50 protein-coding genes (2 of these 50 running past the window's edge) are annotated in these 57,671 nt (G+C 60.7%); 20 read left to right on the forward strand and 30 right to left on the reverse strand.

Annotated elements, in window-relative coordinates; genetic code table 11:
- The 3 genes from GSQ81_RS15025 to GSQ81_RS15035 all read left to right on the forward strand — a co-directional run.
- Positions 1-394, forward strand: partial view of a TIM-barrel domain-containing protein gene (locus tag GSQ81_RS15025; protein WP_158911495.1) — the 3' end only. The gene continues 2,111 nt to the left of window position 1, outside the view; the window shows 394 of its 2,505 coding nt (coding positions 2,112-2,505); its start codon lies off the left edge, out of view; the stop codon is at positions 392-394.
- 189 nt (positions 395-583) lie between these two features.
- Positions 584-1,765 carry a glycoside hydrolase family 130 protein gene (locus tag GSQ81_RS15030; protein WP_254060218.1) on the forward strand — a complete coding sequence of 394 codons (1,182 nt, stop codon included), beginning with the start codon at positions 584-586 and terminating at the stop codon, positions 1,763-1,765.
- Positions 1,766-1,830: 65 nt separating this feature from the next.
- Positions 1,831-2,631: a hypothetical protein gene (locus tag GSQ81_RS15035; RefSeq protein WP_158911496.1), complete on the forward strand. Its 801-nt coding sequence runs from the start codon at positions 1,831-1,833 to the stop codon at positions 2,629-2,631.
- Here GSQ81_RS15035 and GSQ81_RS15040 read toward each other — a convergent pair whose 3' ends face one another.
- The 6 genes from GSQ81_RS15040 to GSQ81_RS15065 form a co-directional block, all read right to left on the reverse strand.
- Positions 2,632-5,715 carry an efflux RND transporter permease subunit gene (locus GSQ81_RS15040; RefSeq protein WP_158911497.1) on the reverse strand — a complete coding sequence of 1,028 codons (3,084 nt, stop codon included), beginning with the start codon at positions 5,713-5,715 and terminating at the stop codon, positions 2,632-2,634.
- A 2-nt stretch (positions 5,716-5,717) separates the two neighbouring features.
- Entirely contained in the window at positions 5,718-6,818 is a 1,101-nt protein-coding gene (locus GSQ81_RS15045) for an efflux RND transporter periplasmic adaptor subunit (RefSeq protein ID WP_158911498.1), read from the reverse strand.
- Entirely contained in the window at positions 6,815-8,041 is a 1,227-nt protein-coding gene (locus tag GSQ81_RS15050; RefSeq protein ID WP_254060219.1) for a TolC family protein, read from the reverse strand. The genes GSQ81_RS15045 and GSQ81_RS15050 overlap by 4 nt, the downstream gene beginning before the upstream one ends.
- Before the next feature lie 88 nt (positions 8,042-8,129).
- Complete coding sequence (locus tag GSQ81_RS15055; RefSeq protein ID WP_158911500.1) at positions 8,130-8,543, reverse strand: hypothetical protein; 414 nt, start codon at positions 8,541-8,543, stop codon at positions 8,130-8,132.
- A 417-nt stretch (positions 8,544-8,960) separates the two neighbouring features.
- Complete coding sequence (locus GSQ81_RS15060; protein ID WP_158911501.1) at positions 8,961-10,466, reverse strand: DUF6798 domain-containing protein; 1,506 nt, start codon at positions 10,464-10,466, stop codon at positions 8,961-8,963.
- Between the two features lie 8 nt (positions 10,467-10,474).
- Complete coding sequence (locus tag GSQ81_RS15065; RefSeq protein ID WP_158911502.1) at positions 10,475-11,485, reverse strand: UbiA family prenyltransferase; 1,011 nt, start codon at positions 11,483-11,485, stop codon at positions 10,475-10,477.
- Between the two features lie 296 nt (positions 11,486-11,781).
- Between GSQ81_RS15065 and GSQ81_RS15070 the strand changes: the two genes are divergently transcribed.
- Both GSQ81_RS15070 and GSQ81_RS15075 read left to right on the forward strand, forming a co-directional pair.
- Positions 11,782-12,135: a PadR family transcriptional regulator gene (locus GSQ81_RS15070; RefSeq protein WP_158911503.1), complete on the forward strand. Its 354-nt coding sequence runs from the start codon at positions 11,782-11,784 to the stop codon at positions 12,133-12,135.
- Positions 12,136-12,139: 4 nt separating this feature from the next.
- Entirely contained in the window at positions 12,140-13,138 is a 999-nt protein-coding gene (locus GSQ81_RS15075; protein WP_158911504.1) for a hypothetical protein, read from the forward strand.
- Positions 13,139-13,347: 209 nt separating this feature from the next.
- Here GSQ81_RS15075 and GSQ81_RS20105 read toward each other — a convergent pair whose 3' ends face one another.
- Positions 13,348-15,984 (reverse strand): endonuclease MutS2, encoded by a 2,637-nt coding sequence (locus tag GSQ81_RS20105; protein ID WP_254060220.1) that lies wholly within the window; start codon positions 15,982-15,984, stop codon positions 13,348-13,350.
- A gap of 129 nt (positions 15,985-16,113) precedes the next feature.
- Between GSQ81_RS20105 and GSQ81_RS15090 the strand changes: the two genes are divergently transcribed.
- The 10 genes from GSQ81_RS15090 (at position 16,114) to sucB (ending at position 25,298) form a co-directional block, all read left to right on the forward strand.
- Positions 16,114-16,674 carry a zinc ribbon domain-containing protein gene (locus tag GSQ81_RS15090; protein ID WP_158911505.1) on the forward strand — a complete coding sequence of 187 codons (561 nt, stop codon included), beginning with the start codon at positions 16,114-16,116 and terminating at the stop codon, positions 16,672-16,674.
- 31 nt (positions 16,675-16,705) lie between these two features.
- Positions 16,706-17,695 (forward strand): porphobilinogen synthase, encoded by a 990-nt coding sequence (gene hemB, locus GSQ81_RS15095; protein WP_158911506.1) that lies wholly within the window; start codon positions 16,706-16,708, stop codon positions 17,693-17,695.
- A gap of 294 nt (positions 17,696-17,989) precedes the next feature.
- Positions 17,990-18,433, forward strand: a complete 444-nt coding sequence (locus GSQ81_RS15100; RefSeq protein WP_158911507.1) for a lysozyme — start codon at positions 17,990-17,992, stop codon at positions 18,431-18,433.
- A 291-nt stretch (positions 18,434-18,724) separates the two neighbouring features.
- Entirely contained in the window at positions 18,725-20,143 is a 1,419-nt protein-coding gene (lpdA, locus tag GSQ81_RS15105) for a dihydrolipoyl dehydrogenase (protein ID WP_158911508.1), read from the forward strand.
- Between the two features lie 149 nt (positions 20,144-20,292).
- Positions 20,293-20,853, forward strand: a complete 561-nt coding sequence (locus tag GSQ81_RS15110; protein WP_158911509.1) for a hypothetical protein — start codon at positions 20,293-20,295, stop codon at positions 20,851-20,853.
- 31 nt (positions 20,854-20,884) lie between these two features.
- On the forward strand, positions 20,885-21,130 hold the full coding sequence (locus GSQ81_RS15115; protein ID WP_158911510.1) for a hypothetical protein: 246 nt from the start codon (positions 20,885-20,887) through the stop codon (positions 21,128-21,130).
- Positions 21,127-21,561, forward strand: coding sequence for a TA system VapC family ribonuclease toxin (locus GSQ81_RS15120; protein ID WP_158911511.1), 435 nt, complete (start codon positions 21,127-21,129; stop codon positions 21,559-21,561). The genes GSQ81_RS15115 and GSQ81_RS15120 overlap by 4 nt, the downstream gene beginning before the upstream one ends.
- On the forward strand, positions 21,561-22,307 hold the full coding sequence (gene lipB / locus GSQ81_RS15125; RefSeq protein ID WP_158911512.1) for a lipoyl(octanoyl) transferase LipB: 747 nt from the start codon (positions 21,561-21,563) through the stop codon (positions 22,305-22,307). Before GSQ81_RS15120 ends, lipB begins: the two co-directional genes overlap by 1 nt.
- 79 nt (positions 22,308-22,386) lie before the next feature.
- On the forward strand, positions 22,387-23,328 hold the full coding sequence (locus tag GSQ81_RS15130; RefSeq protein ID WP_254060221.1) for an alpha/beta hydrolase: 942 nt from the start codon (positions 22,387-22,389) through the stop codon (positions 23,326-23,328).
- Positions 23,329-23,708: 380 nt separating this feature from the next.
- The gene (sucB, locus tag GSQ81_RS15135; protein ID WP_158911513.1) at positions 23,709-25,298 is read left to right on the forward strand and encodes a 2-oxoglutarate dehydrogenase, E2 component, dihydrolipoamide succinyltransferase; all 1,590 of its coding nucleotides are present in this window, start codon (positions 23,709-23,711) and stop codon (positions 25,296-25,298) included.
- A 90-nt stretch (positions 25,299-25,388) separates the two neighbouring features.
- Here the strand turns inward: sucB and GSQ81_RS15140 are convergent, their stop codons facing one another.
- The 20 genes from GSQ81_RS15140 to GSQ81_RS15235 all read right to left on the reverse strand — a co-directional run bounded on the left by GSQ81_RS15140 (position 25,389) and on the right by GSQ81_RS15235 (position 48,093).
- The gene (locus tag GSQ81_RS15140; protein ID WP_158911514.1) at positions 25,389-27,389 is read right to left on the reverse strand and encodes a DNA/RNA helicase domain-containing protein; all 2,001 of its coding nucleotides are present in this window, start codon (positions 27,387-27,389) and stop codon (positions 25,389-25,391) included.
- Positions 27,390-27,488: 99 nt separating this feature from the next.
- Positions 27,489-28,706, reverse strand: coding sequence for a 5-(carboxyamino)imidazole ribonucleotide synthase (gene purK / locus GSQ81_RS15145; protein ID WP_371715337.1), 1,218 nt, complete (start codon positions 28,704-28,706; stop codon positions 27,489-27,491).
- A complete protein-coding gene (gene purE, locus GSQ81_RS15150; protein WP_158911515.1) occupies positions 28,703-29,209 on the reverse strand; it encodes a 5-(carboxyamino)imidazole ribonucleotide mutase in 507 nt (168 codons plus the stop codon). Before purE ends, purK begins: the two co-directional genes overlap by 4 nt.
- 233 nt (positions 29,210-29,442) lie before the next feature.
- Complete coding sequence (locus GSQ81_RS15155) at positions 29,443-29,658, reverse strand: hypothetical protein (protein ID WP_158911516.1); 216 nt, start codon at positions 29,656-29,658, stop codon at positions 29,443-29,445.
- A 9-nt stretch (positions 29,659-29,667) separates the two neighbouring features.
- Positions 29,668-31,986: a hypothetical protein gene (locus tag GSQ81_RS15160; RefSeq protein ID WP_158911517.1), complete on the reverse strand. Its 2,319-nt coding sequence runs from the start codon at positions 31,984-31,986 to the stop codon at positions 29,668-29,670.
- A complete protein-coding gene (locus tag GSQ81_RS15165; RefSeq protein WP_158911518.1) occupies positions 31,983-33,218 on the reverse strand; it encodes a phage portal protein in 1,236 nt (411 codons plus the stop codon). The genes GSQ81_RS15160 and GSQ81_RS15165 overlap by 4 nt, the downstream gene beginning before the upstream one ends.
- Before the next feature lie 148 nt (positions 33,219-33,366).
- On the reverse strand, positions 33,367-34,197 hold the full coding sequence (locus GSQ81_RS15170; RefSeq protein ID WP_158911519.1) for a DUF3037 domain-containing protein: 831 nt from the start codon (positions 34,195-34,197) through the stop codon (positions 33,367-33,369).
- Between the two features lie 74 nt (positions 34,198-34,271).
- The gene (locus tag GSQ81_RS15175; RefSeq protein ID WP_254060222.1) at positions 34,272-35,135 is read right to left on the reverse strand and encodes a HipA family kinase; all 864 of its coding nucleotides are present in this window, start codon (positions 35,133-35,135) and stop codon (positions 34,272-34,274) included.
- A 229-nt stretch (positions 35,136-35,364) separates the two neighbouring features.
- Complete coding sequence (locus tag GSQ81_RS15180) at positions 35,365-36,852, reverse strand: terminase (protein ID WP_158911520.1); 1,488 nt, start codon at positions 36,850-36,852, stop codon at positions 35,365-35,367.
- A gap of 92 nt (positions 36,853-36,944) precedes the next feature.
- Entirely contained in the window at positions 36,945-41,462 is a 4,518-nt protein-coding gene (locus GSQ81_RS15185) for an SGNH/GDSL hydrolase family protein (RefSeq protein WP_158911521.1), read from the reverse strand.
- Between the two features lie 198 nt (positions 41,463-41,660).
- On the reverse strand, positions 41,661-42,626 hold the full coding sequence (locus GSQ81_RS15190) for a hypothetical protein (protein WP_254060223.1): 966 nt from the start codon (positions 42,624-42,626) through the stop codon (positions 41,661-41,663).
- Positions 42,623-43,117, reverse strand: a complete 495-nt coding sequence (locus GSQ81_RS15195; RefSeq protein WP_158911522.1) for a hypothetical protein — start codon at positions 43,115-43,117, stop codon at positions 42,623-42,625. Before GSQ81_RS15195 ends, GSQ81_RS15190 begins: the two co-directional genes overlap by 4 nt.
- 39 nt (positions 43,118-43,156) lie before the next feature.
- Complete coding sequence (locus GSQ81_RS15200; RefSeq protein ID WP_158911523.1) at positions 43,157-43,588, reverse strand: hypothetical protein; 432 nt, start codon at positions 43,586-43,588, stop codon at positions 43,157-43,159.
- Positions 43,589-43,592: 4 nt separating this feature from the next.
- Positions 43,593-44,216: a hypothetical protein gene (locus GSQ81_RS15205; RefSeq protein WP_158911524.1), complete on the reverse strand. Its 624-nt coding sequence runs from the start codon at positions 44,214-44,216 to the stop codon at positions 43,593-43,595.
- A 75-nt stretch (positions 44,217-44,291) separates the two neighbouring features.
- Positions 44,292-45,263 carry a hypothetical protein gene (locus tag GSQ81_RS15210; RefSeq protein ID WP_158911525.1) on the reverse strand — a complete coding sequence of 324 codons (972 nt, stop codon included), beginning with the start codon at positions 45,261-45,263 and terminating at the stop codon, positions 44,292-44,294.
- Between the two features lie 222 nt (positions 45,264-45,485).
- Positions 45,486-45,902: a hypothetical protein gene (locus GSQ81_RS15215; RefSeq protein ID WP_254060224.1), complete on the reverse strand. Its 417-nt coding sequence runs from the start codon at positions 45,900-45,902 to the stop codon at positions 45,486-45,488.
- A 55-nt stretch (positions 45,903-45,957) separates the two neighbouring features.
- Positions 45,958-46,344, reverse strand: a complete 387-nt coding sequence (locus GSQ81_RS15220) for a hypothetical protein (protein ID WP_158911527.1) — start codon at positions 46,342-46,344, stop codon at positions 45,958-45,960.
- Between the two features lie 280 nt (positions 46,345-46,624).
- A complete protein-coding gene (locus tag GSQ81_RS15225; RefSeq protein WP_254060225.1) occupies positions 46,625-47,200 on the reverse strand; it encodes a hypothetical protein in 576 nt (191 codons plus the stop codon).
- Positions 47,201-47,273: 73 nt separating this feature from the next.
- Positions 47,274-47,468: a hypothetical protein gene (locus tag GSQ81_RS15230; RefSeq protein ID WP_158911528.1), complete on the reverse strand. Its 195-nt coding sequence runs from the start codon at positions 47,466-47,468 to the stop codon at positions 47,274-47,276.
- 133 nt (positions 47,469-47,601) lie between these two features.
- Positions 47,602-48,093, reverse strand: coding sequence for a sigma factor-like helix-turn-helix DNA-binding protein (locus GSQ81_RS15235; protein WP_158911529.1), 492 nt, complete (start codon positions 48,091-48,093; stop codon positions 47,602-47,604).
- Between the two features lie 677 nt (positions 48,094-48,770).
- Between GSQ81_RS15235 and GSQ81_RS15240 the strand changes: the two genes are divergently transcribed.
- The 5 genes from GSQ81_RS15240 (at position 48,771) to GSQ81_RS15260 (ending at position 53,613) form a co-directional block, all read left to right on the forward strand.
- On the forward strand, positions 48,771-49,478 hold the full coding sequence (locus GSQ81_RS15240) for a hypothetical protein (RefSeq protein ID WP_158911530.1): 708 nt from the start codon (positions 48,771-48,773) through the stop codon (positions 49,476-49,478).
- 250 nt (positions 49,479-49,728) lie between these two features.
- Entirely contained in the window at positions 49,729-50,925 is a 1,197-nt protein-coding gene (locus tag GSQ81_RS15245) for an alpha/beta hydrolase family protein (protein ID WP_158911531.1), read from the forward strand.
- A gap of 159 nt (positions 50,926-51,084) precedes the next feature.
- Positions 51,085-52,350 carry a serine hydroxymethyltransferase gene (gene glyA / locus GSQ81_RS15250; RefSeq protein WP_158911532.1) on the forward strand — a complete coding sequence of 422 codons (1,266 nt, stop codon included), beginning with the start codon at positions 51,085-51,087 and terminating at the stop codon, positions 52,348-52,350.
- Between the two features lie 145 nt (positions 52,351-52,495).
- Entirely contained in the window at positions 52,496-53,029 is a 534-nt protein-coding gene (locus GSQ81_RS15255; RefSeq protein WP_158911533.1) for a DUF4126 family protein, read from the forward strand.
- Between the two features lie 386 nt (positions 53,030-53,415).
- Complete coding sequence (locus GSQ81_RS15260; protein ID WP_158911534.1) at positions 53,416-53,613, forward strand: Thivi_2564 family membrane protein; 198 nt, start codon at positions 53,416-53,418, stop codon at positions 53,611-53,613.
- Positions 53,614-53,944: 331 nt separating this feature from the next.
- Here the strand turns inward: GSQ81_RS15260 and GSQ81_RS15265 are convergent, their stop codons facing one another.
- The 3 genes from GSQ81_RS15265 to panB form a co-directional block, all read right to left on the reverse strand.
- Positions 53,945-55,267: a GGDEF domain-containing protein gene (locus GSQ81_RS15265; RefSeq protein ID WP_158911535.1), complete on the reverse strand. Its 1,323-nt coding sequence runs from the start codon at positions 55,265-55,267 to the stop codon at positions 53,945-53,947.
- Positions 55,268-55,630: 363 nt separating this feature from the next.
- Positions 55,631-56,464 (reverse strand): pantoate--beta-alanine ligase, encoded by an 834-nt coding sequence (gene panC, locus GSQ81_RS15270; protein ID WP_158911536.1) that lies wholly within the window; start codon positions 56,462-56,464, stop codon positions 55,631-55,633.
- Positions 56,465-56,778: 314 nt separating this feature from the next.
- Positions 56,779-57,671, reverse strand: the 3' portion of a protein-coding gene (panB, locus tag GSQ81_RS15275) for a 3-methyl-2-oxobutanoate hydroxymethyltransferase (protein ID WP_158911537.1). It continues 19 nt past the right edge of the window; only the last 893 of its 912 coding nucleotides appear in the window; its start codon lies off the right edge, out of view; its stop codon occupies positions 56,779-56,781.

The raw sequence follows: 57,671 nt of genomic DNA on the forward strand, positions 1-57,671 counted from the left end.
AACGATCCTGCCCATCGCTCCTCTGACGCAGAGCACCTCGGAGAAGCCAACTGGGCCGCTCACGCTGCGTGTCTACGCAGGCGAAGACTGCCACGGCGACATCTATCTCGATGACGGCAAGACCTTCGACTATCGCTCGGGCCAGTTCTTCCGCCAGCACTTCACCTGCGCGGTCACCGCCGATCATCATCTCGTCGTGCACATCGCAGCATCCGAGGGCAGCTTCGTTCCGTGGTGGAGCCAGCTCCGCATCGAGGCTATGGGCTGGTCTCCTGTGGCGAAAGAGCTGGCGTCACCCACTGTGAAGTTGCCGCTGCGGCAGGTTGGTAACGCATGGACGGCCACTGTTGCGGCACCACACAGAGCGGCGGCTATGGATCTTACGCTTGAGTAGCTGGATGTGGAGAGTGCTGCGTGGATTGGGGAAATACAGGGGTCTCTCCACTGCGCTTCGCTCCGGTCGAGATGACGTGCTTTTGTGTGCTCCCTAATCGAGCCCAAACTAACTCAACCGAATCATAAACGCACGTCATCTCGACCGAAGGCGGCGTTTTTGCCGCCGTAGCGGAGAGACCCCTGTATTTTGCTTTTAAAGAATGCGTATCGGTTCCACTATATTGATCCGATGCCTCCCCAAAGAAAATTCGTCGCCATCAAGTCGCTCTCACAAATAGCCCGAGCCTCTGCGATGCTGGCCCTCTTTATGGCTCCCTGCGCCGCGTTGTGTCAGCAACCCTGGACCATCAGCCCGTTTCACCGGCCCGTCACGGCACCAGTCATCACGCCCAATCCGCAGTCGGTCTTCTCCGATCCGCTGCGGCAGCACCCTGTTCACTGGGAGGCGTCGAACACCTTCAACCCGGCGGCGGTCGTACGCAACGGAAAGATCTACGTGCTCTATCGCGCCGAAGACGATAGCGGCCCCAGGGTGATCGGCATGCACATCTCGCGGCTGGGGCTGGCTTCGAGCGACGACGGCATTCACTTCGTTCGCAACGCCGAGCCAGTCTTCTATGCCGCGAACGATGCGCAGAAAGACCGCGAGTGGCCGGGCGGCGTCGAAGATCCGCGTGTGGTTGAGGCTCCCGACGGCAGCTACGTGCTGACCTACACGCAGTGGAACCGCAAGTCCACCAGCATCGGCATCGCCACCTCGAAGGACCTGATGCTCTGGACGAAGTATGGGCCTGTGTTTCCGCCGAGCGATCGTCCGGCATTTCACAGCTACAAGTCATCGGGCATCGTGACGCAGCTTGTGAACGGACGCCTGATCGCTGCGCGGATTCACGGCAAGTTCTGGATGTACTGGGGCGAGGTCGAAATTCATCTGGCCACGTCGCCTGACCTCATCCACTGGACTGCGCTCGAAGATGAGAAGGGCGATCCGGTGGTGCTGCTCAAGCGCCGAGAAGACCGCTTCGACAGCGGCTTTCCCGAGGTTGGCCCACCGGCGGTGCTGACACCGAAGGGCATCGTGCTTTTGTACAACGGCAAAAATGGTACAGCGCATGGTGCAGCCGGGCTCGATCCCGGCGCGTACTCAGTTGGCGAAGCGCTGTTCTCTGCGGACGATCCGGCGAAGTTGCTCGAACGTACCGACGAACCGGTCTTCAAGCCCGAGATGCCCTTCGAGCGCAGCGGGCAGTATCCCACGGGAACGACGTTTGCCGAGGGGCTGGTCTTCTTCAAGGCGAAGTGGTTTCTCTACTACGGCTGCGCCGACTCTTTCGTCGGAGTCGCCGTTGCGGAACAGCCTGCTCGCTAACCATGTGCGGCCTGCATGGCCTATCATTCTCATGACTTCCGAAGCCGCAGTTCAGGAGGAGACAGATGAAGGCCAGAGTCGAGAGGATCGCCGCGCTTGCGCTGCTCGGTGTTCTCCTCCTGCCTGCTGCGGCCCTCGCGCAAACGGCTTCATCGCCTACGCTCAATGATGTGCTGCAGCAGCTCGACAATAATCTTCATCGTTACGATGCCCAGGTCCCCGACTTCTATTGCAGCGAGCACGTCGTCTCTTCGTTGACCTATGGCAACACGCATCAGATCTCGGTCAACGATTCGATCTTCCGGCTGAAGCGCGTCACGCATCCCAGCGGAATAACGACGCTCGATGAGTCGCGCGAGACCAAGGCAGTGAACGGGGCCGTCGCGGAAAAGCAGATTCAGGGTCCAACGACCCTCAGCGGCGTCTTCTCGGGCGGTCTTGACGTCGTCAGCCTCGACCAGCAATCGTGCATGAGCTACGCGCTCGAACCGACGAAGCCGGGCAAGCCGTACGTCATTCAATTCGCCACGCTGCCGGGAAAGCATGACAACTGTCTGCTCACCGAAGAGAGCAATGGCCGGGTCTTTATCGACCCGGCCACGATGCAGGTCAAGCGGCTGGAGCTTGTCGTGCCCCACCACATCATTGTTCCGCAGACGGTCGGCGCCTGGCGCATCACCATCGTCTACGCTCCGATGCTGCTCGATGGCCGCACCTTCTGGATGCCCACGACCATCGCCTCGACTGCGGACTCAACCTACGAGGGCACCGAGACGGAGTGGGCCTTCAACGCTGCCTACAGCAACTACCACAAGCTCGAAGTCAGCTTTCGCATCCTGCCTCCGAGCGACTCTGCCACGCAGTAACTAAGCAGCCTCGTCTTCTCTGCGTTGCGGCTTCTGACGAAGCAGCAGCGGAAGGATGAAGAGGATGGCGATGATCGTCGTGATCATTCCACCCACCACGACGCGGGCCAGCGGCTGCTGCGCCTGCGCTCCGATGCCGTTTGAGAGCGACGCGGGCAACAGGCCAAGGCCAGCCGCGAGGCATGCCATTACCACTGGACGCATCTCGTCGATGCAGCCCTCTTCGAGCCCCTTGTCGGTTCGTCCATCTTCGGTGATGCTCTCGCGTTGTGCGCGGCGCACGCCCGACATGAAGACCACCGCTCCCAGCGTGGCCACTCCTATCAGCGACGTGAAGCCCACTGCGGCGGAGATACTGAACGGCGTTCGCGTCACGAACAGCGACGCCGCTCCACCGACTGCGGCAAACGGCAGCGTGGCGATGATGATGAACGCATCCTTCCACGTATTGAACTGGATGAAGAGCAGCACCACGATGATCGCCAGCGAGATGGGGATGATGACGGCGAGCCGCCGCTGTTCTTTCTTGAGCGAGTCGAACTCACCCGCCCAGGTGTAGTCGTATCCGGTCGGCAGCTTCACCTGCTGCTTGAGCCTTCCCTGCAGATCGTTGATGGTGGTCGAGAGGTCGCGTCCGCGCACGCTGAATTTAATCGGAATGTAGCGGCGGCCTCCCTCGCGATAGATCATGAAGCTGCCTTCGCGAATGCTTACATCGGCCACCTGTCCCAGCGGAATGCTGCCGCCGTCTGCGGTCGGGATAAGAATGGCGCGAATGGCATCGGGGCTGCTGCGATCGCCTTCGGGATAGCGTACCGTCAGGTCGAAGCGGCGGTCGCCTTGAATGACCTGCGTGACCGGCGCGCCGCCGATGGCAGCCTGCACTGCGGCGTTGATGTCCGCCGACAGCACACCGTAGCGTGCCGCCTTGGCGCGGTTGGTCTGAATGATGAGCGACGGCTGCCCGCCCACCTTGAAGACGCCGACATCGGCGACGCCGGGAACGGACTTCATCACCGTCTCGATCTTGTCGGCAAGACTGGTCAGCGTGTCGAAGTCATCGCCGAAGAGCTTGAGCGAGTTCTCGCCCTTCACGCCCGACATGGCCTCTTCGACATTGTCCTGAATGTTCTGCGAGAAGTTCAGCTCGATGCCGGGAAAGCGCGACAGCCGATTGTTCATCTCTTCGATCAGCTCAGGCTTCGTCAGCCCAGGTCGCCACTTGTCGGCAGGCTTCAGCGCGACCGAGACTTCGATATTGTTGAAGGTGCTGACGTCGGTGCCGTCGTCGGGGCGTCCCATCTGCGAGACCGTCTGCGTCACCTCGGGCGACTCCGCGATGACAGCACGAATCTGGTTCGCCATCGTCGCCGAGGTGTCGAAGGAGATGTCCTGCGGCAGCGTCGCGCGGATCCATAGATTTCCTTCTTCAAGCGGAGGCATGAACTCGCCGCCGACGAAGATGAAGCACAGCACACCCGCCAGCAGCATTATCGCCGCGCCCATCCAGACAGACTTGGGATGGCGTAGCGTGCGATGCAGGACCTTCTCGTAGCCATGGCGCAGCGAGCGGCTCAACCACGTATAGCCGTCGCCTACCTTCTGCACCGTAGGCGCGGTCAGATAGCCGAGCACCGGAGCGAAGACCAGCGCGAACAGCAGAGCGCCCAGCAACGCGAATCCGTAGGTGACCGACATGGGCGAGAAGATCTGCCCGGCCACGCCCTGCATGGTGAACAACGGAATGAAGGCCACCACGATGATGCCCGTCGAAAACAGCACAGGCCGCGCCGCGTCGGTGACGCCTTCGACGATCAGCTCGCCGGTCTCTTCGCCTTCGATGCGCCGCGACAGTTTTCGATAGATGCTTTCGAGCACGATGATCGATGCATCGACGAGAATGCCGAAGTCAATCGCTCCTATGGAAATTAAATTCGCGGAGCGTCCCGCAAGCACCATCATGCCGAAGGCGAACAGCACCGCGAATGGAATGGTGACCGCCGCGATGAAGGTAATGCGCAGGTCTCCCAGCATCGACAGCAGCACCAGCGTCACCAGGATCAGCCCGGTGATGATGATGTCGCGCACGGTGTGGGTCGTCTGGTTGATGAGCGTGGTGCGGTCGTAGATGGTGCTGATCTTCATGCCCGGCGGTAGCAGGCTGCCCGCGTTCAGGCTGGTGATCTTTTCTTTCAGCGCCTTCAGCGTCGGCAGCGATTTCTCGTCCTTCTGCAACAGCACAATGCCGAGCACGATGTCGTTCTGCTTGTCGCGCCCGACCTGTCCCAGCCGTGGCTGAAAGCCCTCGCTGACCGTGCCGATGTCGCGCACGGTGATGGGCGTGCCATTCTTCTCCGCCACGACAATCGCACCGATGTCCTCGGCCGTGTGCACCTGTCCGACTGCGCGCACGTTGACGTTCTGGTTGCCGAGCTGCAAATAATTTCCGCCCGCGTTGGCGTTCGACGACTGCACCGCGTTGATGACCTGCGGCAGCGTGACGCCGTAGCTCAACAGCTTGTTGGGGTCGGCCTCGATCTGATACTGCCGCGTCGTGCCGCCGAAGGTGGTGATGTCGATGACGCCGGGAACCTGCTTCAGTTCGCGGCGCACCAGCCAGTCCTGCGTGGCCTTGATCTCGTTGAGGGTGTAGCCGTGGCCTACGAGTTGATAGCGAAAGATCTCGCCGATAGGCGACCACGGTGACAGTTGTGGCTGCAGATTATTCGGCAGCGACAGCGTCTGCAGACGGTTCAACACCTCTTGGCGATCGCGGAAGCTGTCGCTGTCGAAGTCGAAGTACAGCTTCACGTCGGAGAGCCCGAAGATGCTGATCGAGCGTACCTGGTCAAGATGCGGCGTGCCGTTGATGGTGGTCTCAACCGGTACGGTGACCTGTTGTTCCATCTCTTCGGCAGACCACGAGGGGTTCTGCGTGATGATCTCGACCAGCGGCGGCGAGGGATCGGGATACGCCTCAATATCGAGGCGCGTCACCAGGAAGCCGCCGAGCGCGAGCATGACGAAGAAGAGGATCAGGATGATGGTGCGATAGCGGATGAAGAGGCGAATGAGTGGCTGCACGCTTAGTCTCCGCTCGTTGGGCGAAGCAGAGCGCCGCCGGCTGTGACGACCTTGTCGCCGTCGTTGAGACCGTTGAGGACTTCGATGTTCTTCACCGTACCCGAATCGAGCGTGCGGCCCACGGTCACAGCGCGCTGATCGAATCCTCCCGCAGCATTCGCGATGAAGACGAATGTCTTGTCGGCTTCATGCAGCACCGCCGTCGCGGGCAGGATATAAGTTGCATGGGGAACGCCTGCCACTCGAATGGTGGCAAACATATCGGACTTCAACTGGTGCTTCGGATTCGCCAGAACCACGCGCACCTTCAGCGTGTGCGTCGTCGGGTCCAGCGCGTCGGAGACATTTTGGATGTGGCCCGTGAGCTTCAGGTCGGGATAGGCAGGCACCACGATATCGACCGCTCTGCCTGGACGGACCGATGCAAGGTCTTTCTCGAAGACGTCGCCCACCACCCACACCGTATCCAGATTTGCGATGGTGGCAATCGAGGTTGCGTTGTCCAGCGAGCGCTGCATCTCACCCGTTGCCGTGCCGATGTCGAGCACAGCGCCGGAGATCGGTGCGCGCAGCGCAACCGTGTCGGCCACGCTGTTCTCGGCAAAGCCAAGCTCGCGAATATGCTGGCGCGAGCGTTCGAGTTCCGAGTGCGCAACATCGTCGGTGGCCTGCAACTCGGCGAAGTCCGCCTGCGACAGCACATCGTGCGTCAGCAGCAGTTTGCCGCGAGCGAGTGCGCCGTTCGCGCGGATCACTTCGATCTTTGCCTTCTCAAAGTCCGATCGCGCCACCGCGATATCGTTGCTCTGCAACTGCGCGATCACCTGCCCCTTCACCACATTTTGTCCGGGCAGGATGTTGAGGCCGAGGATGCGCCCGCTGAGCGGCGGATAGATGTGGACGACGTGCGCCGGGTCGGCCATGATGTGCGCTGGTACTTCGAGGTAGTCCGTGCTCTGGGTCGCGTGCACGACAGCGGTATCGACACCGACGTTGGTGGGCTGCTTTTCAGCCGCGGGCGGCGTATGGTTGCAGGCCGTCAAGGGAAAGACGGAGAGTGCAAGGACTGACAAAATTTCAATGCGTGGCTTCAAGATTTTCATGGGAGGATGTCCGTCGCGGTCGCGTAGCTGAGTTGGTGAATGGCAAGCCACACCTGAACATTGGCGTTGAGGCTGCTGAGATGAATGGAACGGTAGTCGCGCAGTGCATCGAGGTAATCAAGCAGCGTCGAGTTTCCGTTGCGATAGCTGAACTGCAGGTTGTCGCGCACGCGCCCAGCCTCGGCGAGGTAATGCGTGTTGTAGCGAACCGCCTGGTGCTGCGCGGTGTCGAGCGCGAACCACGCCTGGTCGACATCGGAGACGACCTGTGTGCGCGCTGCCACCACGGCTAGCCTGCTGGAGTCGATCTCGTAGCGCGTACGTTCCTTCTCGCCCTGATTGCGGTCGAAGATGCGCAGTGGAATCGAGAGGCTGACACCGAAGGTGTTGTCTGCGCCGCTGCGCTCATACTCGCTCGCCAGCGTCGGGTCGGCGGTGCCGCTGGCGATGGCGAAGCGTGCATTGGCCTGCGACAACAGCAGCGACTGCTTCGCTGCCTGAAAGTCCGGACGCGCGTCAAGGGCGCGAGTCTCGGCGTCGGCCATCGTCAGCGCAAGCTGTGGCGGCTCGAGCGTGCCGGTGACGTCGAACGTCGGCGACGGATGATCGATGCCGAAGAGCTGCTGTAACTGCGCGCTCGATTGTTGCAGGTTCAGACCGGCGGAGTCGTCGTCGGCCTCGAACTGCGCCTGTTGCAGGTCGATCCGCTCGAAGTCGGTGCGAGTAATGTCACCGGCATCGAGACGCTGCTTGCTCAGGTCGACCGTCTTGCGATAGTCGGTGAGGTTCTCTTCGGCGATCGCCAGCGCGGCCTTGGCGGCGAGCATGTTGGTGAAAGCCTGCCGCACGCTCAGCACCAGTTGCCGCTGCTGATCGTGGAGCTGGCTCTCGGTCACCAGCGCCGTGTCGGTTGCGCCTTCCATCCGCCAGCGGCGCTTCTGCCCGCGCTCGAACAGCCGCGAGACATTGGCCGAGTAGTAATAAGGGTTGCCGCCGTTGTCGTTGACCTCGGGCAGCGTGACCCCCTGGCCCAGCAGGGTCAGCGTCGGGTTCTGCCTTGCCTCGGCGGTCAGCATGGTGGAGCGCACGGCAGAAAGATGCTCGCGGGCCGAGGCCAGCGAGGGATTGTCGGCCACGGCGCGATCGACCGCCTGCTGCAGCGTGATCGGCGCAGGCTGGACCGATGAGGGCGGTGATTGTGCTTGAAGAGACGGCCATGCCATCGAAATGGCGCACAGCACGTAGAAAAATTTCTGCGTCATACTGCCTTCAGTGTCTGGATTTTAAGAGCTGATAAGGGACGAGCTTCTGCTAGCAGGCGAAAAGACCTGCCACGGGAGGCGGTCGAACGCCAACGGCTCGAATTAAGCCGGTCAGAAGTTTTTCGGCAAAGATGCGCGGGCGCAGTCGTGAATAGAACAGCGGCGCGGCCATGTTCAGGACGACCAGCACGATTGCCCCAAGCAGGCTGAACAGGCCAAGGACCGCGATCTGGCCAAGAGGAGCTTCGCTCGATCGCATCATATGTTCCAGCTCGCTCGGCGTGCTCATCGCGACGCGGTCGTCGGTCATGGAGATCGCCGGGAACAGCAGCACTAGCAGCAGCAGCAAGGCGACCAAAGTGGTCCACTCAAACTCAGCGTGTCCCTTGCGAATCGCCCACACCCACCCCGAGATAAGGAAGATAGACAGTGCGGCCCATGCGAGATTTAGAAAAAGCTCCACGCTGCGCCGAGAATAGCACAATTGGATCAACGGAGCTGTATTCCGGCGATGGTTCAGGCGCTGCTTTTACGACGCAAAACGTCACCAGGATCCCCAGATGGCCGCCAGAAAGGCACGTCATCTCGACCGGAGCGAAGCGTAGTGGAGAGACCCCTGTATTTGTTTTAACCTTCGGTTCTCAATCTCCTCGCCGAATGTTCAGCCCCGATGCGTCGGCAAAATACAGAGGTCTCTCCACTACGGCGTGCGATAAAGCCGCACGCCTTCGGTCGAGATGACGTACATCAGTGGCAGGTCGAGATGACATGCGTCGGGGTGGCCGAGTTCACCTGGCAGGCAGGGCATCTGGAAATCAAGGCCGGATCGTCTTTAAATCGGTGTTAGCCTTTTCGGCTCGCGCAAACTGCATCCACTCGATCACGGCTTCACGACGATGCGGCAGACCGCGACTTCACCGTTGCTGTAGGGACAGTCCAGACCGCTCTGCTGCCGCCTCTCGACGATGACCCACGTCACCGGAGAGATCTCGGACAGGCGCTCGAAGTCAGTCGGCCCAAAGCTGCGCCAGCCCGCGAGCATTTGTTCCTGCTGCTGCCAGTCGTCGAGCAGGCGAGGAAACATGGTGACCGCGCCGCTGTCCTTATAAGCGTCCGCCAACATGCTGCGGTCGGCAAGCGCGCGAAAGCCATGGACATCTTCGCCGCGAATCGCCATATAGTTCGGAGTGAGCGCGAAGACCGCATCGACGGGCGTATTTGCGCGGGCCCATGCAAAGGCCTCAAGCCAGGCATTGCCGTCCGTGCGTCCGGGCAGCTCGATGTGCGGGCTGTACGCATACTCGCTGCGGTCGAGCGCGAACATGCCGAGCGCGAGAGGGACAAACAGCGCGATCCATCGCCACGGCTTCGCCTGAAGCACATACTCGCCGATTAGGCCGCCGAGCATCACGAACATCAGCAGGTAGACGAGGTGGAACATCCGCATCGGTTGCAGGCGGGTGAAGTTGTCGAAGCGATGGCTCGCCGAAAAAACGAGGAAGACCACGGTCGAAAAAACTCCCAGCACGATGAGCGCGCGGCTCGTCTTCGCCATGGCAGCGGACGCAGCCCGAGGCGTTCGCCACGCGACGAGTGCCAGCAGAAGCAGCGGAGCAATCGCGCCGATCCACTCGTACCAGTGCCAGCGATAGGCAAAGAAGTAGGTGCGGCTGTAGAGCACCGCCTGATAAGCTCCCGTCGCCGGCTGAAGACTGAAGCTGTGCAGCAGCCCCGCGCTCGGAGCAGCCAGCGCCAACAGCCGTACGGGTTGCTCCGTGTTGGTCGCCGAGCTGCGGTCGATGTACCAGTAGAGGATCAAAAACGCGGCGCAGTAGACCGCCATCTGCGGATGAAAGAACGCTGTGACCACCAGCCACACGAAGGCCATTCGCAGCCGTCCGCGCAACAAAAAGCCGATGGAGAGCAGAGCGAATGGTGCGGAAAACGACCGTGCCGAGAGGTAGTTATCGGAGAGCACAAGCGCGGTCCCGGCAACCGGAACCGGAAGCAGCGCGGCCAGCAGCGCGACCGCTCCCCAATGCGCGCGCGCGCTGCGAAAAAAAATCTGCGCCAGTTGCCAACCGGCGATCAGGATCAGAAAAATGCAGCCCACATGCCAGAACAAGACAGCGGACTCGACGGAGACATGCAGCAGCCGCGCCGAATATCCCACCAGCGGAGAGAACAAAGAGAGATGCGCATGGCTTTCAAAAAACTCCGCGCCAAACGGATAGAGCCTCGGATTGAAGACCTTCTTGATCGCGGGGATGTAGATCTCGCCATCGTCCACGCCAAAGTGATAGCCCTGCGCCAGCACTGCCGCGCACGCCAGAAGAAACAGGCGAAGCAATGGATAGCGAAGGTGCTGCGTCCTGTCTTCTGTCAAATTGCGAATTACCATTTCGTCGGAGTGAAGATCTGCCCAACCAGCGGGAGATGGATATTCAGCAGCACAATCATGATGATGCAGGTTGCCAGCGCAATCGCCATCAGCGACGGCTCCCGGTACAGCTTCTCCGGGTGCTGCACGGCGCTGTTCTTCTTAAAAGAGAGGTCGAAGTACATGGCCATCAGCAGCGCGATGAACGGAAAAGCGAGGATCAGCTCGATGCGATAGCGGACGACGAAGATGCCGAACATCATCATGGCCATCGACGCATAGAAGACCACCGAGCCGAGCAGGCTGCGCTCGCTATAGTTCTCGAAGGACTTGCGATAGGCGCACGCACCCTGGTGCGAGCCGATCTCGCGGAACTCGCTGAACCGCTTCAGCCCCATGAAGTAGCAGCCCAGCATCCAGTAGGCGCACAGCATCGACGTCGGCGGAATGATGACCTGCGTGACCATGTACCAGCCCAGCAACATGCGCAGCGGATTATTGAGCGACTCCGTCAACACATCGAGATAGGCGACATCCTTGGTGCGCAGCGGCCGAATGTTGTAGATGCAACCCATGATCCACAGCGCTCCCGCGGCCACGGCGAAGCGCAGTCCAATCCACGAGGCCAGCGTCATGCCCACGACCATCATCGCCAGCCACTGCGCGTAGGCTGCGCTCGGGTCAATCAATCCAAGCGCGGCTGGACGATTGCACTTGTGCGGATGCAGCCGATCGTAGGGCGCGTCCAGCAGCTCGTTGAGCACGTAGTTGCTGCACGCGATCAAGGTCACGGCCACGACACCGACTACGATGGGCATCAGCCGTATCTGGCCCAACTGGCTGAGCTTCGGATGCAGAAGGCTCAGGGCAACAACGATGCCGGGCAGCAAAAAGATGTTCTTGATCGAGTGGTCCAATCGCATGATCGCGATGTGGGCGCGCAGCCGTACCCCGAAGGGGATGGGCAGCGCCAGATCGGTTCGCGGCGCTGCGACGACTGCGCTTTCATGGGCTCGACTCGCCATAAAGTATTCGAAATCCTAACAAAAATAGCCCAAAGCGGTCTTCACCTATGGCAGCTTTATTATCTCACTTTGAGCAAAAACCCCCGAATTTTGCGGCAGAACAGGCAGCGTTAGAGCTATTCCTCTCAGGTGCAGCTTCCTTTGTTTGTCATTCCTCTTTTGATTTGTCATTCCCGAAGGGAATCTGCGTTTTGCTCGAATCACCAAACCACATGGGGAGAAGAACCGCCCCGGACCTGTCGGAAAGCCACACTTGACGGCACACACTGTGTGATGTACAGTGTGTATTGAACAGTATGACTATGACAACCCAAAACGAATTGTTCGATTCCCTCCGCCTTGAGCTTCGGCGGGGCTGCCTGATTCTCGCCGTGCTGGCACAGTTACGCGTGGAGCACTACGGCTACACGCTGCGCAAGGCGCTGGCCGATGAGGGACTCGCCATCGAGGAGAGCACGCTTTACCCGCTGCTGCGGCGGCTGGAGACGCAGGGCCTGCTGAGCAGCGAGTGGCGCGAGGAGGAGAAGCGCAACAAGCGCTTCTATCGGCTCTCTGCTGCTGGCGAAGCAATTCTTGAGCAACTGCTTGTGGAATGGAACGGCATCAACGACTCACTGCACAGGATTTTAAAAGACAAGAGAGAGAGGTAGAGCGATGGATCTTCTCGAACGTTATCTACAGGCAGTTGGACAGCACCTGCCGGCAAGGACCAGGCTCGATACGCTGGCCGAGCTGCGCGAGAACCTGCTGGCGCAGATCGAGGCCCGCGAGGAAGAGCTGGGACGGCCTCTCACCCAGGCCGAGGTTGCATCGGTGCTCGAAGCCCATGGCAGGCCGGTGCTGGTGGCGGCGCAATATCAGTCGCAACAGTATCTGATTGGGCCGGGATTGTTCCCGATCTACTCGCTCACCATGAAGAAGAGTCTCCCGTTGGTGTTGCTGGCCTACGCGACCGCGCAGGCGGTCGGCCTCATCTTCCAGAAAGGCAGCTTCGATGTCTGGGCTGCCATCGGCCATCTGCCGTTCGCCCTGCTCACCTTCTGGGGATGTGTGACGTTGGCCTTCGCCCTCTTCGAATTTGCGCAGGGCCGATACTTCGCGGAGATCAAAGTATCGAATCGATGGAACCCGAACGATCTGCCGCCGCTCGCTGTACCCGGCAAGCGGCCGTCGCTGGCAAGCGGCATCGCCGACGTGGCTGTGCATGTGGTTGGGATCGCGTGGCTCTTCATCATTCCGTATAAGCCTTATCTCCTGCTCGGCCCCGGACTCGGCTATATCCGCGGGCTGCACGTCGGCCTCACGCCGGAGTGGCACGTCTTCTACTGGCAGATCATGGCGCTGCTGATCTTGATGCTTCCCTTGAAGGCGCTGGCCTTGTACACCCCTCTGAGCAGATGGCGCGACGGCCTGCAGATTGCCCAGCAGGTGCTTGGGATCGGCATCCTTGCGGTGCTGCTCCAGGCACGATCGTACTTCGCTCCGGCAGCGGCGCTGAGCGCTCACGATCTGGGCTCTCTCGCAGGGGTCAATGCGCTGATCCATCTCGGCTTCGAGATCGGGCTGGCCGTCAGAATCTTTAAATTGCTATGGGACCTGTGGAAGATGATCGCCGCGTCCACCGTGCCCAGAACCGGCGGCGCAATGGTCTAGACCGTTTTCCTGTTTCTATGAGGGCAACAGGAAAACGCCATGCTTCCTTTTGCTCGTCCTTCCCGAAGAGGAACAGGTGTAGCATCCTTTTTATTTGTCATTCCCGAAGGGAATCTGCGTTTTGCTCGAATCGCCAAAACTACATCTGGAGGAGAACCTCTCTAAACTCGTGAGCACCCCAGCTCCGGCAGCTTCAAAACAAAAAAGCCTTACTGCCGCAACTCCACCACCGTCGCTCCCTGTCCGCCTTCATTCTGCGGAGGCTCGGTGATGGTGGTGACATGCGGATGGCCGCGCAGATAGTCGCGCAGCGTTCGCCGCAGCACGCCCATGCCGGTTCCATGAACGATGCGAATGCGTGGCAACCCGGCGAGAAAGGCGCGGTCGAGAAAGCGCTCCACCTCGTCGTGCGCCTCATCCGCAGTGCGGCCAATCACGTTGATCTCCGACGACATATAGTCGGGGTCGTTGTTGGTCGAGACAGTAACGTTGCCACGTTTACGCGCGGCTTCCAGAGGCGTCACTACTTTCACCGACTCCACTCCAGCGATATCGTCAATGCCGGCGCGCATCTTCATCGGGCCAATGGAGACCTCGAAGGTCTTCGCATCGATCACGCGATCCACCCGCGCCTGCCTGCCCAGCGACTTCAGCTTCACCAGGTCGCCGACCTTGATGCCCTTGGGAACATGCGGCTGTGCAGCAGGATCGTTCTTGTCCGCGCCCGTATTGTGTGCGACCACGGTCGAGTTGAACTGCTCTGAAAACTCGCGCCGCAACCGCGCCAGCCGCGCCGCCGAGTCCCGCGCAATCTTCTGCGCCACCGTCTTGTCATCGATAGCTTTGACCGTCTCGCGAAGCTGATAGGCAAAGTCCTCAATCAGCGAGTTGAGCTTGACCTCAAGCTCTTTCGTCCGCGCCTTCTGCTCCACGCGCCCTTCGACTTCGACGCGCGCCTTCTCGCGAGACAACTCGCTCTCTCTCTGGCGCATGGCCTCGCGCTCGGCAGTAGCAGCCGTGAGTTGATCGTGAAGCTGATCGAGGAACGCGCCAATGTCCGCGGTTTGCGTGGTCATCTGCGCTCGCGCCGCCGTAATGATCTCCGGCGAAAGCCCCAGCCGCGCAGCAATGTTCAATCCAGCTGAAGCCCCCGGAACGCCAAGGCGCAGCTCATAGGTCGGCGTCAGCGTCTCCTGATCGAAGCCCACGGCGGCGTTCAGCACGCCCGCATGGTTGGCCGCATAGACCTTCAGCGAAGTAAGGTGTGTCGTGATGCAGCACCACACGTTGGCTGCGAGAAAGTGCGCGGCCACAGCGACAGCCAGCGCCGCCCCCTCTTCCGGATCGGTCGCCGAGCCTAATTCATCGAGCAGCACGAGAGAGGAAGCAGTCGCCTCACGCGAGATGCGGTCGAGATTGACGACATGCGCCGAGAAGCTGGAAAGGTTGCGCTCGATCGACTGCGCATCGCCGATGTCCGCATAAACACTGGTGAAGAGCGGCAGCCTCGCCTCCTCCGCCGGAACCGGAATGCCCGCCTGCGCCATCAGCGCCAGCAGCCCCAGCGTCTTCAGCGACACCGTCTTGCCGCCCGTATTCGGTCCGCTGATGATGAGCTGCTTGGTCGCCGCCGGAAGAACAATCGTCAGCGGGACCGGCTTTGCAGCCTCGCTGCCATCTTCCATCGCCGCTGCTCTCATGCGTAGTTCGAGCAGAGGATGACGTGCGGCGATGAGCGAGAGCTTCGCTTCCTCCTGCTCACTCTCTCCCCTTACATCATCTCGACCGAAGCCCACCCCACCAGCCACGTCATCTCGATTGAAGCCAGCCCCACCAGCCACGTCATCTCGACCGGAGCGAAGCGGAGTGGAGAGACCCCTGTATTTGTCGTTTGCCGTAAACACAGGCCGAACGCAATCAAGCGTCTCCGCGAATCGCGCCCGCGCCACATGCGCCTCCACCTCAGCAAGAATGCACGTACCCAGATGAATCGCTGCCGCGTTCTCGCCCAGCGCCCGCGTCATCACGACAAGGATGCGATGAATCTCGGCCTGCTCCTCATCGAGCAGCCGCACCAGCTCGTTGTTCTGTTCAATCGTCTCCAGCGGCTCGACAAACACTGTCTGCCCCGAAGAAGAAGACCCATGCACCACGCCCGGCACCTTGCGCTTGAACTCCGCCTTCACCGGAATCACAAACCGCTCGCCGCGAATCGTGATCAGATCGTCCTGCGTACTGCCGCCGTCGGCCAGCGAGCGCAGCGACCGGCGCAGGCTCTCTTCAATCGCGCGATGCTGCCGTTCCATGGCGCGGCGAATGCGCCGCAGCTCCGGCGAAGCATCGTCGTTCAAAGACCCATCCGGCTCGATCTTTCCCCGCAGCATCCGCAGCAGCGGCGCAAAGTCATAATCCACCAGCGGCGCAGAGAGTGCAGCAATGCCCGGCCAGTTATATCGCGCACCATTGGCAGGCGGATCGATCACATTGCGCCACGCCGCCACTCGCTCCACCACGCCCAGTAGGCTCGCAATCTCTGTACCTTCCAGCGCCGCGCCGTCGATGCGCGCCTGATCGAGCAGCGTCGTCGGATCGAACAAGCCATGAAAGTCAAAGCTGCCGCCGCCCGCCAGCATCTTCCGCATCTCTTCCGTCCGCTGCTGCTGTTGTTCAATCCACGCAAGGTCGGCCGAAGGCTCCAGTGCCAGCACCCACGCGCGGCCCAGCGGAGAAAAGGTGCGGCCCGCAATCGCCTCGCGCAGGCGCGGCCACTCCAGCGCGGCGGCGCTCGCCTCAGGCAGCGGCGAGGGAACATTGGGTAACAGATCGGACGAGGTCACATTAACCATCGTATCTACTTTTAAAAAGGAGTATTGTTACCCCGCACGGAACCAGCGGCAGCCGTCCGGCGTAACTTCTCTTGCGAAGGTCGCGGCAGCTTTTCGAAACCAACGCCGCCGCCCTGAGGAGGTATTCCAATGGTCTGTCAGGCATGTGGCAATCCGGTCGAGGCAGGAGTTCATTTCTGCCCCCGATGCGGCGCACAGATAGTCGCCGCCGCTCCCGTTCCTCCGCCGCCGTCAGCGTACCCTCCACCCTACCCGCCCATGGTCGTGATGCCCGAGAGGCGCGTGCAGCGAAACCTTCACACGGTCGGGATCCTCTGGTGCATCTTCGGAGCCTACCGCATCCTCGCCGGACTCATCGGAATCTTCGTCCTTGGCATTGCCACCTCGCGCAGCTTCGGCGGGGAGCCGTGGATGTGGGGAGGGCGCTTCCACGCGCCATTCGGTCCACCCTGGATGGCCGCGCTGCTCCCGTTGATCGCCGTGGTCTCCGTCGCCGCCGCACTGCTGGCCTTTCTGGTCGCCTTCGGCCTCATGACGCGCCAGCCCTGGGGACGAGTCGTCGCCATCATCGTCGCCATCCTCTCCCTGTTTAAATTCCCCTTCGGCACGGCACTGGGAATCTACACGCTCTGGGTGCTCGTCCCGGCGGAGTCGGGCATCGAGTACGACGCCATCGCTGGCCGTATCTAAATACAGTGCGCGCCGGACGTAAACTATTGGCATGAACTTTCCTGCCACGCGTATGCGCCGCCTGCGCCGCACCGACGCCATCCGCTCGCTCGTCCGCGAGACCCGTCTGCACCCCGGAGCCTTCATCTACCCGCTCTTCCTCTGCCCCGGCGAAGGCGTTCGCAAAGAGATCAGCTCCATGCCCGGCTGCTTCAACCTCTCCATCGACGAGGCGGTCAAAGAGGCCGAAACCTGCGCCGCGCTCGGCATCGGAGGCCTGCTGCTCTTCGGCCTCCCCGCAGAGAAAGACGAGCAGGCCACAGGAGCATGGGCTGCGGACGGCATCGTGCAGACCGCGCTGCGAGCCTTCAAGTCCAACCGCAAGCTAGACTCACTCGTGCAGATCGCCGACGTCTGCCTCTGCGAGTACACCTCGCACGGCCACTGCGGCATCGTCGTTCGCGACGGCGACCATTACGAAGTTGAGAACGACTCCAGCGTAGCCCTCATCGCCAAGACCGCCGCCTCGCTCGCCGCCGCCGGTGCCGACATCGTCGCCCCCAGCGACATGATGGACGGCCGCATCGCCGCCATCCGCGAAGCACTCGACGCCGACGGCCACCAGCAGACGCCCATCCTCAGCTACGCCTCCAAGTTCGCCTCCGCCTTCTACGGCCCCTTCCGCGAAGCCGCCGACTCCGCGCCCCAGTTCGGCGACCGCCGCAGCTACCAGATGGACGGAGCCAACCTGCGCGAGGCCATGCGCGAGATCGAGCTCGACATCGCCGAAGGCGCCGACATGCTGCTGATGAAGCCGGCCATGCCCTACCTCGACGTCATCCGCGAAGCGCGGCAGCGCTTCGACCTGCCCATGGGCGCCTATCAAGTCTCGGGCGAATACTCCATGCTGCACGCGGCGTTTCAGCGCGGCTGGCTCGAACCCGAACGCGCCATGATGGAGTCGCTGCTCTCCATCCGCCGCGCCGGTGCCGACTTCATCGTCACCTACTTCGCCAAAGACGCCGCGAAGCTGCTCGGCTGATCCATCACAAACCCCTGATTCAAAGTTGTCTCTCGTCGAAGACCTCGAAAACTCCAGCAAAACCGCATGTCAAGCCCCCTGGCGCTTGGTTAAATCCTCTAACCAACGCAGATGCAGCGGTTTACCTGCCAAAAATATTGTCGCAAAAATTGCAGGTGAGTTATGCTCCTTCCTCTAGACTGAAAACAGTCGAGATTAACTCCCAGGGCCCAGCGTTTTCGCTGGGCCCTGACTGCTTTAAATCATTAATTTGCAATGGGCAGAAGCTCCCCACGAAAGCGAGGCAAGGTACCTATGTGCAACTTCAGCTACAGCGATGCAGGCTTCGATCTCACCCGGCAGTTCGAGGGCTTGCGCCTGACCGCCTATCAGGACCAGGTCGGCGTCTGGACCATCGGCTACGGCCACACCGGGCGCGAGGTCCACGGCGGAATGGTCATTATCGAGGACCAGGCCGACGTGCTACTGCACAGCGACATCGCGGGCGCAGTCGCCTGCGTCAACCGAGCCATCACCGCCAGCATCTCCCAATGCCACTTCGACGCTCTGGTCGACTTCACCTTCAACCTCGGCTTCGGCCGCCTGCTCGGTTCCACCCTGCTGCGCCACGTCAACGCAGGAGAGTTCGACCTCGCCGCGCCGCAGTTTCTACTGTGGGACCACGCCGGTGGAGTCGTCGTGCCCGGCCTGCTCGCCCGTCGCCAAGCCGAGATGACCCTGTTTCAGTCAGTGGACTGAGCTCGAACCAGCCAACCCCCTTCCTTTTGTTTGTCATTCCCGAAGGGAATCTGCGTTTTGCTCGAATCACCAAAACCACATCGTGAGGAGAACCGCTCTAGCACTTCACGAACGCACCAAAAGCCAAGAGAGTCCACCCACTCCCCAAAGCATCTAATCCTTGTTAGCCTCCAACCCCCGCAGATTGCGATATTCGCCCGTAAAAGGTCGATAAACGGGCCATCGCAAGCCTCGGAGGTAAGATAAAGTGTTTGGCAATGACCAAAGTGGCACAGGAAACGGAGCAAACCCTTGGCAGAGACGATTTATGACCTTGTAGTGATTGGCGGCGGACCGGCAGGCTATACCTGCGCCATCCGCGCCGGGCAGTATGGACTGAAGACCGCGCTGGTCGAGTCGACCGACAAGCTGGGCGGAACCTGCCTGCACGTCGGCTGCATTCCCACCAAGGCGATTCTCTTCTCCGCCGAAGTTTGGGACCACCTTAAGCACGCCGAGCAGTACGGCATCGACGGCGTCAGCCAGCCCAAACTCAACTGGCAAAACGTGCTCGCGCGCAAAAACGAGATCATCGCCAAGCACACCAAGGGCCTCGACTTCCTGATGAAGAAGAACAAGGTCACCGTCGTCAACGGCTACGGCCGCCTGACTGGCCCAGCCAAGGAAGGCGTCTTCTCCGTCGAGGTCGACAAGGCCGGCAAAAAGGAGACCGTCAAGGCGAAGAAGGTCGTTCTCGCCACCGGCTCCGACGCGCGCATGTTGCCCGGCTACAAGGCCGATAGCACCATCCTCACCAACATCGAAGTCCTCTCCATCGACAAGCTGCCCAAGTCGCTGGTCGTCATCGGTTCGGGCGCGGTCGGCGTCGAGTTTGCCTCCATCTTCAAGAGCTTCGGCACCGATGTCACCATCATCGAGGCGCTGCCCCGCATGGTCCCGGCTGAAGACGAAGACGTCAGCAAAGAGCTGCTCCGCCTCTACAAGAAGCGCGGCATCGACGTGCACGTCTCCGCCAAGGTCGACAAGATCGAGAAGACCAAGGACGGCGTCAACGTCCACTTCACCAAGTCCGACGGCAAGGGCGAGATCAAGTCGGCGGAGAAGGTCCTCGTCGCCGTAGGCCGCGCCCCGCGCACCACTGACGTCGGCCTCGACAAGACGAAGATCACCCCCGATCGCGGCTTCATCATGACCAACGAGTGGATGGAGACCACCGAGCCCGGCGTCTACGCCATCGGCGACATCGTCGGCGGCCTGCCCCAGCTCGCGCACGTCGGCGCAATGGCCGGCCTCGTGGTCGCGGCCAAGCTCGCAGGCAAGTACGCCCGCGCCGTCAACCGTGGCCGCATCCCCGGCTGCACCTACTGCGACCCGCAGATCGGCAGCGTCGGCCTCACCGAGGCGAAGGCGAAGGAAGCGGGCTATCAGGTCAAGGTGGGCAAGTTCCCCTTCGTCGGCAACTCCAAGGCGACGATCCTCGACTCGCACGACGGCTTCGTCAAGGTCGTCTCCGACGCGAAGTACGGCGAGATCCTCGGCGTCCACATCATCGGCCCCAACGCCACCGAGCTGATCGCCGAGTGCGTCACCGCCCTCGAACTCGAAGCCACGGTCGAAGAGATGATGTTCACCATCCACGCCCACCCCACGCTGTCGGAAAGCCTGCTCGACGCCTTCTCCAGCGTAGAAGGCATGGCCATCAACGTCTAGTGCTGTATGGGAAAGTATCTTGAGGAGGGCGTGATGGATACGCTCTCCTCTTTTTATTTGGGTCTGTCCGAGATAACTATCGTTAACAAAAGTTGCCGCACGACAAAGACTTTGCCTTATTCTGCTCAGGGAGAAGGGAGAATTTTTGTATGCAAATCATCTATGCTGCGCCCTTTATTCTCCTTTCTATATTGGCTTTTTTCGTTTGCCTTGCGATGCCGCGATTTCGGCGTTTTGCGCCCGCCGCATTTGTGATTCCTGTAACCTTCGGCGTCTGTTCGATCGTTGGTTGGATAGCCTTCATCCTTATTGCTGGTAACGTTCTCCACTTGAATTTAGGACCTGCAATCGGCTCTCATGGAGTTGTTGAAGGCCTATTGTTTTATCTCCTTCCAGGAGTTGTAGGAGCATGGCTTGCCGTAAGGCTTATTCGCATCATTGAAGGAAGTTTTCTAAATACACAAAGGGCAAGGAATCTTGTCATTCGGGTTATGGTCGCAGCTATCATGGCGTTTATCGGTGCCTTTCTAGGCTTGGGGTTAGCAACCGACTTGCTCCCTGTTGGATCAACCGTAGCCTCGTTGTGGATAGCGCTTTTAAGTTCGATCCTGGCGGCGACTGCTGGTTTCGCTATCGCAATGGCGTTTCAAAGACGAGCCACTTCCGCCTCTAAAGCTGGAGGAGGCAGTCGGTCAGCACTGCTAGATTGACATCATGATGTCTTTTTGAAAACATCATGATGTGCGAACGACCCTCACCATCGACGACGATGTAGCAACCCTCCTCGAAAAGGAGATACGCCGCACCGGCCAGTCTCTGAAGCAGACCGTGAATCAGTTGCTTCGCTCCGGGCTTCAGCAGGCGGCCGCGCCGGTCAAGCCACGTCCGTTTCGAGTCAAGCCCAAAAAGGTCGGATTGCCTCCCGAGTGGACATCGGGCAGCGTGGCCGAGCTGATTGAAATGCTGGAAGGGCCGTCGCATCGATGATCGTTCTCGATGCCAACATCCTTCTCTACGCCTACGATGCCGAGTCAGCCCAGCACCGCCCGGCACGCACTTATCTGGAGGAAATCTTCTCCGCGTCTGATCCCGTTGGCCTTCCGCTCCAGAGCATCTCCGCATTTCTCCGCATCATGACGCAGCAGGGCCTGCGAAGCGGCTGCTTCACTCTGCACGAAGCAGTGGAGATCGTGGAGGAGTGGCTGAATCTTCCCCAAGTCCGTCTGCTTATTCCGGGAGAGCGTCATTGGTCGATCTTTCAACGAATGCTGATCGAGGGCCATGCCTCCGGACGGCTCGTGACCGATGCCCAGATCGCCGCGACTACCATGGAATTCGGCGGCGAGTTGCAGACGAATGATCGCGACTTCGCCCGCTTCCCCGGTCTGCGCTGGAACAATCCGCTCGTGAAGAAGTAATGTACATCCACCTCCTCCATCTCGGCCGCATCCCCTACGCGGAAGGTCTCGCCATCCAGCAGCAGGTCGTAGCCGCGCGCAAGCAGAACCTCATCGGCGACACGCTGCTCCTGCTCGAGCACCCACCCGTCCTCACCCTTGGCCGCAACGCCAGCCGCTCCAACATCCTCGCCAGCGATGAATTTTTACAACAGCGCGGCATAGAGCTGCACGAGATCAATCGCGGTGGCGACGTCACCTACCACGGCCCCGGCCAGCTTGTCGGCTATCCCATCCTCGATCTGCGCGGCGATCTCCCCGGCAAAAAAGGCCCACATCTAGGCCCGGTCGATTACGTCCGCCTGCTCGAAGAAGTCCTCATCCGCATCTGCGGCGACTTCGGCGTTATGGCCCAGCGTATCCCCAAACTCACCGGCGTATGGACGGTCGCAGGCGGCAGCATTCAGGAGAAAAAAATCGCAGCCATTGGCGTGCACGTCTCGCAGGGCGTCACCTCGCACGGCTTCGCGCTCAACGTGACGACCGACCTCCGCGACTTCGAGTGGATCGTCCCCTGTGGCATCACCGACCGCGCCGTCACCAGCCTCGAACTCGAAGCCGACGGCAGCCACGCGCCAACTATGGAGAACGCCATCCACTCCGCCGCGCGTAACTTTGGCCGCATCTTCGGGCGGCAGATGCTCTGGAACGAATCGCTCGACGAGCTGCTGCATCCAGCAGATGCGACCACCCGCGAAGCAGTTTAAGAACTGCTGTTGCCGTTGCATGCACTCCCCACAAAAGCACACGATTCACAGCCACCGTCCCCCTTACCCTGTGGTGACTGTGACGAAGCCTCTCCTCCTTGCCCTTTACACGATGTTCGCGTTCGGCGCTCTCAACGCGCAGACCCCCACCTGGCAGCCCACGCCGGGCCATGTGCAGATACCGATCTGGCTCAGCACGCCGCCCGATCCGCGGCCAGCCAAGGCGCCGGAGGACATGCAACTGGACACGAAGGAGCTGGTCGCGGGCAAGCCGTGGGTTGTCGTGGAGAACGTCTCGCAGCCAACGATGACCGTCTATTCGCCCACGGGAAAAAATACCGGCGCGGCCGTCGTCGTATTCCCCGGTGGAGGCTACGAGATTCTCGCCATCGACCTTGAAGGCACGGAGGCCTGTGACTGGCTCACCTCCAAGGGGATTACGTGTGTCCTGCTGAAGTACCGCGTCCCCGCTCCAAGGTCGAGCCCCAACTGGGGAGCGTATCCGCAGTCGCCCATCGCTCTTGAAGATGCGCAGAGAACGTTGGGGCTGGTGCGCCTGCACGCCGCCGAGTGGCACATCGACCCGCATAAGGTCGGCGTGCTTGGATTTTCGGCAGGCGGCCATCTGGTGGCGGCGACCAGTGTGCACTTTCGGCAGCGTCTATACCCGCCGATCGATGCCGCTGACAAAGAGAGCTGCCGCCCCGACTTCGCCGTGGCCCTCTATCCCGGTCATCTGTCAATGCGCGGACCCCTCAATCTGAACCTGGACATCGCCTCCCACATCACTGCCCAGACGCCGCCCACGTTCCTGCTCCAGAACGAAGACGACAACGTGGACAACGTAAACGACTCACTGAGCTATTACATTGCGCTCAAGAAGGCCAAGGTCCCAGTGGAGATGCATCTTTACGCGCACGGCGGCCACGCCTTCGGTCTACGTCGCACGAAGTTTCCCACGACGCGCTGGCCGGAGCTGGTGGAGACGTGGCTGGGAACCATCGGGATGATCCCCGAGTAGATGCTCCGGCACTTCCGATCGCGAAGCTCCATTGTGCGCGAAGCTCTTTTTTGTCAACCGCAGCAAATTTTTACTATCCTGCACCAATTTCTTGTCATCCCGCAGCGAAGCGGAGGGATCTGCTTTTGTCTTCGCTCAACATAACCGAACCAGCAATAAAGCACGTCATCTCGACCGGAGGCGGCGCTTTTGCCGCCGTAGTGGAGAGACCCCTGTATTTCGCCTTTACGCCTTCTCCCAAACCCCGATTCCGCCATTCCCACCCCTGCGACCGCGACCGCCGATTATCGGCTGAACATGCCAGTTTTCAACACACAGTCTTATAATCCAAAGGTGCGCGGCAATATAACCAGCGCCAGCTAGCACTATAAGGAACCTTCATGCCGACTGAAGTAGTTATGCCCCAGATGGGCGAATCCATCACCGAAGGCACCATCACCAAGTGGCTCAAGAAGCCCGGCGACACCGTCCAGCGCGACGAGCCGCTCTTTGAAATTTCGACCGACAAGGTCGACGCCGAAATTCCCTCGCCCATAGCTGGCACCCTCTCCGAGATCAAGGTCGCCGAAGGCGCGACCGTCGGCATCAACACCGTGGTCGCCACGATCGCTGAAGCTGGTTCTGCTTCGACTCCCGCTGCCGCTCCCGCAAAGGCCGAAACCGCAGCAGCAGCCACCCCGGCCCCCGCTGCTGCTCCTGCTGCTGAGGCACCCGCCGCCGCTGGCTCCGGCACCGAAGTTCTGATGCCGCAGATGGGCGAATCCATCACCGAAGGCACCATCACCAAGTGGCTCAAGAAGGTCGGCGACAGCGTTCAGCGCGACGAGCCCATCTTTGAAATCTCGACCGACAAGGTTGACGCCGAGATTCCCTCGCCCGTAGCTGGAACCCTCACCGAGATCAAGGTCGGCGAAGGCGCAACCGTCACCATCAACACCGTAGTCGCCGTCATCGGCGGCGCTGCCGGTAAGTCCGCAGCTGCACCTGCCGCCGCCCCTGCGGCATCCGCACCCGCCGCCTCTGCGCCTACACCTGCCGCTGCTGCACCCGCAGCTTCGGCCGGCGAAGGCGTCCGCTCCTCGCCGCTGGTGCGCAAGATCGCCAAGGACAACAACGTCGATCTCACCCAGGTCCCCGGCACCGGCTCCGAAGGCCGCATCACCAAGACCGACATCCTCGGCCATCTCGAAGGAGGCGCCAAGCCCGCCGCCGCTGCTCCTGCGGCATCGGCTCCTGCGGCCAAACCGGCTGCATCCACCCCGCAGCCCGGCGATCTCGTTCCCATGACGAAGATGCGCTCCATCATCGCGCAGCGCATGGTCGAGTCCAAGCGCACCAGCCCGCACGTCCACACCGTCTTCAAGGTGGACATGACCCGCATCGTCAAGCTGCGCGAAAAAGAGAAGTCGAAGTACGAGCAGCGCAACGGCGTCAAGCTGACCTACATGCCCTTCATCACCCGCGCCGCGATTGTGGCCCTGCGCAAGCACCCCATCGTCAACGGTGCCATCGAAGGCGACGCCATCCGCTACAACAAGAACATCAACATCGGCATCGCGGTAGCGCTCGACTGGGGCCTCATCGTCCCCGTCCTCAAGCAGACCGAAGAGAAGAACTTCCTCGGCATCGCCCGCGGCATCGTCGACGTTGCGGATCGCGCGCGCAACAAGAAGCTCGCCCCCGACGAGATCTCCGGCGGTACCTTCACGCTGACGAACTCCGGCATCTTCGGCGAGCAGTTCGGCACGCCGATCATCAACCAGCCGCAGAGCGCCATCCTCGGCATCGGCGGCCTCAACAAAGAAGCCGAAGTGCTGACCGACAAGGACGGCAACGACGTCATCGCCATCCGCTCCATCCAGCGCTTCACCCTGGGCTTCGACCATCGCATCGTAGACGGGGCCGACGCCGGCAAATTCATGTCCGACTTCAAGGCCTACCTCGAAAATTGGTCCGAAGACATCGGGTAAAGAAAAATCAGCTTTGACACGTATGTTCGATCATGAAACGGCAATCTCGAGAAAGATTGCCGTTTACATTTAAAGTCAAAGACATGCGCTTCAGACTAGAGGAGTCACACCACATGCAATGAGATATTGCGACGTGGCCTCGAACTCCTCCGGCAGATTTGTAGGATCCTCAGTATTACCTCCCGGAACAAAGATAACCATTCCTTGTCGTGCGCGAGTCAGCAGAACGCGGTAAGCATTCTGCCGATAGATTCGTTTCTCGCGATTTTTGATAGCGGACCATTTGGTGGGCGACCCATGTCGCAAAGCGCGCATCTGCCAGCCGCTGGAGTGATTCCAGATGAAATCTCCACCCCAGCAAAGTCCAATCCAGTCCAACTCAAGTCCCTGGATTTCAAACTCTGTTGCAAACACTTCGCAGGAACAACTGGAGCGAACATCCATCTTATCTGCCAGGTACCAGTGTTCCCAAGGATACTCAGCATGGAAAGATGAACTGGGTTCAAGCCCCTCTGCACGAAGGCGCGCTGCACCTGAGGAGCCGATTAGGCCATAGCGATTTACCCCAACCCCTTGCTCATGCAGCTTTCGGCGTACGACACTTAAATTGCGCGTGAGAAGGATAGGAAAGCGTTCCGTGATCTTGAGTGCAGATGCTCCCCTCGCATCCCCGTCCAACACACGGTTTACCCATATTGCTAATTGCTCCGCGCGCAAACTCCGATTGGAAGTTCTCAGATGAAGGGCTGCATTTGTATGGATACTCTTCTGCAGAGAAGAGTCTTCGAAGAGTCGATGTCCCGCGGTGGATGCGCCGCCATCCAGAACCTCTGGTGATGCATACACAACCCAATCCTTTCCGCTGGCGGCTAACGCCCTTCCCCACTCTTCCAGGCCTGCTTCACCATCGTTAATCTCCTGGCCTCCACCGACAAGGGCAACCACGATGGCCCAATCAAGATGTCGCTCCATAATTCGAAGCAACATCTCGGGTTCTGAGTAGTCTCGATGGAACTTCTTCATATTCTGTGCTCGATCCCATGCTCGCTGCGCTTCATCGAAGATGATGGCGTGGTTCGAGGGAGATTCCAAATTATCTTCTGTATGGTATCGAGCAAAGACATGCACGTTTTCTATCAGCGTCTTTGCTTCCGTCCTAGCTTGAGGAGCCGAGGCCCCACCCTTCATACTCTCCTTTGTAAACAAATGTTGTAGAACCTTTACAAGCGGCCCATTTCCACTCATAAAATGGATCGCATTTGCATTATTTTCTGTAGAGTGAGCGAGACTCAATCCCACCAAAGTTTTTCCAGAACCAGGTACGCCTGTCAGAAAACATATCGCATGGTGGCTCTCGTTGCGTGCACGATTCACATAGTCCTGCACCGTTCGACATACAGACTCAATCTCATGTTCTGATGCCTCACAGTGCGCAATCTCTCGAATCGAAAGCCCACGCCTTAGTTCAGTTGCTGCTTCGATAATGCTAGGCACAGGGAAATAGGGGCTGACGTCCCATTCTTCTGCAGAGATTTGACCTTGAACATGCCGCTCGACATCAAACAGCACATTTGGTAGTTCACGCCATGAACTTCGGAGAACCGACGCCACCCAATACGAGGATAGCTGTGAAAAAAACTCCCGTTGATGTATGCCTACGCAATCAGGTCTTCCATCCTCAGAGGAGACAAGGATCGGAATAATCCTATGTCCGTTCGAGCCTTTATGAAAATAATGTAATAGAAGTGCGTACTCTTCAATCTGTCGTTTTACCTGTGATGCCGTGTGCCCCGTTTTGGCTTCGAGAAGGACAATTGCGTCTCCGATGAGTAACACGACATCGATGCGAAGTTCTTTCCGGGGGATTGAAAACTCCAGGATTAGCCCCCATCGCTGAGCACTGTCGGATATTGCGATGCACTGCTCAAGAGCTTCTTTGAGCGAATAAAGATCGCGTTCCCACGTAAGTGTCTGGTCAGAGTACTGTGTTGTATAGCCCCGGTTCGCATATGCCGTTGCCAGGTGCGCAAGCACGTGCTCTTTTGTTTGGGTAAGAAACACTCCAACAGTCGTTCGATAGAAAGATGCCATGTTTGAAAGAGATTAACCGGAACCAGGATAACAACAGTGTGTGCTTCGGGTGTCTTCATAGAAGACACTGTTGATACCATTTCCAACGCCAAGGCGCTTCTACAGCAGCGCCTTAGCCCTAAGTACCAACTCCACCGCTTGCTCCGCCGTCTTGCCCACAGCCGACAGATGCCCCATCTTCCGGCCTTTGCGCGGCTTGTGCTTCTCATACAGATGCAGCCGCACCCCCGGTACGGCAAGCGCCGCATCGAACCGCGGCTCCCGTGCCGTGCCGTCAGCGTTCAGCCAAACCTCGCCCAGCAGGTTCGCAATCGCCGCAGGCTGCACGATCTCCACCTCGCCCAGCGGAAGGTCGCACACCGCGCGCACCAGTTGCTCGAACTGGCTGGTCACGCAGGCACGTTCGCTCGCGTGGTAGCTGTTATGAGGCCGCGGAGCAAGCTCATTCACCAGCAGCCGACCGTCGTTGGTGCAGAACATTTCCACCGCCAGCACACCCTCAAGCTGGAACGTGTCAGCGATCTCCTCGGCAATCTTCCGCGCCTCCGCTTCCATCGCAGCAGGCACCGGAGCAGGCATCGCGCTCCACGCCAGAATCTGCTCCTCGTGATGATTCCACGCAGTCGGGAAAACTTTGACCTCGCCATTCGGCGCACGCGCCACCATCACCGAGATCTCGCGCTCCAGCTCAATCGCCTTCTCGGCAACTCCCGGCCCTTCGCCCAACGCCGCCCACGCGCCGCGCACCTCATCTTCCAATGAAGCCCCAGCAGAGAACCCAACCTTGCCCTGTCCGCGCCCATCGTAGCCGCCAGTCGCGCTCTTGCAGAAACACTTGCCGCCCAGCTCGCTAATCGCATTACGCAACTCGTCGAGCGACCGCACCGCGCGGTACTCGCCGATAGGAAAGCCATTCCTGCGCAGCCAGTCCTTCTGCTCAATCCTGTCCTGAATGATCGCCAGCATCGCACCGCCGGGTCGCACCGGCGCAAAGCTCGCCGCCGCCTCCATGCTCGCCGCCGCAATCTGCTCGATCTCCAGCGTGACGACATCACATCCGCGAGCCAGGTTCGCCGCCTCACGCGCATCGTCCCACCCAGCCTCGATGCAGCCATCCACCACAAACCGCGCGGGACAAGCCGGGTCCGGGTCGAGCACCGTGATGCGATATCCCATCGCCCGTGCCGCCATCGCCGTCATGCGGCCAAGCTGCCCGCCACCAAAGATGCCAATCGTCGCACCGGGAAGGATCGGCTTCGCCGCACGCAAATTTTTCTGTGAACCAGGTGTGCTATTTTGCGAATCAGACAAGCTCACGCGCCCGCCTCGTCTTCACCAACCACCTGCGCCAATACCTCGTCGCGTCGTGTCGCACGCCACTCCACCAGCTTCACCCGCAGCGCCGGATCGGTCGTGGCCAGCATCGCCACCGCCAGCAGCCCCGCATTGGCCGCGCCCGCCGCGCCAATCGCCAGCGTGGCTACCGGAATCCCCTTCGGCATCTGGACGATACTTAACAACGAGTCCATCCCTTGCAGCGCGGTCGCGGCAATCGGCACGCCCAGCACTGGAACAACGGTCTTCGCTGCCAGCATTCCCGGCAGATGCGCCGCGCCGCCCGCGCCTGCGATGATCGCACGCAGCCCGCGTCCCACCGCCGCATCGGCGTATTCAAACAGCAGCTCGGGCGTGCGATGCGCCGAGACCACGCGCACCTCGTGCGGCACGCCAAACTCTTTCAGCATCTCGACAGCGCTCTTCATCACCGCATAATCATTGCGGCTTCCCATCACGATTCCAACCAGGGGCTCGGCACTCATAGACCACGATTATACGGTTTTGCACTGCTTAACAGCGATAAGACATAAGGATACGACCACGGATTACGCGGAGGAACGCGGATTTAAAAACTTAACACCGATTTACATCGATGACACCGATCAAAAGCAAGAAGCCATTTGCCTTTCAGTATTTAACATCCGTCTTTATCCGTGTAATCCGTGATCGATTTTTAAATCGGTGTCATCGGTGCAGATCGGTGTTAAGCCTTCGCTCAGCGGCGAAAGTAATCCACCGCCACCTGCACCATCGTTACTAAACCACCAGCAGCCGTGAACAGCCCTTTCATCCGCTGCACGCTGCGCTCATGCCGCTCCACGCGCTCCTCTAACTGTGTCAGCCGCCCCGGCTGGCCAATCCCCATCACCTGTTGCATCTGGCTCTTCAACACACTAAGATCGGCCAGCACCTGCGCTTCAAACTCCGTCATCACTCCCCCTTACGACCCCACCGGCAGATCCGTAAACACTGCACTCGAAAAACGCGAATACAACGGAGGCGTCGAGCCGTCATACATCCGCACGTAGTACCGCTCCACCTGTGCCTCGCGCGGAATGGAAAAGTTCCGCACCGGGCTGCGCAACACCAGGTCTTGATCGACACCCGGCCCAAAGTCCCAGTCGCGCCGCCGCACCTCGAACCCGCCGCCCGTCGGCGGAGCCATCCCAGCATCGACCTGCAGCGCAGTCCCCGTCGCGCTCACAATTTGTAACTGTTGCAGGTTCGCAAGCACATTGCCTGCAGTGGTCAACGCCGTCTGCGGCAGCAGAGCGTCCGCCGCAATCGCCTCCGACAACTTCAGCCCCAGTCCTTCAGCCCAGTCGTTCGCAAACGCGATGCGATACGTCAGCACCTCCGGCCACGCCGCGCCGTCTGCGATCTCTACACGCCGAGCCACAACACTCATCGTTGCGCCTGCGCTCATAATGTCCAGCACATCACCAGGCCAAATGTCCGGTGGATTCACTGCGGCATACGTTCCGGAGAGAGCAGCCGCACGGCTTGTCGAAAAACTCAGCACGGCCAGCGCCGCGTTCTCGCAGTCCGCAGAGCAACGCGCCGCAGGCGAGTCCACTTTGCCCAGCCACTGCGCCGTCCCCGGCATGTTGCCCGCGGCCTCGGCGGCCACACTCGCCGCATTCTCCAGCCGGGCCACGGCCCGCTGCTCGCCGCGATACACCACGGTTACAAGTTCTCCCGCCACCGGAACACGTCCCGCCAGAAATGTAACCTTTCCGGTAGCAGATACGGTGCAATCTATGCCCTCGCTCGCAGCGCCGATCAACCGGGTCACCTTGGCTCCATTGGCCAGCGTACTCACCACCCAGGCCGAGCCCGTCTGCGTCAGTCGGCAGTAGCCCATCGACCCGAACATCTGCACGCTGTTCACCGCAACAAAGCTGCAACTCCCTGCTGAACTCGCCACTGCACCGTCGTATAAGACTGTCGCCGGTGTGTTCGAAGCCGCACCCAGGTCCTGCATCTCGAACACAACGCTCATCGGTGCCGCTATCACGCCGCCACCAAACGCCTGCACCGTGCCGTCCACCATCGTGTAGAAGGACTGCAACACGCGCTGCGCTTCGACGCAATGTAGCCGGATGCGCAGCGTATAGGTATGCCCACTCAGCAGCGTCAGCGCCGTACCCACCTCCGCTCCATTCATAAACGGGACCGCAAGGGTCGCGCCGCCGCTCTGGCGCACGTTGTAGCCCGCAAAGCAATTCGTGCTCTCCACCGTGCCCGAGTACAACCCGCACACAATGCCGGTGCTGCCCGCCGTCAGTTGCAGGCTGCCTGCCTCGATCACCAGCGTCCCACCCAGTTCGACCGCGTCAATGGCAGTCAGCGTCGTCTGCCCATCGAGCCCGTTGCCTCCCATCAGCGCCAGCCCAGCCGCGCCGAACCCCAAGTGCGCTCCCGGATCGGTCACCTGCCACACCCGCGTATTGAAGGCGCCTTCATTGAAGCTATCGGTCAACAGGTTCGAAGAGTTGGCCGTCTTCTTCGGTCGAAACGGCGTCTGCGCCAGTTCGAAGACCGTCGTTGTTCCATCCCCCGCAAACGTCTCGCTGATGTAAGCCGCAGGCTCCATATCGCCGCTCACAGTCACATCGTTGGCCAGTTCTTTTACCGACGCTGTCTTCAGCGCCGCAATCTGCAACGTGCCGTCGCCATCGCTCAACGCATGAGTCACCGCACCCGCAGGCTGCATCGAGACCGCGCCATCGAGCACGCGATACGCCGCATAGGTAGCACTGGCAAGCTGGCCCGCATTCTCCGACCACGTCGCCACCTGCGACGGTTCGAAGACGCCAACGTTACGGCCAGCAAGCACGCCCGTGGTTGTGAACAGCGCTCCATCCACGCGCTCGGTCAGCGTCGTCAGCAGCTCGCCGCCCGCCTGCGCCAGCCCTGTGCCACTCAACACCGCCGACTGCTTGTCCAGCAGCCACTCATCGCTGACCGCGCTGAACGCATAGCGATACACCGGACCCATCGTCGCGACGCCTGCATAGATGCTCTCCGGCTCGGTCGCCACGTATCCCGTAAACAGAACCGTTCCGGCATCCGAGGTCACGACCACGCGCCCGCGACGAGCAGGCACAGGCAGCGTGCTCGCGCTGATATCGAGCAGCCCACTGCACAGCGAAGGAGCATTCAACACACGCTCAATCTTCAACGGGCCATCGGCGGACACAGCATTGCTGTAGTCCACCGCGCCCGCGCTATCCAGGTTGTCGATCGTAATCTTCACTGCGCCTCCTCAACCGTCAGCGGAGCCAGCCCGCGCATCTGCCGCACCTCATCCACCGTCAACACACCCGCCTTCAGCAGCGTGGTCTGCATCTGCACCTCTTCACTCTCGTCCCTGCTCTCCAGATCGTTGAAGCAGAACTCGAACTCGCGCCATCCCAGCTTCTTCGCAAACAGGTCGCGCGTGATGTGCTCGGCCAGCAGCTTGGCCACGGGAACAATCGCGCCTTGAAACGCCTCATCCGCCATCTCGCCCGCAGTCGAGCGGTTCACGTCGCTCTGCAAGCCGAGCAGCATCGGCGGCAGCTCAAACGCATTCGCGATCAGGCGAATCAGCATCTCCTGCCACGCCAGCCGCAGATCGGCATCGGTGCCGCCGGCAAAGCGCAACACCTCGGGCTTCTGCTCGCAGCTCAACAATGGCACGCGGCCCGTGCCTTCAATCTCGTCCTGCCACCAGCGAATCAGGCGGTCATGCTGCTCGGGCGTAGCCTCGTTCAACCACAGCGCATACTGCACCACGGAGTTCGAAGCGAGCCGACCGGCATAGCGGTTCGCGCTCAGAAACTGGTTCACCGTCTCGAACGCAACCTCCAGCCGCCCCAACCCAAACGGTGTATGCGTGCGCGGATTCAGCCGCAGATACATCAACTCATCATCGAGCAGAGGAATCAAACCCTCGCGACCCAACTGGCCTGTGGCCTGTGCGTAGCGCGGCTTCGACGGGTCGCCGTTCCACTTGCTGTCGATCTGGATGGTCGCCCCATCGACGGCCCACAGATGAAACGGCCGCGCCGCATCGCCGGTCGCCTCCATCTCCACCGCGCCAAACCCGCCGACGATCAGGTCTTCGAGCACCTGCTCCCACAGCACGCGAAAGCTGTCCGCGGCGTTCGGCTCTTCAAGCGAAAGCCGCAGCGCATTCAACCGCGCCGTCGCATCCGCCACGCTTGCCGCGTCGTAGCCGCGGCGCACGCGCACCTGCCAGTCCATGCTGGCGATCTTGTCCTTCACCACGTTGATCGCACGCCGCACCACCGGCGTCTCCGCGAACTTGCGCAGGTTCGCCGGAGTAGGCTTGGGCAGCGCACTCTGCCCCGTCCGTCCCGCCTGGTACGGTGTAAAGATCGAAGGCAGCATCGCCGTCTTGCGCTCCCCAACCGCTGCATCCGCTGCTGCTTCCACGCCAGCGATCTTCTCCCAGACATCCTTCACCATCGAACGAACTCCCATGCCTCACCTCTCTCTTTCCGTATCCGTTGCAAAAAGAAAAAGGCATAGCCCATGGGCCATGCCTTTGCCTTCAAATTAGTTGCTAGTTGCTAGTTGCTAGTTGCTGGCGGGTCGTTTTCAACCAACAACCAACAACCAGCAACGTCCCTCAAATTCGCAACTCCACCCGCGCCGTCTCCGCCACTCGCGCGAGATCGCTCACCGTCACCACGCGAATCTCCTGCTGCTCCATCGCCTCGACGCCAAAGCGATAACGCTCCATCGCCTCGTCTTCTATATCCGAGGAGACAGACCGCAGCGGCTCGACTACAGCCGTCAACTCCAGCTTCGCGCTCTCCACCCGCAGCACGCCTTCGCGCAACTGCGGAGCCGAATAAGCCAACCCCTTCGCTGCCTCCACATCGCCCTCCAGCGACACCGCCTGGAACATGCGGATGATTCCGTTCGGGCGATAGCCGCAATCGATCTTCATCGGATCGCCCGGCCGCGTATAAAGCGAAGCCGCAATCCTCTTGCGCATCAACCCCCACACTCCTGCGCGCTCAAACTCCGTCCGCATTGCTCCGGCAATGGCTGCGCGCCCTGTCCGGCGACGCTCGACCTTAATCTTCAGCGGCTCGACATACATCCGCATCAACTGCTCCAGCTCCGCCGGCATACTCTCAGCCAGCGAGGCCCGCGCCTCGGAGATCTGTACCGAGTTCGAAAGCGTGTCCTGCAACAGTGCCAGCACCGGCTTCGGATCGGTCGCACTCATCCGCAACCGCTCTGCGATCTCTCCCTCGAGCGCCTCCAGCAGGCCCAGGTCGGCATCCGCATCCATACACCGAACCCGGCTCCAGTCCCGCGTAAAACGCACCACCGCGCTCTCGGCGTTGGCTGCCTCGCGCAGCAGCACACCGATGTTGGTAAACTCGCCCTTCACCACATCCGGGACATACCGAATCAGGAAGAACTCGCACGGCAAACGTTCCTTCAAGACTGTCTCCTCTTCAACTACTTAGTTGTTAGTTGATGGTTGTTAGTTGCTGGATGAAAACCACCAATCACCAACTACATTACAAATTTTCCCACTCCACTCACCTCGGCGAACTGTCGAGGCACCACAAATTTCTTCGCTGCATCCCACATCGGGAACGGCTCCCGATTCGAATCCCGAAACGACGCGATCAGCTCCCGCACCCGCGACCGTCGCCGCAGCATCTGCTCCATTAACTGCTCGATCACCGCCGTATCGCCGCCATACCACTCTGGCGGAACCGCTTCGGCGATCTCCCACAGCACTCCCGCCTCCATCGCCTCCACGCGGCTCAGCCATGGCTCAAAGCTCTGCCACCCTGTCACGCGCTCATACACCTTGTTGCGCTGATAGACACCACGCAGCGGCGAGTCGGGAAACGTCCACTCCCCCGCGTTGAAGCAGAAGCCCTGATCGATAAACGTGGCGCGATACTTCCGCTCGCGCGGCTTGCGCTCGAACACGGCCTGCCGCCCATTGCAGTTGCCAGCCCACTTATCGATGCACAGTATCCCGGCAAACTCCGCCAGGTTCCTTACCTCGTCCAACTGCTGCTCGGGAAGATAATCGACCACCTGCCCCGGCATGAGTCCACCCACAAACTGCGATCCGAACTGTAACCCGGCGACGTATCGCTCGCGTCCGCCGCGGCCTTCCACCTGCATGTCGAAGGTGTTGGCCACCAGCCACTCCGTTACCTCGACCACATCGCTCGGCGGAACGGTCAGACCCACTGCTGCCGCCAGCCGCGTCGCGATCAGCTCATTCGCGAGCACGCGCAGGTGCTGCGGATTGTTTTGAAACTTCACCACCCACAGCTTGCCGTCGGCCCCCAGCATCAACTGGCTCTGCGCCCCGCCCCGCATCCTTCGAATCGCCTGCACCGCCAGAACCGCCAAGCCGTAATACCTCCCGAACAGAATACAGCGCGTGTCCTGCCGGACGGGCCTCCTGCGCGGAGGGCGGCCACTTCGTGACTTGTATACGCCTTCGGGTGGCCCTCCCGTTGGTCGGGATCAAGTATCGTTGCCGACCAACGGAAGGCCCCCAGCCGTTGATATCACCGCAACAAGGTACACACGCCACGAAGTGGCCGCCCTCCGCGCAGGAGGCCCGTCTGGCAGGACATTATCTTTTCCTGACGATCAACTCTTCTCGTACCGCCTGTGCGATGGCCATCGCCATCACGCAATCGTCGTGCGCTCCATTGGCCGCTCCAGTCCCGCCTCCCGGCAGCGAGATATACGTCCTGCACTCGCCCAGCAATCTTCTACTCGAGAACATCTCCGGCGACTCGACCAGCAACGCTCCCATGCGGCTGATCATCCCCGGCTTGCTGCCCGCCGAAGTCAGCCACCCTGCCTGTCCCTCCTGCCCGTAGACGTTCGCATAGTGCTCTACCGTGCTGAGAAAGGCGAGCACGGCATGGCCATGATTGTTGCGCTCCACCGCGATGATCGCACCGTGATACTCGCGCGCCAGCTTCGCCGCTGCCTTCGCCAGATCGAGCGGAGTCAGCCGCTGCTGCAGCTCCGCGCACTGCATCCCCGACTCCATATCAATCACCTGCACCGCCGCGAAGTCGCCATCCGGCCCGCCGCCCGCCGGATCCGCTGCCACCAGATATTGCTTGCCCGATATGGGAGGCAGCCACACCTGCAACGCTCCGTTGTGCAGCGTCCCCATCGGCTCATCCAACTGGGCGAGCCTCGCCTCTACCGCGGGAGCCTCGAAGCAGCAGTCGCCCGTGGCCTTGAAGCAGGTCTCCGCGTCTTCGGCAAACTCCTGCACGCGCAGACCGCGATAGCTTGCTTCGAGGCTACGGCGAAAACCGATCTGCTCCGCCGTCAGTCCATGCGTCAGGATCAGCGCCTGTTCGTCGTCTGTGAAATCTGTAACCGAAGAAGATACATAAGCCTCTTCGAGCCACCAGGGAAAGAAATGCCGCACGACGCCATTGCCGCCAGCGCCGTCAGCGATCGCCTGCCCCCATTCTTCATAGAAGCAGCCATAAGCGCCGTTCGGCGTAGACTCCATCACCAGCTCGCCGCCGGGAGCGAGCGCCGCGCGCATTCCTGCCAGCGTCTCACTCGCATTGCCGGGCCATCGGCTCAACTCGCTGCAATGCAGGTTCTGCATCGTCAGGCCGCGCCCCGCGCCCACGTCGCCCGCGCTCATCACGCGAAACTCGCTGTCGAGTTCGGTGAAGCGCATCTGTCCGGAGTTGGCCCGGTTGCGCCGCAGCGGCCCATCGCGCAGCTTTTCGGGCAGACACTCCCAGAAGCGCTGCGCCATGCGAAAGATGCTCTCCGCCGCTTCCTTCGTATGAGCTACCTGCACGGTCATCACGCCGCGCGCGGTGATCGTCTTCAGAAAAAACCGTGCCGCGACCCAGGTGCTGATGCCCATCTGCCGCGCCTTTAACACAATGTTCCGCTGCCCCCGCCTGCGCTCAAACTCCTTCTGCACGCGATTGGCGCGCAGCGGCCGTTCGACCCCCTCCCGGTCCCGCACCTTCAGTAGTTTTCCTGCGATCTCGAAGACCTTCCGAGGATCATCCTTCATCTCTTTGCCATACTTCAGCAAATCCTCCACACCCCACTGTTGCTCGCTCATCCACCTATCCCCACATCGCTCAACCCTCGAATAAAAAATGCGGCTTCGTCCTGAACCCACAGGACGAAGCCGCGCCATCATCAAACCAGCAATTAGTTGTTGCTCACCTTCAGCCAACTGCATCCGCCGGTCGTGCGGTTCAGCACCACCGAGCGCACCACCAGCGTTGCTCCGTTCGCAATCGTCAGCGGCGATGCAGAGCCATCGACCAGCTCTCCCGCTGCGGGAGCGACCGTCACCGTGTTCGCGCCCGTCGCCTGCACATTCTTGATCGAGTGCGTCAGCCCGGTGAAGTAGCCGCAATCGGGCAACGTCACCGCGACTGAATTTGCAGCCGGGCCCACCGGAAGATACAGGTCGTAGTCCGCCATCGTATAAGCCGCCGCAGTTGCGGTAGGACTTATCTCCGAGCTCTTCAGGTGAGTCAGCAGATTGATGGCCCGCGTCTCCGCCGGAGCGACGATGTTCTGCTGTCCCGCCTGGGTCAGATGAATGTCATCGTTCTGGAAGTAAGTGGCATTTGCAGAAGCACCCACTGCGCCGAGCCGCGCATCGGAGGCCAGATCGATCACCAGATCGCACCCCGTATCCTGCGTCGTCATCAGCGCGTCGAGCGCCAGCATGTCGCTGTCCTCGCCGGTCCGGCTGATCATGTCCGAGACAATCGTCTGGAAGCCGACCGCCTTCGCCTTCCTGCAATACGACCGTATGCCTTCGAGCGCCTGCTGCGGAGTTCTGCTCACCGTGAAATCATTCGTTCCCACCCACAGCCGGATCACGTTTCTTCCCGCATTGCGCCGGTACAGCGCCGCGTCCCTGGCATCGAACATATAGGCGAGATCGGTAGTGAGCGCGCCTCCCAGGCCGTAGCTCACCACGTCGAAGGAGTCCGTCGGCGTAAGGAAGCTGCTCGATGGAGTGACGCCGTGCCCGTTGGTCAGCGAATCTCCAATCGACAGATAGAGGTCCTTGGTCGTCTGGTCCGGGACCGGCGCGAAGGCTACACCGCGAGACTGTACGGCCTGCTTCACCGCGTTCGACTCCTGCGCTACCTGCGCTGCCGTCTTCTCGTCCGAGTACGCTTCAAAGTAATAGAAGCTCCCCGGAAAATAAGTCGCCGCGCCGGTTGGCGTGCCGCATACCTGGTAGGCGCCGGTTGCCTTTGCTGCCGCCGCACCCATCGCCGTGGCCGAACTCACCGCGGCGCCGTCGATGTAAAACTGCGTCGGGTCCGTCGTTGTGTTCGTTCCCAGCGTAAGCGCGAAGACATGCGTTCCCAGCAGCGTTCCGTTGCTCAACGATCCTGCCTGTCCGCCATTGACCACAACGGCCGGCTGGTTTCCATACCACTCGTTGCCGCCGAAAAATACGCTCCTGTCGGAGACGCCGAATGGAGTGACGAACTGCGGTCCGACCGGTCCTGCTCCCGTCGTCTGCGGCGTCTGGGTGGACACCCACACAAACGTCTTTGCCGACTGTGTCCCCGCAGAGTTGAAGTACTGGCTCGACCCATTGCAGGTGATGCCCTGTGTCGTCCATGCCGGATTCAGCGTGCCGCCCGGCAGCGTTGCATTGTTGCCGTTGCCGCTCGAGTCCTGCGGTGAGCCGCTGCCATCGGTCAGCGCATAGCGCGCCAGCAGGTTGGTCGAGAGCTGCCCCGCCACGCCTGTGGTGGTCCCGCTTACGGTTGCCCAGGTGCCGTCTTCGCGCAGATAGCGCGTCGTGCCTGCGGTTGCGCCGGGGTCGGGTACCGCACCTGCGGCGTGAGTGCTGCCGGAGCCGCCGAAGATCGGCAACTGCGCCGCGCTGATCGCCCCGTTCAACTTCGTCGCATTCACCGTGGTCGCGTTGATGGTGCCTGCCGTAAACGACTGCGGCGTAAATCCGTAGATCGTTCCGCGCAGGTTGATCGTCAGCGCGCTGGTCGTCGGTTGAAAGTTGATCCTGTCCACACTGGTCAGGCTGTCCAGTTCGAACAGATCATAGGCCGAGTTCCACTTGCCGCAGCCATGCGAGTTGCAGTGAATTGCGAAGACGCTGTTCTCGCCTGCCTGCGCATCCAGCGTCGTCTGCCAGATGCCCTTGGAGATATAGGCGGCCAACGGTATCGAATGCGTTCCGCCGTTGCCCAGGTAGTTCGTAGCCGGCACCGCGTTCCTGATCAACCATCCTGACAGGCCCGGCCCCGCGCTCGAATCGAATTCGATTCCGGCGGTCTGCGAGATCGTCGCGCGCGGTGTCGTCTGCGTGACGTAGGTGGTATCGGCGGCTATCTTCTCCTGGTAGTAGTGCGGTTCTTCCAACGGGTCGCTTGCAGCCCACGGCACTGTGTTTGGAGCCAGCGTTAGCTGTCCATCGATAGTCTTTGTCGCCGCATCGTATACGCCCAGCACCTCCGCCATGGGATAGAGGACATATCCGCCTGTCAGGATTCCCACGGTCCCGCCGCTGCTTGTGCTGTTCGCTCCAGTGTTCGCGTACGTCAGCGTATTCGCGGCGGTTGTAGTCACCGCATAGCTTCCGTTGTAGCTCGAATCGGTCACACCGGAGACGGTCAAGGTCAATCCATTCACGTCAACCGGCAGAGATCCGGCCGTCGTGACGGTCACCACATTGCTGCTGCGCACAATCGAAGCGATCGACGCGTTCAAATTGAGATACCCGCCGGTCTGCCCGTTGATGCCTACAATCGCCGTAGATGAGCCGTAGTAGTAAAGCCCGGTCGGCGAGTAAGAGCCGATCACCGGGAACACCTGTCGAATGCCGTTGACCGTATCCACCGTCTCTTCCAGCCCGTAGCCGCACAGACCGCCCATCGCAATCGTCGCACCGGCGCGATGCACCTTCAGCAGCGTCATCTGCAGGTGCGTTCCATCGACCACCGTATAGTTCGCCATCTCATAGTTCTGCGGATTGGCGCCGTTGGGCTGGTCCACGACGCAGGCCACACCGCTCTGGCTGGGCGCTGCCGCCGTGTTGGTTGCAAAGCCGGTGACTACGCCGGTCGTCGCCAGCGCTACCGTCACTGTTCCCGGTGCGATGTTGCTCGCCTGCGACGGTATCGTCTGCGCCGTCTCGAAGAAGACGCTCACCGGAAAGCTCGTGCCGCTGAAGGTGACCGTGGCTCCGGGCACACCGGCCACCGTTGGCGTTCCACTGATGATGGAACCGGTCGCCATCAGGTCGGCAGGGTTCTTGTCGATCAGGTAGCGGCCCTCGCCCTGCGTTCCTAGTGCAGAGGTCACGGCCAGCATCACGGTCGTCGAGCCGGTCGTGCATCCCGAGCTGCATGTGCCCTGAAAGACCCGCGAGTCCTCCTGCACCTGCAGGTCCATCGGGTGCGCTCCCTCGTCCGCGTCGTCGCGAAAGCCGCCCGACGCAACGATGAACTCCGAGCCGATCAGGCAGTCGCCCACGCCATAGCATTCGATCTTCTTCGGCACGAGCCCATGCTGTCCCATGGTGTTGTAGTAGCCCAGCACGGACAACGCGCCGTAGGTACTCTTGAAGTAGGGCGTGTTCTCGATCGATTGCGGATACAGGTTCTGTCCGCCGGTGAGGCCCCTGTGCGTAAGGATCATCCCGTAGGAGCTTGGCTCCTGCGCCTTCGACCGTTGAAAGACGCTGGCCGCACTCCTCGTCGAATCGACCTCCATCACCACTCCCGCGTCCAGCCCACTTCCCAGAATGTTGACCGGATTGAAATAGCTGTCGCGCTTCTCGCCGGCCCTTCGGTCCTCCACATGCGTCCCGCCGTTGATGCTGCTGTTCCAGGTGGAGGGGACATAGCTCTCCGTGAGCGAATAACTGGGGTCCGCGTTGATGTCACAGCCGCCTGCGCAATCGGGGCTGGCCAGCGCATTGCTGATGCCGTTGTTGCCCGTCACGGTCACATACTGGCTTGCATACATCTCACCGTTCAGCTTGTTCACCTCCAGGTTCGTGCCCCCAGGTTGAGTCACAATCTGCGATCCCGCAGGCGACAACGAAACCTTCTGCCCCAGGCCGCCTGCGACTCCGGCGATGCTGGTATCGACATATTGCTTGTCGGCAGCCTGCATCGTCGTCACGGGATCTGCCGAAAGGTTTAACGGCCCCGTCATCGTATCCCCCGCCTTGAGGACGTAGGGATTGCTGCTGTCGAGCGGATGCCCCGCCACCGCCGTCGCAATCGCCGTATCGACGTAGCTCTTGCTCACGGTCTGCATCGCGACCGAGGTTGGCAGCACGGTGTTCTTGATCGCACTGACCTCGACCGCCGTCTGGCTTGCAGGCACCACCCAGAACTCGCGGCTCACCGTTCCGTCATCAAGGTGATACACCGCCGTGTAGTAGCTTCCCATCGGCGTAGCTCCGGCATTGGGAACCAGCGCAATGGTCATGGTGCCACCACTCGCAATCGCAGCAGAGGTGCTGCCGCTCGGCACCGACTGCCCCAGCGCGGTCGTAAACGCCTGCCAGTTTACAAGCACGGTGCCGGTCGCAGTGGTGCCATCCGCGCGGTAAATTGTATCTGTAACCGTAGTGGTGACAATCTGCGCCATCGCACTTACCGTCGTCACCGCCAGCAGCAATCCCACCAGCGTCCACGCTCTCACTCTCCAAGCCATCCCTGTCCTCCTCATCGAATCTCTGTTCTCCAGCGCTCGCCACAATGCATGTCATCTCGGCACAACCGAAGCAGCACAATGCACGTCATCACAACCAAAGCCGTGCGGCCACAATGCACGTCATCTCGACCGAAGCCCGAAGGGGGCAGCGGAGAGACCCCTGTATTTAGTTCTTGAATCGGGGTTAAGTTTTGCCTTCTAAACCGACCGCATCGCCGCAGGCAGATAGCTGCGGAAGCAGACCACCGTCTCCCCGTCGTTCGCGTCCTTCACCGGCAACGCGCGAAACGCGCCTGCAAGCCGCACCCGCTCCAGCGTTCCCGCCAAAACTTCGGCGGACTCCGCAGCCCCCTGCATCGCCTGCAATCGCGGATAGTGATAGATCACGCGATCGCCCTGCTCGCCTTCCATCACAAACAATCCCGACCACTCCTGAAACCAGCCGCCGCCCTCGCGGTCCACGAATCCCACCAGCTTGCTCACCTGCATTCCAGCCGCTGGAACCCCTGCAAGTAGCGCCGCGCCGAGCTGCAAGGCGCCGCCAGCAATGTCAATCACTCGGCCAACGTTCAACGAAACGCGCCGCACATAGTTCCCATCGCCGTTCACGGTCGCAGCCGAAGCCACATACGCTCCGCTGATCCCGCTGCCTACAAATCCAACCTGGCCCGTGTAGTCGAGGTCTACGACGACTAAATCTCCAACGCTGAAATTTGCTGCCGCCGCTCCCACATTCAACGAAGTGGCCGTAGATCCAGCAGCCAGCGGCCGTGCCGCCGCGGCCGTGCCGCCGCTTCCATTCGCTGCGGCCCCTGTTGCGGTCGCCAGCAGGTTCATCTGTTGCGAGCCAGTGGCCAGTGCCATCTGCAACTTGCCCCAGCTCTCGAACTCAAGCGAGACCGTAGCTTCTACCTCCGACCGAACCTGCGTCTGCACCACTGCCGGAGCCCCTGTCCGCAAGGCTTCTATCTTCGTCGCCGTCTTGCGCGCAAAGCCCGAGCACCACCCCAGATCGATCCACGGCGCGGGAACAGCATCGAGCGCAAAGCTCCCCATCTGTGCGGCGTCAAACACTGCAGGCACTCCCGTCGTCCGATTTACCGGCGCGAGATAAGCCCGTACCCTCCGCGTTATCGGAGCCACTGCCTCCACTAATCCGCTCACAGCTCACCCGCTTCCTGGTAGTAAAAAATCTCTACCGTTGCGACTCGCTCCAGCCGCTCGTCCGTCACCACGGCAGCGGCAAACGACACATCTCCCCAGAAGACATTGGTTCCCAAAGTCGTAGGCGGCGCAGTCGAATAGCTTATCTTTGCTGTACTGCGCGGAGACATCCTCGCGGCTGCCGCCAGCTCCGCATCCATCGCAGCCAGCAATCGGCCGCGATCCATGCCGCCATTGCCCGCGTTGCCGTCGGTCGCATAGCGAATCTCGCAACTCATCGCCACCAGCGGCAGCGCTCCATTCGAATCTGTCTTCAGCCCCACCCATCGCAGGCGAAACGCATCGACAGGCACCGCGTCAGAAGGCAGCTCGTTCTCTTCGACCAGCACCGCTGGCCGCGTCACGCCTCGCACCACCATCGTCCGCGCCGGATTCACCGCCGCCAGCCTCGCCTGCAGCGTCGTATAAAACGTATCTTTCGCGTTCTGCATTGATCTGTAACCTTTCTCGATACATTTCCATCAGATCCGCTAGACCGCTTGTGCCAGCGGGGTCCGCAGCACCAGCCGGTAGAGGTAGGCCGACCCTCTGACCTCGGCGGCTGTGGTCGACTCCACCGTCATCAGCACGCCGTCAACCAGGACGCCAAACGCCGCGCCGAACAACGACTCCGCCGCACCGTAGCCCAGCGACCCCACCAGCGCCTCGACCGCGTCTCCGGAGACCAGCATCTCCCACTTCGCCGCTTTGCCTTCCGCCACCGTTGCGCGCGCCGAACGAAACACCACGGGAGCTAACTCCACATCCTGAAACTGCGGTGTGGCCAGCCCTAGCTGCTCGGTGATATCGTCTGCGCTCGCCGTAGCAGGCATCCGCAGCAGCACCGTGCGACCGCCGACACCGCGCAACAAGACATTGGCGGTGCGCACCGCCGCGCCTGAATCCATCAATAGATTGGCCATCGCGTCACCCCAGCCTCTCTGCGAGGTAAGGCCGTAGCAGCGCCTGCACCTGGGGATCGATCAGCGATCCGCTGAAGTACTGCATCTGCATGGTGTCCATGCGGCTCGACCTCACATTCATGGCCGGAGTTGCCTGCGCGTTCTTCACGATCTGCACGCACGCAACCTTCACAGCATCCGGAATGGCTGTCAGTCCCGAGGTGTAGGTCACCTCGACCTCGTTGTAGTTGAGCCCGAGAAAATTCATGGGAAACGTCAGCTCCGCAGTCGCCTGGTTTACGTCCACGCTGTTCACGTCGAGCGCGCTCCAGCTTCCCGGAACGCCGAAGGCCCAGGCAATCTGCTCGCGATGGGGATCGGACAGCTCTCCTCGCCGCGGACGCCCGTAGCGTACCTGAACTCCCACCAACGCCGAAGTCGCACCTGCGGCAGCGGCCAACGGACGATAGCTCAGGCGCACTGTCTGCGCTCCGGCGGTCAGCCGCATCCGCTCCACATACTGCGTCACCATCAGGCTGGGGCGGCGGCAGTAGGACTCCATCAGTGCCGAGGCCATCGTTACCCAATCGTCCGTCGTCTCCGCCGTCAAGCCATATTGCACGTACTCTGCCGGCAACAAATAACCCATAAGCACCTCCTTTGAAAAAGCAACAGGGACCAGCACAAATATGCCGGCCCCTGTTGTCGCGTACTGCGTTAGTTCCTAGCGGTCGACGAGCACCTGATAGTGCGCGTAGTTCGCGCCCTTGACCACGAGGCCGCCGAACTTCACCACCACGTACTGCGAAGCCAGCGAGCCGGGAACGCCGAGCTGGAAGATGCGCGGGTTGGGGTCGCTGAGCCAGTGATACTCGATCAAGTCTTCGGTGACGATATAGGCAGGCAGCACCGCGGTTCCCGAGCCGGGAGTGCCGGTGTAGCTCAGCGTCCACTCGGGAATCAGCGGGATGTCGCCAGCCTGTGTCGAGAGAGTTTTGACTGAGAGGCCAGCGGCGATCTCCTTCGTGTTAAGCACGACGTTGAACTCGGACTTCATCTCGCGGTCGATCAGGTCGAGCAGCACTGGGTTGGCGTAGATGGCCGTGGGTCGCACACCGTAGGAGCTGTTCGAGACCATCTCCGCGATTGCCGACTTGAAGCCATCGACGATGCTCTGGGTGGTGCCGATGTTGACGGTGTTGCCGCCAGCGGCGATCTGTCCAGCGGCGCCGAAGTACTGGGCGGTCGTCGGCGTGCTGAGGCTGGTGTCGCTGCCGTTCCATAGAGCGACATCGTGCGTGCGCAAGACGCCATCGACGGTATCGGCGAGGTCTTTGGCCTGCAGATAGGCGAACTGGCTCTGCTGCTGGCCAAGCTCGATATCGAATAGGTTGTAGTTGATCTGCGCGACCAACGCCTTGAGCGGAACACTGCGCTCCAGGCGAGTTGGGCTCACCAGCGGGGCAATGATATTGCGTGGGTCGACGAACGCTGTTGCAGCCGTAGGCGAGGGAATCGCAATCTCTTCAAAGAAGCGCGAAGGATGCCCGGTTGCGGGGACCTGCTTGATTCTTCGTCCGAAGACGCCGCGCCGTTGCACCAGGTCGGTGATCTCGGACTGATACATTGGAACTTCAATCGCACCGGGTCCTATGTAATCGGCGGCTGCGTGAATCTCAGTAAACTTGGCGTTCATTCGTAAATCTCCTTTTCAAAATGAAAAGGCGCAGCCGTGGCCGCGCCCTTCTTTGTGGGAATGTCGATCCGCAGGATTTGCGGAGCAAAGTTTTCGCGTTAGAGCGTTTCCTCCAGATGTAGTTTTGGTGATTCGAGCAAAACGCAGATTCCCTTCGGGAATGACAAACAAAGAGGCTGCAACTCACAGACCAAGGACGCTGCACCTGAGAGGAAATAGGCTTTAACCGAGCAGGCCCGCCCGCATCAACTGGGCCTTGACCGCGATGCGCTGCTCGAGGCTCAGGCTGACCAGAGCGACGTCCAAGGCCCCTGCCTCCATCGAATCGACGGTGACTCCCTGCTTGGCGAGAAGGTTCGCCATCGCGACCGGTAGCGTCTTCCTCCCATTTGTAACTGTGTAAGGTACAGAAGCAGCGGCGGCGCGAAGCTCGGCGATCTCGGCCTCGGCGGCGGCGAGCTTTTCTTCGAGCTCGGCTTCGCGCCGGGCTTCGACGGTGGCCACGATGTGTCCGATGCGCCCGATCGACTCTTCGGAGTCGCTCTGGCGCTGCGCCAGCCGCTCAACTGCCTGCTCCAGCAAGCCAGCCGCGGCGGCCAACCGCTCGACGGTGACTCCCAACTCATCTTTCAATTCCATCTCCATGCTCTTCCTCACTCTTTCTTGTGCTTCGTGGTTTCGTGGTGTTGGCCTTCTAGGCCGCAGCTTTGGCCGTCGGCATGGCCTGCACCTTCAAGATGCCGACCACTGCCGAGATCAGGCTTTCGATGTAGCCGCTATCGGCAAGAATTCCGGCCTGCTGCAACAGCGACGTTACGGCAGACCCAGCCAATAGCATGACCTCGGCAAGCTTCTGTGGCCCGGTTCCGCTCTGCGCGCCGCTGGCAGCGTACTTCTGTTCGACCAGCAACACTGCGCCCTGAATCAACGAGGTGGCGTCAGCGACCGCGTTGATCGCGGGGGCGGCCTGCGGAAACAGGAGCGCCGCCAGCTTCTCGACTGGAACCGCGTACTCCACGGCCCACTTCAAACCCTTCTCAAAATCTTTTCCAACCTCTTCCAGCACGTTCAGAAAACTCATTGTGTCTCCTTCTTTTTTTGAAAGCTTCAAGACGATATTTTTTGCCTGGGTTGAAGAACGGCAAAAGCGAAATACAGGGGTCTCTCCACTGCGCTTCGCTCCGGTCGAGATGACGTGTATTGGATGGTGGCGTGATGAACAAACCCATGTCCCAAAAGCGGGACATGGGGCACCCGCTTTTGTACCCGCCTTTGGTCGAGATGACGTGTATTTGCGGTGCTACTTTTTCGATTGCCACAAATCCGGAGAGGTGGTTGCCTCTCCGGATCCAGCCCCCTTGCTAACGAACCAATGCGGCTCGCCGCGCAATCGCTGGCCGCTTCAACCGGAAGCTCGTGCTTCGGTAAGCGGCCTTCTCCCGCAATAGAATCGCCGCGCCGGTAAAGGTGGCCTTGGTCAAGGTCCAGACCTGCGCGCGCATATCGGCTACGTGCGCGTCGGCCAGTTCGTAACTCATGCCCATGGCTCCCTCTCCCTGGATCTTCGACTCCATCTCGGGAAAGTCTCGCGCGAACAGATAGCCCGACACCGTCAACCGTTTGCCATCGACTTCGGCGGTGGTGATGATGCCGCACTTCTGCCGCGCATCGTGGCCGTCCCATCCGGCCTTGTAGTCCACCGCCATTCCGAGCAGGCTCGGCAACGCCGCTTCGGCCGCGGCCCGCGTCAGTACGACGCGATGTCCGCGTGCGCCGCTGGGGGCCTTGTCGCTGGCCACATCCACCAGCGTCAACACGCCTTCAAACGGCAGACGGTTGGGATGCCCATGCACTACCGGAAACTCGACCGCCATGGCTCGCAGCTCCATTCCAGCCGTTCCAGTTGAACTCTGCGCCAACCCCGCTCTGCAAGCCATACCAGCCCTTCTGCGATGAACCGCCAATCCATCTTCCATGCCACCTCCTCGAAACTGTTGCTTATGACTGCCTTCACTCCGCAGTGGTGTTGTGCGACCGCTTCCACTTGTTGAGCAGTAATCCAACCAGCGATTTTGCCCGGCTTGGTGTTGCAGGATTTTGCTGCGAGGCTTGATGCGGATTCGCCTCTGGTGCGGCGACTTCTTTTCTGACGACTCCACCCTTGTCTTCCGCCACGAATCGGCCCTTTACGCGCTTTCTCTCCATTCATCCCCCTTAAAGCAAAAGGGGAGAGCAGCCCGAAGGCGCTCTCCCGATTCAGTTCTTACTTACCTTTTAAGAATAGCAATTACGCCAAAACTCTTTTGCAGTTTAAGGACAATTATTTTCTTCCATTGAATCAGTGGTATAGCGAGATATCCACGGTTTTCGGCTCTTGACAGCAAATCAGGCGCTCGAGCATTTCACGCTCGAGAAACATCTCTGTCACCTCGTCGAGCGCATGGCCGTATTGCCGGCTTACCGTCCAGACGGGAAGGCCGAGCAAGGCAGCCGTCTCCTCCAGCGTGTACTCCTGTAAGGCGACTCGTTCGATCAACCGGTACTCTTCGCTGTTCAGCTTTTCGAGGCAGTGTTCCACGTCGTGAACGAAGATCACCACGTCGTCGAAGCCGTGCACGACATAGTTCGTTACCTTGCCACGAAACAGCTCCCTGCCCAGCAAAGACGGCACCCTGCCCGTCTCCATGGCCATCTGCGAGTAGCGCCGCAACAACGCCTCCGTATATTTGCGGTAGGCATCGAGCGATGCAGCGGGGGCCGGTTTCCGACGCACCGGCTTTTGCATTGGGGCCGTAGCCCACACCATCGGCAGAACCAGGGCTGCGCTCATCGTTGACCTCCGCTCGCGTTTGCAGAGCAGCGCGAAGCCCGCGCCAATCGCGGCTTCCGTCCACCGGCATGTCTTCCCCGGGGAGCCGGAAAGTGGGCCAGGTGCTCGGCACATCGGCGGCAATAGACGCCATCTGTCGATTCCATGCGGAGCCAAAGCGTCCCGCATCCTTCGCATACCTTTAAAACCAAGCGCAAGTAATTCATCTCGTTCCCTTTCAAGGCGTACTTCTCCCCTGGCGGGCCTCGCTGTTTTTCAACGGTCGAAGGGGCTCGCTCAGGCTGCTGTGAAACGTTCTCCCTGTATCCGCGGGACTCTGCGGTCCCGTCAGATCAGCTCAAACGCTTGTCTGTCGTTGCTCGCTGTGGTGATGTACCTTGGAAAAAATCAAAAATTACCCCTCGCAATCCTCCACCCTTGGGCCCAGATGCAGACACCCTGTTTTCAGCCCGTTCGACTGGACGCTCTCAGGTCTCCACGTTCCTTCAAATGGAAAGTTTCAAGGTTATAGCTTTAGACAAAACATCTGTCAACAGCAATTTTCCTCAACTTTTGCAAAGCGATAAACCCCATATAAGCAGCGCTTTGTGCATCAAACTCTATTGCATAAAACGAAATTTTCGCCTAATCTTCGTCATGCTAAAAGATATGACATTGCGTTGAGGAGCCTTAGTTCTATGAATTTCCAAGACTTGCACGAACTTCTTCGCACGGAACTTCTGCGCCGCATCGAGCGCGGCCCGCTGACCGGGAGCAGGCTGGCGCAACAAGCCGGTTTTCAGCAGGGGCACATCTCTAATTTTCTCAACCGCAAACGGGCGCTCTCGCTGGAGGGCCTCGACCGGGTTCTGGCGTCGCAGAACCTTACGATCGACCAGATCCTTCCGCTGGAGATTGCCGCGGCCGCGGCGCCGCAGACGCAGGAGCCGATTGAGATCGTCCCGGTGGTCTCGTGTTCGGTGGCCATGGATGAGGCGCGGGTGGCGGAGTCGGCCATCATCGAGACGGTGCAGGTTTCGGCGTCGCGGCTGCACGACAACCGCGCTCGTCCGTCGACCAAGTATGCGCACTGGCAGCGCTTTCTGGCCATTCGCGCGGATGCGCAGCAGTCGGCGGCGATGCAGCCGTTGCTGGCTCCGGGGTCGATTGCGGTGCTCGACCGCCACTACAATTCGCTTGCGCCGTATCGCGCACAACAGCCTACGCTGTATGCGGTTCGCTGCGGCGCTGCGCTGCTGCTTCGCTATGTGGAGTTCGACGAAGGGCACTTGATTTTGCGGCCCTATTCGCGTGAGTTTTCAGTGCAGTTGATTCCGCTGGCTTCGCATGAGTCGCCTGCGGACTATCTTGTGGGGCGGGTTTGTTTGGTGTTCTCGGAGCTTTGAGGGGGTAAAAGGCGAAATACCGGTCTCTCCACTTCGCTGCGCTCCGGTCGAGATGACGTGTGGTTGTGGTGGGCCTTCGGTCGATGACGTAGGTTTGGGGTGCCCCATGTCCCAAAAGCGGGACATGGGGCACCCGGCTCTCCTCCAGGCTCAGTTTTGGTAATTCGAGCAAAACGCAGATTCCCTTCGGGAATGACAAGCAAAGGAAGCTACGCCACAAACAAAGGAAGCCGATTGCTAAACTTGAGAGATGCGGCAAAGTCTTTATGCGAAGTGGATGTATGACTGGGAGTATGCGCTTACCACTCGCGATACGAACCGAATTGTGAGGCCGTTGGAGTGGGGGTTTGACTGGCTCGCGGACTTCAGCCCGCTGGCTGCCGCGGCTGCATCGGACGGTGCTGCGTTGGGCGATCTGGATCGCATGATCGCGGTCAATCAGGACATCGTCGAACGCTCCGACGATTTTTTTGGATACGAGACGCCGACGGATTTTCGTTTGGAAGCGCGGCATCCGCAGCTCTTTCCGACGAATGTAAGGCCGGAGACGCTGGCGCAGGATGCGGAGCTGAAACGTCAGGCTGCTGCGGGGGAGCTGGAGTCTGCAGAGTTTCTCCGGTTTACCTCGGCGGTGCGGACGCGCTATCCGGAGAACGATGTGGTGAATGCGCGCTGGTATCCGGCGGATGCGGAGAAGCAGGTGGGCAAGCCGAAGCAGGCCATCATCGTGATGCCGCAATGGAATGCGGATGCCTTCAGCCACAACGCGCTTTGCACGCTCTTCAATCGCTTTGGGATCTCGGCGCTGCGGTTGTCGAAGCCGTTTCACGATATTCGCCGGCCGGCTGAATTGGAGCGGTCGGACTATGCGGTGAGCTCCAATATCGGAAGGACGACCGAGGCTTGCAGGCAGGCGGTGGTGGATATTCGGAGCTGCCTCGACTGGCTGGAGTCGCAGGGGTACGAGCAGTTCGGCGTGCTGGGAACGAGCCTGGGCAGTTGCTATGCGTTTATCGCTGCGGCGCACGATGCGCGGTTGAAGGTGTGCGCGTTCAATCATGCCTCGACGTGGTTTGGCGATGTGGTGTGGACGGGGCAGAGCACACGGCATGTTCGTGAGGCGTTCGAGCAGGCGGGGCTGACACAGGATACGGTGCGGCAGATTTTTACCGGCATCAGCCCCATGTCTTATATGGAGCGGTTCGCGGCGCATCCGAAGCGGGTGCTGGTGGTCCATGCGACGTATGACCTGACGTTTCTGCGCGAGTTTTCGCTGGATGTGCTGGCGAACTTCGACCGCTTTGGCATTGATTACGTCTCGAAGGTGCTGCCGTGCGGGCACTATACGACCGGCGAGACGCCTTATAAGTACATCGATGGCTGGTATCTGGGGTCGTTTGTGTATGGTGCGTTCAAGCGGCTGCGCGAGCAGGGGCGAAAGGCTTAACACCGATCTGCACCGATGACACCGATTTAAAAGACTGACCGCGGATTGACGCGGAGATGCGCGGATAAAAGCGAAATACAGGGGTCTCTCCACTGGGCTTCGCTTCGGTCGAGATGACGTGCTTTTGGGGCGCTTCGCACCGTGACATAAAATAGAGGCATGCCCATTGATTTGAACGCAAACCTTGCCGCCGCGGACCCCGATATCTCCGCGCAGATCGAGCACGAGGTCGTCCGCCAGCATGAAGGGCTGGAGATGATCGCTTCGGAGAATTTTGTCAGCCGCGCGGTGCTGGAGGCCGCAGGGACGGTTTTCACGAACAAATATGCCGAGGGGTATCCCGGCAAGCGGTACTACGGCGGTTGCGAGTACGCCGATGTGGTCGAAACCATTGCGCGCGACCGGGCCAAGCAATTGTTTGGCGCGGAGCATGTGAACGTGCAGCCGCACTCCGGCTCGCAGGCGAACGCTGCCGCGTATATGTCGATCCTGACGCCGGGCGATTGCATTCTTGGGCTGGACCTTGCCCATGGCGGACACCTGACGCATGGCCACAAGCTGAATTTTTCGGGCAAGCTCTATCGCGTGGTCGGCTACCAGGTTCGCAAGGACACCGAGACCATCGACTACGACGAGCTTGAGGCGACGGCGTTGCGCGAGAAGCCGAAGATGATTATCGGCGGAGGCAGCGCCTATCCGCGGCAGTTTGATTTTGCACGGATGCGTGCCATCGCGGACAAGGTGGGAGCCTTCTTTGTGGTGGACATGGCCCACTTTGCCGGTCTTGTGGCAGGCGGCGTTCATCCTTCGCCGGTGCCTCATGCGCATATCGTTACGACGACCACCCACAAGACTTTGCGCGGGCCTCGCGCCGGTATGATTCTGTGCCGCCAGGAGTTTGCGGCGAATGTGGACCGCAGCGTGTTTCCGGGGCAGCAGGGTGGCCCGCTGATGCACATCGTTGCGGCCAAGGCGGTGGCCTTCAAGGAAGCGCTGCAGCCTGAGTTTGCCGTCTATGCCAAGCAGGTGGTGGCGAATGCGAAGGTTCTGGCTGAGGCTTTGGCGGGCGAGGGCTACCGGATCATCTCCGGCGGCACGGACACGCACCTGATGCTGGTCGATGTCTTCCAGAAGGGGATTCTGGGCTCGGAGGCGGAGAATGCGCTGGGCGCGGCGGGAATCACCGTGAACAAGAACGCGATTCCTTACGATACGAATCCGCCGATGAAGCCGAGCGGCATCCGCATCGGCACACCGGCGTTGACGACGCGAGGCATGAAAGAGGCGGAGATGCGCGTGATCGCCGGTTGGATCGCCGAGGCGCTGGAGCATCGCGCGGACGAGACGAAGCTGGCGAAGATTCGCGGGCAGGTGGGCGAACTGGCCAACAAGTTCCCGCTTTATAGCTGGTTGCACAAGTCTTAAAGACCGCAATCCTTTATTCAGGGCCGCGTGAAAGACATGCTGAAAAGTGTCCGTCGCGCGGCTTTTTGCATGGAAGATACGTCATTGCAACCGTGTCATTTTTAAGGCACGCTCAAGTTTTCGTTCCCTTTTGGGACGGAGAACGTTGTACTCTTGGTCTCGCAAGAGTCGGCGCGGCGAGGGGACAGCGATGGCGATGGCGGTGATGGCTTGGATCGTGGCAATCCCCCTGCTTGGGGCGGCGACCGGGATGCGGACGTTTACCCCGATGGCGGTGATCTGCTGGTTTGCGTACGCCGGATATGTGCCGGTGGATGGGACATGGGCGTTCTGGGTCGCGAAGCTGGTTACGGCGGTCATCTTCACCGTGCTGGCGCTGGGCGAGCTGGTAGGAGACAAGCTGCCGCGGACTCCTGACCGGACCTCTACCGGGCCGCTGCTGGCGAGGATTTTGTTTGGTGGGCTGGTGGGCGGCATTGTCGCGGCCAGCCTGAATGGGTCGGAGTTCGAGGGGGTCATCCTCGGTGTGGGCGGGGCGCTGGTGGGCGCGTTCGGCGGGCACCTGATCCGGCGGGAGATCGTGCTGCGGTCGGGCAGCAAGGACTGGCCGGTGGCGGTGGCCGAGGACCTGGTGACGGTGGGGTTCGCCGTGATGGCGCTGGGGATTGTGACCGGCTGAAGGAAGGGGTAACGCCGATCTGCACCGATTTCACCGATGAGAGAAGAGATAAGACGACCACCGATTGGCGCGGATCAACGCGGACCAACGCAAGGGCAAGGGCGAAATACAGGGGCCTCTCCACTGCGCCTGCACCCCGCCTGCGTTCCGGTCGAGATGCCGTGTATTTTGGGGTGGGTGATGGGAAAACCCATGTCCCAAAAGCGGGACATGGGGCACCCGCCTTTGGACCCGTCTTTGGATGACGTGGGTTTTTGGAGTGGTGGCAGGAGATATTGGGGCAGAATTTTTGTGGGTCTTGCGTTTCGTGCGGTCTCCGGCACGGCGGCGGACGGGTTTCCGGCATCTCAGATCGAGGAAGGTATTTCGAAAGAGGACGACGCCCTATGCTTACGCCTGCTCTTCTCAGCATTATTGTGACGCTTATTGTGGTTGGCCTGCTGTTGTATCTGATCGGGCTGATTCCTATGGACGGGACGATCAAGCAGATCATCCGCGTGGTGGTGATCATCGCCGTGATTATCTGGCTGCTGCAGTCGTTCGGTCTGCTGGGGCCGGTTGGGCATGGGCATATGCTGCGGTAGGGTGTATCGACCGATTCGAAGCGAATCGATCGGGCCTTCAGCCCTTTCCTTGTCTTCCTCTATGGTCCATGGGGCTGCGCCCCATGCTGGTATAGACCGCGCCTTCAGCGCGGAGTTGGTGTTGAGAGCTCATCACTCCTGCATAGAAGCAACTACCTACCCAGAGGAATAGGTCGATACGCCCTCAACATTCAAATGCAACGTCGTGGATACCGCCTGGACCGGTTCTCCTCCAGATGTGGTTTTGGTGATTTGAGCAAAACGCAGGGTTCCCTTCGGGAATGACAAACAAACTTCGCCTCGGTCGAGATGACGTGCGTCTGGGAGCGGCTTAGCCCCAGAGGACTTTGCGGGCGGTGGCGCGCAGGTTCGATTCGCTTTGTGCGCCGATGCGGTTGCCTGACCTCTCGTCGGAGCGATAGGAGCCGCCTGAGGTGGAGACTTCGCCGGAGCAGACGCGGTTGCGGCCGCTTCGCTTGGCCTCGTAGAGCGCCTTGTCGGCGGCTTCGAGCAGGTCTTCGATGCAGAAGCCCTCGCCGGGCAGGCAGGTGGCGACGCCGCAGCTTACCGTGGTCGGCAGGACGGTGCCGGGCTCGGCTGCCTCGACGGCCGGGGAACCGGCGACCTCGACCAGCTTGCGGATGCGTTCGGCGACGATCAGCGCGGAACGCTGCGAGGTCTGGGGGAGGAGAACGACGAACTCTTCGCCGCCGAAGCGGGCCGCGAAGTCGTCTTTGCCGCGCAGCGACTGTTGCAGCAGCGACGCGACGCGGGTGAGGACCTTGTCGCCGTAGAGATGGCCGCGCAGGTCGTTCACCGCCTTGAAGCGGTCGATATCGATGACGATGGCGGACAACAGCGAACCTTCGGCCAGGGCCTGCTGCCAGAGGGTCCCGCAATAAAGCTCGAAGGAGTGGCGGTTGGCGAGGCCGGTGAGGTTGTCGCGGCTGGAGATGCGGTGCAGCTCGGCGTTGACGAATGCGAGCTCTTCGCTCTGCATCTCGTTGCGCAGCAGCATGAGGTAGACGAGGCGCAGTTGGCGACCGAAGCTGAAGTTGGAGACGAGCGACATCAGGGTGGCGAAGCCGGTCAGCGTAAGCCCGAGCAGTTGATCGGAGGGGCTGAGGAAGTGATCGAAGCGGAGGAAGACGAGATCGCCGGAAAACAGGATGGCCGAAGAGGCGAGCGCGTAGCTGAAGGGCAGGCGCATGACCAGATTGGCGAAGAGGATGGCGATAATCAGCCCGGTCTGCGCATAGGCTGAGGCGGCGGGGTTTCTGCCGCTCCCGATGTAAAGCTCGGAGAGGCCGACCAGGATGATGACCAGGGCGACGCTGGTCTCGCGATAGATCTTTCCGGGGTTCCAGCGCATGGTGGCATTGACCAGCAGCGCCAGAGGGGTGATGATGGCGGCGCGCAGGATGATCGCTCTCCACGAGGCGCCGTCGCCGATGAAGTAGTCAATGACGGCAAAGAGGACGAACAGGACAATGGCGATGAGGCCCTGGTACCACAGCAGGGTGGACCGCTGCTGGGAGATGTTCTGCTCGAAGCGCTCCTCCAGGATTGGCGGCAGCTTCGGCCACTCTAACTTCACGCCGGAGAGACGCTCGATCTCTCTGGTGACCTGATTGTGGATCGAATTGGACTCCATAAAAAACCGCCGTTCCCAACACTGGTCAGAATCTGGCCCGATCTCTGCGGAGGCTCCCTTAAATTTTAGTCAAGTAACTGTTTTAATTACCGTTTAGAAGCTAGATGTCCGGTTCTGATTAGTCTGTCACAGTCGGCGAACCGACGCAGATCAGTTTTCTGCAACTTTCGAGCTATTTCTTTCAAAAGATGTACCAGTATAGCTGCACTTACGTGGCCCAGTGGAGATTATCGGCAACGGTGGGCGAGAGCGTGAGCGGTTTGGGGGAAAGAACAGGCAACGGCAGGTGCGAAATACAGGGGTCTCTCCACTACGCTGCGCTGCGGTCGAGATGACGTGCGTCTGTGGTGGGCCGGGCCTAACTCAATTTGCTAGAAGGTTATCGATCAGGCGGGTCTGGCCGACCCAGGCGGCTACGGCGATCAGTGTTCCGGGGTCGACTGTGGTGACCGGCAGCAGGGTTTGGGCGTCTATGGTGGCCAGGTAGTCGAGTTTTACGTTGGCCAGCTCCGGCAGCGCTTGTTGGATGAGGCGCTCGCTTTGCCGCTCGCCCTGGGCGATGGCCTGCTCGATGCGCCGCAGGGCGCGGTGCAGAGCGAGGGCCTCGGTGCGTTCGGTGGAGCTTAAGTATTTGTTGCGGCTGCTAAGGGCTAGGCCGTCGGCGTCGCGGACGATGGGGCAGCCGACGATGTCGAGGTCGAAGTTGAGGTCGCGGGCCATCTGCCGCAGTACGGCGAGCTGCGCCGCGTCCTTTTGGCCGAAGTAGGCGCGATGAGGCTGGGCGATGTGGAAGAGCTTGGCGACGACGGTGGCGACTCCGGTGAAGTGGCCGGGGCGGGAGGCTCCGTCGAGCCGGTCGCCGATGCCGGAGACGCTGATGGTGGTGGCCGCGCCGGAGGGGTACATCTCGGCCGGGGTGGGCGCGAAGAGCAGGTGGACGCCTTCGGCGGCGAGTTGGCGGCAGTCTTCGTCGAAGGTGCGCGGGTATTTGGCGAGGTCTTCGTTGGGGCCGAACTGGAGCGGGTTGACGAAGATGGTGGCGGCGACGGAGGCGCACTCCGACTTGGCGCGGCGGACGAGCGAGAGGTGCCCAGCGTGCAGCGCGCCCATGGTGGGGACCAGGCCGAGGGGAGCGTGGTCGGTGCGCAGGTTGCGGCAGAGGTGCTGCATCTCGGCTACGGTTTCGACGATCTTCATACTTTGAGGTGTCCGGGGTTGGTTGAGCTATTGGTGTAAGAACAGACAACGGAAAAAGCGAAATACAGGGGTCTCTCCACTCCGCTTCGCTCCGGTCGAGATGACGTGGGTTTGGGATTTTTGTGAATGATGGATAGTGCTTCGGCTAGAGAGGTTCTCCTCCAGATGTAGTTTTGACGATTCGAGCAAACGCAGATTCCCTTCGGGAATGACAAACAAAAGGAAGCCACGCCTGTTCCCCTTCGGGAATGACAAACAAAAGGAAGCCACGCCTGTTCCCCTTCGGGAATGACAAACAAAAGGACGCTCAGGGGTTAGCCTGCTTTTTCGGCGAGTGAGGCTATGCGGTCGCGCATCTCCTGTGAGAGGTGGTAGCTCTCGGCGTCGGAGGGAAACTGGCGCGTTTCGACGTCGCGTTTGTAGTTGCCGAGGGCCTCGCGCATCACGGTGGAGACGTCGGCATAGCGGCGGACGAACTTGGCCGGGGGAGAGAAGGTCATGGTCATCATGTCGTGCAGCACAAGGACCTGGCCGTCGCAGTCGGGCCCGGCGCCGATGCCGATGGTGGGGATGTGCAACTCTGCGGTGACGATCCTGGCCAGCTCGCGGGGGACGCCTTCGAGCACGATGGCGAAGCAGCCTGCGTCTTCGAGCGCGAGGGCGTCGGCGCGCAGGTCTTCGATTGCAGCGAGAGTTTTGCCTTGCACCTTGTAGCCGCCCATGCGATGGACGCTCTGTGGGGTGAGGCCAAGGTGGCCCATGACCGGGACCTGCGCGTCGACGATGCGGCGCACCAGCGCGGTGCGCTCTCGGCCGCCTTCGACCTTGACGGCCTCGGCTCCAGCTTCTTTCACGAAGCGGAGGGCGTTGGCTACGCCCTCGCGGTCGTCGACGTGGTAGCTGCCGAAGGGCATGTCGGAGACGAGCAGGGCGCGGCGGACGGCGCGGCGGACGCCTCGAGTGTAGAGCAGCATCTCGTCCATGGTGATGGCCAGCGTGTTCTCGTGGCCCTGCATGACCATGGCCAGCGAGTCGCCGACGAGGATGATATCGAGCCCGGCCTCATCGACGAGGCGGGCGCTGGCGTAGTCGTATGCCGTGACCACGGTGATGGGCTGGCGGGAGAGCTTTTTGTCGAGGAGGGAGGGAACGGTGACTTTGGGAGACAACTTGAGATCTCCGGCCGTGCGCTCGGGGGCGGAGGGGC

Origin of the sequence: Granulicella sp. L56, assembly GCF_009765835.1 — a bacterium.
Taxonomy (GTDB): Bacteria; Acidobacteriota; Terriglobia; order Terriglobales; family Acidobacteriaceae; genus Edaphobacter.

What these genes read in the sequence shown, in the direction of transcription:
- GSQ81_RS15050 (WP_254060219.1), bottom strand. Translation starts at nt 8,041, where the DNA reads ATGGCATGGCCGTCTCTTCAAGCACAATCACCGCCCTCATCGGTCCAG.
- GSQ81_RS15240 (WP_158911530.1), top strand. Translation starts at nt 48,771, where the DNA reads ATGAATTTCCAAGACTTGCACGAACTTCTTCGCACGGAACTTCTGCGC.
- GSQ81_RS15210 (WP_158911525.1), bottom strand. Translation starts at nt 45,263, where the DNA reads ATGAACGCCAAGTTTACTGAGATTCACGCAGCCGCCGATTACATAGGA.
- GSQ81_RS15245 (WP_158911531.1), top strand. Translation starts at nt 49,729, where the DNA reads ATGCGGCAAAGTCTTTATGCGAAGTGGATGTATGACTGGGAGTATGCG.
- GSQ81_RS15260 (WP_158911534.1), top strand. Translation starts at nt 53,416, where the DNA reads ATGCTTACGCCTGCTCTTCTCAGCATTATTGTGACGCTTATTGTGGTT.
- GSQ81_RS15265 (WP_158911535.1), bottom strand. Translation starts at nt 55,267, where the DNA reads ATGGAGTCCAATTCGATCCACAATCAGGTCACCAGAGAGATCGAGCGT.
- GSQ81_RS15230 (WP_158911528.1), bottom strand. Translation starts at nt 47,468, where the DNA reads ATGGAGAGAAAGCGCGTAAAGGGCCGATTCGTGGCGGAAGACAAGGGT.
- GSQ81_RS15185 (WP_158911521.1), bottom strand. Translation starts at nt 41,462, where the DNA reads ATGGCTTGGAGAGTGAGAGCGTGGACGCTGGTGGGATTGCTGCTGGCG.
- GSQ81_RS15045 (WP_158911498.1), bottom strand. Translation starts at nt 6,818, where the DNA reads ATGAAAATCTTGAAGCCACGCATTGAAATTTTGTCAGTCCTTGCACTC.
- GSQ81_RS15140 (WP_158911514.1), bottom strand. Translation starts at nt 27,389, where the DNA reads ATGGCATCTTTCTATCGAACGACTGTTGGAGTGTTTCTTACCCAAACA.
- GSQ81_RS15225 (WP_254060225.1), bottom strand. Translation starts at nt 47,200, where the DNA reads ATGGCTTGCAGAGCGGGGTTGGCGCAGAGTTCAACTGGAACGGCTGGA.
- GSQ81_RS15235 (WP_158911529.1), bottom strand. Translation starts at nt 48,093, where the DNA reads ATGAGCGCAGCCCTGGTTCTGCCGATGGTGTGGGCTACGGCCCCAATG.
- GSQ81_RS15215 (WP_254060224.1), bottom strand. Translation starts at nt 45,902, where the DNA reads ATGGAATTGAAAGATGAGTTGGGAGTCACCGTCGAGCGGTTGGCCGCC.
- panC (WP_158911536.1), bottom strand. Translation starts at nt 56,464, where the DNA reads ATGAAGATCGTCGAAACCGTAGCCGAGATGCAGCACCTCTGCCGCAAC.
- GSQ81_RS15220 (WP_158911527.1), bottom strand. Translation starts at nt 46,344, where the DNA reads ATGAGTTTTCTGAACGTGCTGGAAGAGGTTGGAAAAGATTTTGAGAAG.
- GSQ81_RS15200 (WP_158911523.1), bottom strand. Translation starts at nt 43,588, where the DNA reads ATGGCCAATCTATTGATGGATTCAGGCGCGGCGGTGCGCACCGCCAAT.
- hemB (WP_158911506.1), top strand. Translation starts at nt 16,706, where the DNA reads ATGAACTTTCCTGCCACGCGTATGCGCCGCCTGCGCCGCACCGACGCC.
- GSQ81_RS20105 (WP_254060220.1), bottom strand. Translation starts at nt 15,984, where the DNA reads ATGGTTAATGTGACCTCGTCCGATCTGTTACCCAATGTTCCCTCGCCG.
- GSQ81_RS15165 (WP_158911518.1), bottom strand. Translation starts at nt 33,218, where the DNA reads ATGGGAGTTCGTTCGATGGTGAAGGATGTCTGGGAGAAGATCGCTGGC.
- GSQ81_RS15100 (WP_158911507.1), top strand. Translation starts at nt 17,990, where the DNA reads ATGTGCAACTTCAGCTACAGCGATGCAGGCTTCGATCTCACCCGGCAG.
- GSQ81_RS15205 (WP_158911524.1), bottom strand. Translation starts at nt 44,216, where the DNA reads ATGGGTTATTTGTTGCCGGCAGAGTACGTGCAATATGGCTTGACGGCG.
- lipB (WP_158911512.1), top strand. Translation starts at nt 21,561, where the DNA reads ATGTACATCCACCTCCTCCATCTCGGCCGCATCCCCTACGCGGAAGGT.
- GSQ81_RS15195 (WP_158911522.1), bottom strand. Translation starts at nt 43,117, where the DNA reads ATGCAGAACGCGAAAGATACGTTTTATACGACGCTGCAGGCGAGGCTG.
- GSQ81_RS15155 (WP_158911516.1), bottom strand. Translation starts at nt 29,658, where the DNA reads ATGACGGAGTTTGAAGCGCAGGTGCTGGCCGATCTTAGTGTGTTGAAG.
- GSQ81_RS15070 (WP_158911503.1), top strand. Translation starts at nt 11,782, where the DNA reads ATGACTATGACAACCCAAAACGAATTGTTCGATTCCCTCCGCCTTGAG.
- GSQ81_RS15035 (WP_158911496.1), top strand. Translation starts at nt 1,831, where the DNA reads ATGAAGGCCAGAGTCGAGAGGATCGCCGCGCTTGCGCTGCTCGGTGTT.
- GSQ81_RS15120 (WP_158911511.1), top strand. Translation starts at nt 21,127, where the DNA reads ATGATCGTTCTCGATGCCAACATCCTTCTCTACGCCTACGATGCCGAG.
- GSQ81_RS15075 (WP_158911504.1), top strand. Translation starts at nt 12,140, where the DNA reads ATGGATCTTCTCGAACGTTATCTACAGGCAGTTGGACAGCACCTGCCG.
- glyA (WP_158911532.1), top strand. Translation starts at nt 51,085, where the DNA reads ATGCCCATTGATTTGAACGCAAACCTTGCCGCCGCGGACCCCGATATC.
- GSQ81_RS15065 (WP_158911502.1), bottom strand. Translation starts at nt 11,485, where the DNA reads ATGGCGAGTCGAGCCCATGAAAGCGCAGTCGTCGCAGCGCCGCGAACC.
- GSQ81_RS15180 (WP_158911520.1), bottom strand. Translation starts at nt 36,852, where the DNA reads ATGAGCGAGCAACAGTGGGGTGTGGAGGATTTGCTGAAGTATGGCAAA.
- sucB (WP_158911513.1), top strand. Translation starts at nt 23,709, where the DNA reads ATGCCGACTGAAGTAGTTATGCCCCAGATGGGCGAATCCATCACCGAA.
- GSQ81_RS15110 (WP_158911509.1), top strand. Translation starts at nt 20,293, where the DNA reads ATGCAAATCATCTATGCTGCGCCCTTTATTCTCCTTTCTATATTGGCT.
- purE (WP_158911515.1), bottom strand. Translation starts at nt 29,209, where the DNA reads ATGAGTGCCGAGCCCCTGGTTGGAATCGTGATGGGAAGCCGCAATGAT.
- GSQ81_RS15090 (WP_158911505.1), top strand. Translation starts at nt 16,114, where the DNA reads ATGGTCTGTCAGGCATGTGGCAATCCGGTCGAGGCAGGAGTTCATTTC.